The 54,984-nt window shown below is 65.6% G+C and carries 57 protein-coding genes, 1 tRNA gene and 1 pseudogene (1 of these 59 only partly in view); 11 read left to right on the top strand and 48 right to left on the bottom strand.

Features of this window, described 5'->3' with window-relative positions; genetic code table 11:
• Both CV103_RS20970 and ispG read right to left on the bottom strand, forming a co-directional pair.
• Positions 1-596, bottom strand: partial view of a DMT family transporter gene (locus CV103_RS20970; protein ID WP_107396093.1) — the 5' portion only. 301 nt of this gene lie to the left of the window's left edge; 596 of the gene's 897 nt are visible here — the first part of the coding sequence; it begins with the start codon at positions 594-596; its stop codon lies off the left edge, out of view.
• Between the two features lie 139 nt (positions 597-735).
• Entirely contained in the window at positions 736-1,866 is a 1,131-nt protein-coding gene (gene ispG / locus CV103_RS20965) for a flavodoxin-dependent (E)-4-hydroxy-3-methylbut-2-enyl-diphosphate synthase (protein WP_015458392.1), read from the bottom strand.
• 102 nt (positions 1,867-1,968) lie between these two features.
• Here ispG and CV103_RS20960 point away from each other — a divergent pair, with 102 nt between their 5' ends.
• The gene (locus tag CV103_RS20960) at positions 1,969-3,129 is read left to right on the top strand and encodes an acyltransferase family protein (RefSeq protein WP_245896991.1); all 1,161 of its coding nucleotides are present in this window, start codon (positions 1,969-1,971) and stop codon (positions 3,127-3,129) included.
• Positions 3,126-4,064 (top strand): isoaspartyl peptidase/L-asparaginase family protein, encoded by a 939-nt coding sequence (locus CV103_RS20955; protein ID WP_107396092.1) that lies wholly within the window; start codon positions 3,126-3,128, stop codon positions 4,062-4,064. The genes CV103_RS20960 and CV103_RS20955 overlap by 4 nt, the downstream gene beginning before the upstream one ends.
• 31 nt (positions 4,065-4,095) lie before the next feature.
• On the opposite strand, the gene CV103_RS20950 is transcribed toward CV103_RS20955, so the two are convergent.
• The gene (locus CV103_RS20950; RefSeq protein WP_107396091.1) at positions 4,096-5,193 is read right to left on the bottom strand and encodes an aminotransferase class V-fold PLP-dependent enzyme; all 1,098 of its coding nucleotides are present in this window, start codon (positions 5,191-5,193) and stop codon (positions 4,096-4,098) included.
• The gene (locus tag CV103_RS20945; protein WP_245896990.1) at positions 5,190-5,954 is read right to left on the bottom strand and encodes a tryptophan 2,3-dioxygenase family protein; all 765 of its coding nucleotides are present in this window, start codon (positions 5,952-5,954) and stop codon (positions 5,190-5,192) included. Before CV103_RS20945 ends, CV103_RS20950 begins: the two co-directional genes overlap by 4 nt.
• A gap of 140 nt (positions 5,955-6,094) precedes the next feature.
• On the opposite strand from CV103_RS20945, the gene CV103_RS20940 reads away from it, so the two are divergent.
• Positions 6,095-6,562 carry an Lrp/AsnC family transcriptional regulator gene (locus CV103_RS20940; RefSeq protein ID WP_015458397.1) on the top strand — a complete coding sequence of 156 codons (468 nt, stop codon included), beginning with the start codon at positions 6,095-6,097 and terminating at the stop codon, positions 6,560-6,562.
• 27 nt (positions 6,563-6,589) lie between these two features.
• Here CV103_RS20940 and CV103_RS20935 read toward each other — a convergent pair whose 3' ends face one another.
• From CV103_RS20935 to CV103_RS20925, 3 genes are all read right to left on the bottom strand, one after another.
• Complete coding sequence (locus CV103_RS20935; protein WP_107396089.1) at positions 6,590-6,958, bottom strand: hypothetical protein; 369 nt, start codon at positions 6,956-6,958, stop codon at positions 6,590-6,592.
• Positions 6,955-7,377 carry a hypothetical protein gene (locus tag CV103_RS20930; protein ID WP_146163465.1) on the bottom strand — a complete coding sequence of 141 codons (423 nt, stop codon included), beginning with the start codon at positions 7,375-7,377 and terminating at the stop codon, positions 6,955-6,957. The genes CV103_RS20935 and CV103_RS20930 overlap by 4 nt, the downstream gene beginning before the upstream one ends.
• Positions 7,378-7,518: 141 nt before the next feature.
• Complete coding sequence (locus CV103_RS20925; RefSeq protein ID WP_107396087.1) at positions 7,519-8,415, bottom strand: LysR family transcriptional regulator; 897 nt, start codon at positions 8,413-8,415, stop codon at positions 7,519-7,521.
• Positions 8,416-8,614: 199 nt separating this feature from the next.
• Between CV103_RS20925 and clpB the strand changes: the two genes are divergently transcribed.
• Entirely contained in the window at positions 8,615-11,191 is a 2,577-nt protein-coding gene (clpB, locus tag CV103_RS20920; protein ID WP_070934993.1) for an ATP-dependent chaperone ClpB, read from the top strand.
• Between the two features lie 49 nt (positions 11,192-11,240).
• Here the strand turns inward: clpB and CV103_RS20915 are convergent, their stop codons facing one another.
• On the bottom strand, positions 11,241-12,179 hold the full coding sequence (locus CV103_RS20915; RefSeq protein WP_342749184.1) for an aspartyl/asparaginyl beta-hydroxylase domain-containing protein: 939 nt from the start codon (positions 12,177-12,179) through the stop codon (positions 11,241-11,243).
• Positions 12,180-12,275: 96 nt separating this feature from the next.
• Positions 12,276-12,386: pseudogene (locus CV103_RS23180) on the bottom strand (tetratricopeptide repeat protein); the annotation flags it as partial.
• Positions 12,387-12,595: 209 nt separating this feature from the next.
• Between CV103_RS23180 and CV103_RS20910 the strand changes: the two are divergent.
• Positions 12,596-13,699, top strand: coding sequence for a hypothetical protein (locus tag CV103_RS20910; protein WP_107396085.1), 1,104 nt, complete (start codon positions 12,596-12,598; stop codon positions 13,697-13,699).
• Positions 13,700-13,794: 95 nt separating this feature from the next.
• Here CV103_RS20910 and CV103_RS20905 read toward each other — a convergent pair whose 3' ends face one another.
• Complete coding sequence (locus CV103_RS20905; RefSeq protein WP_107396103.1) at positions 13,795-16,710, bottom strand: TonB-dependent receptor domain-containing protein; 2,916 nt, start codon at positions 16,708-16,710, stop codon at positions 13,795-13,797.
• 263 nt (positions 16,711-16,973) lie between these two features.
• Here CV103_RS20905 and CV103_RS20900 point away from each other — a divergent pair, with 263 nt between their 5' ends.
• Positions 16,974-17,522, top strand: coding sequence for a hypothetical protein (locus tag CV103_RS20900; protein WP_107396084.1), 549 nt, complete (start codon positions 16,974-16,976; stop codon positions 17,520-17,522).
• A 151-nt stretch (positions 17,523-17,673) separates the two neighbouring features.
• Here CV103_RS20900 and CV103_RS20895 read toward each other — a convergent pair whose 3' ends face one another.
• Both CV103_RS20895 and CV103_RS20890 read right to left on the bottom strand, forming a co-directional pair.
• Entirely contained in the window at positions 17,674-18,321 is a 648-nt protein-coding gene (locus tag CV103_RS20895) for an LON peptidase substrate-binding domain-containing protein (protein ID WP_107396083.1), read from the bottom strand.
• Positions 18,318-19,214, bottom strand: coding sequence for a tetratricopeptide repeat protein (locus CV103_RS20890; protein WP_107396082.1), 897 nt, complete (start codon positions 19,212-19,214; stop codon positions 18,318-18,320). The genes CV103_RS20895 and CV103_RS20890 overlap by 4 nt, the downstream gene beginning before the upstream one ends.
• A gap of 210 nt (positions 19,215-19,424) precedes the next feature.
• Here CV103_RS20890 and CV103_RS20885 point away from each other — a divergent pair.
• Positions 19,425-19,499: transfer RNA gene (locus tag CV103_RS20885), tRNA-Gly, on the top strand.
• 382 nt (positions 19,500-19,881) lie between these two features.
• Positions 19,882-20,799 carry a LysR family transcriptional regulator gene (locus CV103_RS20880; RefSeq protein WP_307719463.1) on the top strand — a complete coding sequence of 306 codons (918 nt, stop codon included), beginning with the start codon at positions 19,882-19,884 and terminating at the stop codon, positions 20,797-20,799.
• Here the strand turns inward: CV103_RS20880 and CV103_RS20875 are convergent.
• The 35 genes from CV103_RS20875 to CV103_RS22585 all read right to left on the bottom strand — a co-directional run bounded on the left by CV103_RS20875 (position 20,772) and on the right by CV103_RS22585 (position 51,533).
• The gene (locus CV103_RS20875; RefSeq protein WP_107396102.1) at positions 20,772-20,960 is read right to left on the bottom strand and encodes a DUF2274 domain-containing protein; all 189 of its coding nucleotides are present in this window, start codon (positions 20,958-20,960) and stop codon (positions 20,772-20,774) included. The genes CV103_RS20880 and CV103_RS20875 overlap by 28 nt on opposite strands.
• Before the next feature lie 4 nt (positions 20,961-20,964).
• Positions 20,965-21,828: an exonuclease domain-containing protein gene (locus tag CV103_RS20870; protein ID WP_107396101.1), complete on the bottom strand. Its 864-nt coding sequence runs from the start codon at positions 21,826-21,828 to the stop codon at positions 20,965-20,967.
• Between the two features lie 232 nt (positions 21,829-22,060).
• Positions 22,061-22,303, bottom strand: a complete 243-nt coding sequence (locus CV103_RS20860; RefSeq protein ID WP_107396080.1) for a DUF2274 domain-containing protein — start codon at positions 22,301-22,303, stop codon at positions 22,061-22,063.
• Between the two features lie 3 nt (positions 22,304-22,306).
• Positions 22,307-23,446, bottom strand: a complete 1,140-nt coding sequence (locus tag CV103_RS20855) for a TraB/TrbI/VirB10 family type IV secretion system protein (protein ID WP_211314438.1) — start codon at positions 23,444-23,446, stop codon at positions 22,307-22,309.
• 83 nt (positions 23,447-23,529) lie between these two features.
• Positions 23,530-24,579, bottom strand: coding sequence for a P-type conjugative transfer protein TrbG (trbG, locus tag CV103_RS20850; protein ID WP_107396078.1), 1,050 nt, complete (start codon positions 24,577-24,579; stop codon positions 23,530-23,532).
• Positions 24,576-25,259 (bottom strand): conjugal transfer protein TrbF, encoded by a 684-nt coding sequence (gene trbF / locus CV103_RS20845; RefSeq protein WP_107396077.1) that lies wholly within the window; start codon positions 25,257-25,259, stop codon positions 24,576-24,578. Before trbF ends, trbG begins: the two co-directional genes overlap by 4 nt.
• Positions 25,259-26,605 (bottom strand): P-type conjugative transfer protein TrbL, encoded by a 1,347-nt coding sequence (gene trbL / locus CV103_RS20840; protein ID WP_107396076.1) that lies wholly within the window; start codon positions 26,603-26,605, stop codon positions 25,259-25,261. Before trbL ends, trbF begins: the two co-directional genes overlap by 1 nt.
• 5 nt (positions 26,606-26,610) lie before the next feature.
• Positions 26,611-26,910 (bottom strand): putative entry exclusion protein TrbK-alt, encoded by a 300-nt coding sequence (trbK-alt, locus tag CV103_RS20835; RefSeq protein ID WP_107396075.1) that lies wholly within the window; start codon positions 26,908-26,910, stop codon positions 26,611-26,613.
• Positions 26,911-26,932: 22 nt separating this feature from the next.
• Entirely contained in the window at positions 26,933-27,694 is a 762-nt protein-coding gene (gene trbJ / locus CV103_RS20830) for a P-type conjugative transfer protein TrbJ (RefSeq protein ID WP_107396074.1), read from the bottom strand.
• Positions 27,691-30,129 carry a conjugal transfer protein TrbE gene (gene trbE, locus CV103_RS20825; RefSeq protein WP_107396073.1) on the bottom strand — a complete coding sequence of 813 codons (2,439 nt, stop codon included), beginning with the start codon at positions 30,127-30,129 and terminating at the stop codon, positions 27,691-27,693. Before trbE ends, trbJ begins: the two co-directional genes overlap by 4 nt.
• Before the next feature lie 9 nt (positions 30,130-30,138).
• Positions 30,139-30,399 (bottom strand): VirB3 family type IV secretion system protein, encoded by a 261-nt coding sequence (locus CV103_RS20820; protein WP_107396072.1) that lies wholly within the window; start codon positions 30,397-30,399, stop codon positions 30,139-30,141.
• Positions 30,399-30,731 carry a TrbC/VirB2 family type IV secretion system protein gene (locus CV103_RS20815; RefSeq protein ID WP_107396071.1) on the bottom strand — a complete coding sequence of 111 codons (333 nt, stop codon included), beginning with the start codon at positions 30,729-30,731 and terminating at the stop codon, positions 30,399-30,401. Before CV103_RS20815 ends, CV103_RS20820 begins: the two co-directional genes overlap by 1 nt.
• Positions 30,728-31,660, bottom strand: a complete 933-nt coding sequence (gene trbB, locus CV103_RS20810) for a P-type conjugative transfer ATPase TrbB (protein ID WP_342749183.1) — start codon at positions 31,658-31,660, stop codon at positions 30,728-30,730. Before trbB ends, CV103_RS20815 begins: the two co-directional genes overlap by 4 nt.
• A gap of 294 nt (positions 31,661-31,954) precedes the next feature.
• Positions 31,955-32,500, bottom strand: a complete 546-nt coding sequence (locus CV103_RS22265; RefSeq protein WP_129609377.1) for a DUF5710 domain-containing protein — start codon at positions 32,498-32,500, stop codon at positions 31,955-31,957.
• A 175-nt stretch (positions 32,501-32,675) separates the two neighbouring features.
• Positions 32,676-33,110: a CopG family transcriptional regulator gene (locus tag CV103_RS20805; RefSeq protein ID WP_107396069.1), complete on the bottom strand. Its 435-nt coding sequence runs from the start codon at positions 33,108-33,110 to the stop codon at positions 32,676-32,678.
• 8 nt (positions 33,111-33,118) lie between these two features.
• Entirely contained in the window at positions 33,119-35,104 is a 1,986-nt protein-coding gene (locus CV103_RS20800; RefSeq protein WP_107396068.1) for a conjugal transfer protein TraG, read from the bottom strand.
• A gap of 267 nt (positions 35,105-35,371) precedes the next feature.
• On the bottom strand, positions 35,372-37,309 hold the full coding sequence (locus CV103_RS20795; protein WP_107396067.1) for an ATP-dependent nuclease: 1,938 nt from the start codon (positions 37,307-37,309) through the stop codon (positions 35,372-35,374).
• A gap of 24 nt (positions 37,310-37,333) precedes the next feature.
• On the bottom strand, positions 37,334-40,042 hold the full coding sequence (locus CV103_RS20790) for an AAA family ATPase (protein WP_107396066.1): 2,709 nt from the start codon (positions 40,040-40,042) through the stop codon (positions 37,334-37,336).
• Positions 40,039-41,181, bottom strand: a complete 1,143-nt coding sequence (locus tag CV103_RS20785; protein ID WP_207211486.1) for a metallophosphoesterase family protein — start codon at positions 41,179-41,181, stop codon at positions 40,039-40,041. The genes CV103_RS20790 and CV103_RS20785 overlap by 4 nt, the downstream gene beginning before the upstream one ends.
• A gap of 226 nt (positions 41,182-41,407) precedes the next feature.
• A complete protein-coding gene (locus CV103_RS20780; protein ID WP_107396065.1) occupies positions 41,408-43,147 on the bottom strand; it encodes a relaxase/mobilization nuclease domain-containing protein in 1,740 nt (579 codons plus the stop codon).
• Between the two features lie 247 nt (positions 43,148-43,394).
• The gene (locus CV103_RS20775) at positions 43,395-44,156 is read right to left on the bottom strand and encodes a lytic transglycosylase domain-containing protein (RefSeq protein ID WP_107396064.1); all 762 of its coding nucleotides are present in this window, start codon (positions 44,154-44,156) and stop codon (positions 43,395-43,397) included.
• A gap of 4 nt (positions 44,157-44,160) precedes the next feature.
• Positions 44,161-44,508, bottom strand: a complete 348-nt coding sequence (locus tag CV103_RS20770) for a DUF736 domain-containing protein (RefSeq protein ID WP_107396063.1) — start codon at positions 44,506-44,508, stop codon at positions 44,161-44,163.
• A 67-nt stretch (positions 44,509-44,575) separates the two neighbouring features.
• Positions 44,576-45,121, bottom strand: a complete 546-nt coding sequence (locus tag CV103_RS20765) for a S26 family signal peptidase (protein ID WP_107396062.1) — start codon at positions 45,119-45,121, stop codon at positions 44,576-44,578.
• Entirely contained in the window at positions 45,118-45,636 is a 519-nt protein-coding gene (locus CV103_RS20760; protein ID WP_107396061.1) for a DUF2840 domain-containing protein, read from the bottom strand. The genes CV103_RS20765 and CV103_RS20760 overlap by 4 nt, the downstream gene beginning before the upstream one ends.
• Positions 45,637-45,888 (bottom strand): hypothetical protein, encoded by a 252-nt coding sequence (locus CV103_RS20755; protein ID WP_107396060.1) that lies wholly within the window; start codon positions 45,886-45,888, stop codon positions 45,637-45,639.
• Complete coding sequence (gene parA, locus CV103_RS20750) at positions 45,885-46,523, bottom strand: ParA family partition ATPase (RefSeq protein ID WP_107396059.1); 639 nt, start codon at positions 46,521-46,523, stop codon at positions 45,885-45,887. Before parA ends, CV103_RS20755 begins: the two co-directional genes overlap by 4 nt.
• Entirely contained in the window at positions 46,520-47,665 is a 1,146-nt protein-coding gene (locus tag CV103_RS20745; protein ID WP_107396058.1) for a replication initiator protein A, read from the bottom strand. Before CV103_RS20745 ends, parA begins: the two co-directional genes overlap by 4 nt.
• Before the next feature lie 11 nt (positions 47,666-47,676).
• The gene (locus CV103_RS20740; RefSeq protein WP_034465387.1) at positions 47,677-47,958 is read right to left on the bottom strand and encodes a helix-turn-helix transcriptional regulator; all 282 of its coding nucleotides are present in this window, start codon (positions 47,956-47,958) and stop codon (positions 47,677-47,679) included.
• Between the two features lie 133 nt (positions 47,959-48,091).
• Positions 48,092-48,601: a DUF2285 domain-containing protein gene (locus CV103_RS22990; RefSeq protein WP_107396057.1), complete on the bottom strand. Its 510-nt coding sequence runs from the start codon at positions 48,599-48,601 to the stop codon at positions 48,092-48,094.
• A gap of 40 nt (positions 48,602-48,641) precedes the next feature.
• Positions 48,642-48,866, bottom strand: a complete 225-nt coding sequence (locus tag CV103_RS22260) for a transcriptional regulator domain-containing protein (RefSeq protein ID WP_129609372.1) — start codon at positions 48,864-48,866, stop codon at positions 48,642-48,644.
• A gap of 111 nt (positions 48,867-48,977) precedes the next feature.
• Positions 48,978-49,241 carry a DNA -binding domain-containing protein gene (locus CV103_RS20730; protein WP_034468224.1) on the bottom strand — a complete coding sequence of 88 codons (264 nt, stop codon included), beginning with the start codon at positions 49,239-49,241 and terminating at the stop codon, positions 48,978-48,980.
• A 132-nt stretch (positions 49,242-49,373) separates the two neighbouring features.
• The gene (locus tag CV103_RS20725; RefSeq protein WP_107396056.1) at positions 49,374-49,628 is read right to left on the bottom strand and encodes a helix-turn-helix domain-containing protein; all 255 of its coding nucleotides are present in this window, start codon (positions 49,626-49,628) and stop codon (positions 49,374-49,376) included.
• Positions 49,629-49,818: 190 nt separating this feature from the next.
• Positions 49,819-50,145, bottom strand: a complete 327-nt coding sequence (locus CV103_RS20720; RefSeq protein ID WP_107396055.1) for a DUF736 domain-containing protein — start codon at positions 50,143-50,145, stop codon at positions 49,819-49,821.
• Between the two features lie 635 nt (positions 50,146-50,780).
• Entirely contained in the window at positions 50,781-51,272 is a 492-nt protein-coding gene (locus CV103_RS20710) for a hypothetical protein (RefSeq protein WP_425443924.1), read from the bottom strand.
• A gap of 93 nt (positions 51,273-51,365) precedes the next feature.
• Positions 51,366-51,533, bottom strand: coding sequence for a hypothetical protein (locus CV103_RS22585; protein ID WP_165363918.1), 168 nt, complete (start codon positions 51,531-51,533; stop codon positions 51,366-51,368).
• A 312-nt stretch (positions 51,534-51,845) separates the two neighbouring features.
• Here CV103_RS22585 and CV103_RS20705 point away from each other — a divergent pair, with 312 nt between their 5' ends.
• From CV103_RS20705 to CV103_RS22250, 3 genes are all read left to right on the top strand, one after another.
• Complete coding sequence (locus CV103_RS20705; RefSeq protein ID WP_244601601.1) at positions 51,846-52,598, top strand: hypothetical protein; 753 nt, start codon at positions 51,846-51,848, stop codon at positions 52,596-52,598.
• Positions 52,599-52,673: 75 nt separating this feature from the next.
• Positions 52,674-53,423, top strand: coding sequence for a PGN_0703 family putative restriction endonuclease (locus CV103_RS22255; RefSeq protein WP_129609371.1), 750 nt, complete (start codon positions 52,674-52,676; stop codon positions 53,421-53,423).
• A 164-nt stretch (positions 53,424-53,587) separates the two neighbouring features.
• A complete protein-coding gene (locus CV103_RS22250; protein WP_129609370.1) occupies positions 53,588-54,103 on the top strand; it encodes a hypothetical protein in 516 nt (171 codons plus the stop codon).
• Positions 54,104-54,115: 12 nt separating this feature from the next.
• Here CV103_RS22250 and CV103_RS20690 read toward each other — a convergent pair.
• Positions 54,116-54,984: DUF2493 domain-containing protein (locus tag CV103_RS20690; protein WP_107396099.1), on the bottom strand; the 869-nt coding region annotated here is incomplete at its 5' end.

Genomic DNA, 54,984 nt, shown 5'->3' with positions numbered 1-54,984 from the left:
AGCGCCAGGAACAGGCCGACCATGATATTCTGGTAGAAGGCGACCTCGCGCCCGTCCGCCACCAGCGCCTGCCGCCGCATCAGGATGATGTTGTAGGCATAGCAGACGGCGGAAAAGAGGATGGAGATCGCGCCCAGCAGCGCCTCTTCCCCCAGCTCCGCCCGCGCCTGGCCGGCGAGAATGGTGGCGACGCCCGCCAGCGCGATCAGCGAGGCGAGGATGGCGCTGCGGTCGATCCGCTCCTTCAGCAGCCATGCGGCCAGGAACAAGGCAATCAGCGGCGCGATGAAGGTGAGCGCCACCGCCTGCGCCATCGGCACCCGCGCCAGCCCCCAGAAGAAGGTGACCGCCATCACCGTCGCCACCGCGCCCCGCCGCACATGGATGGCCAGCACCGGGGCCGCGGGCCAACCCGGCCGGCGGCGGAAATGGGGTATCGCGGCGATGGCGGCGCCCGCGAAGGAGCGCCACAGCAACGTGTTGTAGGTGCCGATTTCCAGGGTGAGCCCCTTCATCAGCGCATCCATGCAGGAAAATACGGCGATCCCGGCCATCGCCACCGCAAAGGCGATGGCGGGCGGCGTGTGGCGGCTCATGCCGGTCCGGTCACCAAGAATGAACGCCTCCCCTGCTCACCACCCAACGAAAGCCACGCCCCACGCTGGGGCGGATCGACGCCCGCTACACGCCATCCGCATCTGATCCAGGGACTGCCGCTTTCGGAGCCGGCGGATGCTATTCCGCCGCCTCGCTGGCCTCCGCCGCTGCATTGGCGGCCTCGATCTCGGCCGCCTTGGCCTCCACCAGCCGCACGATATGCTCGATCATGTCGGCATCCTCGACATGATGGTCGGTGACGCCGGAAAGGTAGACCATGTGCCGGCCGTTCCCGCCGCCGGTGATGCCGATATCGGTTTCCCGCGCCTCGCCGGGGCCGTTGACCACGCAGCCCAGCACCGAAAGCGACATCGGCGTGGCGATATGCTTCAGCCGTTCCTCCAGCTTCTCCACGGTGCGGATCACGTCGAAGCCCTGCCGCGCGCAGGACGGGCAGGATACGACGCGCACGCCGCGCGTGCGGATGCCCAGCGACTTCAATATCTCGTAGCCGACGCGCACTTCCTCTTCCGGCTCGGCCGAAAGCGAGACGCGGATCGTGTCGCCGATGCCGGCCCAGAGCAGGTTGCCGATGCCGATCGCCGATTTCACCGTGCCGCCGATCAGCCCGCCAGCTTCGGTGATGCCCAGATGCAGCGGGCAATCCACCGCTTCGGCAAGCTGCATATAGGCCGCGACGGCGAGGAACACGTCCGACGCCTTGACCGCCACCTTATATTCGTGGAAATCGTGATCCTGCAGCAGCTTGATATGATCGAGCGCGCTTTCCACCAGCGCTTCCGGGCACGGCTCCCCATATTTTTCGAGGAGGTCCTTCTCCAGGCTGCCGGCGTTCACGCCGATGCGGATCGCGCAGCCATTGGCCTTGGCGGCGCGCACCACCTCGGCTACGCGCTCGGACGATCCGATATTGCCGGGATTGATGCGCAGGCACGCCGCCCCCGCATCCGCCGCCTCCAGCGCGCGCTTATAGTGGAAATGGATGTCGGCGACGATCGGCACGCGGGCCGCGCGCACGATCTGGCGGAAGGCCGTCGTCGATTCGACATCGGGGCAGGATACGCGGATGATGTCCGCGCCGGCTTCCTCGCAGCGGCGGATCTGATCGATCGTCGCCCCGGCATCGCTGGTCGGCGTGTTGGTCATCGTCTGGACCGTGACGGGGGCATCGCCCCCCACCGGCACCTTGCCGACCATGATCTGGCGGGATTTTCGGCGCGCGATATCGCGCCATGGGCGAATGGACATGAACCCGTCTATAGCCTCTGGCGTTGACGACTCAAAGACACGACCGGGAGCAGGATCATAACCTTTGGCAAGATTTCACCGCCGCCCCGGCGGCATTATGGCTTGGACTGGCTTCGCATCGCCGCCTTCGTCCTCCTCATCGTCTACCATATCGGCCTGATGCTGTCCCCCTGGGACTGGCATGTGAACGGCGAGGAGCCGGTGGAATGGATCGTCTATGTGCTGGTGGCGATGAACCCGTGGCGGATGATGCTGCTGTTCATCGTATCCGGCTACGCCACCCGCGCCGTGCTGGCGCGCGCGCCTTCGATCCGCGCCTTCGTGCGATCGCGCAGCGCCCGGCTGCTGCTGCCGCTGATCTTCGGCGTCTGCTTCGTCGTGGTGCCCCAGCCCTGGATCGAGCTGCGGCAGAAGCTGGGCTATGCGCAGGGCCTCGGCCATTTCTGGCTGCATGATTATTTCGGCTTCGGCCCGCGCGACTATCACACGCTCGGCCTGTTCCACCTGTGGTTCGTGGCCTATATCTGGGTCTATTGCCTCGTCGTCGCGATCGCGGCCGCGCTGCTGCCCGAAGGCGCGCAGCGCAAGGCGCAGCGCTGGTTCGAACGCGCGCTTTCGGGCTGGCGGCTGGTGGTGGTGCCGGTCGCCTGGCTGCTGATCGTCCGCTTCCTGCTGATGCCGGGGGCGAGCCCCACCAACCATGTCGCCACCGACCTGCCCGGCCATCTCATCTACCTGCCCGCCTTCCTGTTCGGGTTCGGCCTCGCCCGCGCCGAAGGCATGTGGCCGGATATCCTGCGCCAGTGGCGCCCGGCGCTGGCGATGATGATCGTGGGCTATGCCCTGCTGCTATGGCGGATGGCGGGCAATCCGGGGATGGACTGGCTGAAGCCGATGCATCAGGCGGAGCTTGGCCCGGCATCGCTGATGGGCTGGGGGGCGATCCTGCTGCTGCTGGGCGGGGCCGAACGCTGGTGGAACCGCGACCATCGCTGGCGCGCGACGCTGACGGAGGCGGTGTTTCCCGTCTATCTCGTCCACCAGACGCTGATCGTGACGATCGGCTGGTGGCTGATCCGCCATAATCTGGGCGCGGGCGTGGAATTCCTGATCCTGATCCTCGGCACGGCGGCGGGCTGCTGGGCCTTTTACGAGGCCGGCCGCCGGATCGGCTGGCTGCGGCCGCTGATCGGCCTTTCCCGTCGCCAGGCGCGGCCCGCCGGTGTAGAGCGCCCGGCACCACCCGCCAGGAGCACGACATGACCGCCGCCGCCGATACCCCCCCCTGGACCATCGTCATCCACGGCGGATCGGGATCGATGCGGCGCGGCGTGCTTTCGGATGCGGACGATGCCGGCGGCCGCGCCGGGCTGAAGGCCGCGATCGACGCCGCCACGGCGATCCTTTCCGCCGGCGGCCCCGCGCTCGATGCGGTGGAGGCGGCGATCCGCGTCCTGGAGGACGATCCCCATTTCAACGCCGGCCGCGGATCGGTGTTCACGGCCGAGGGCCGGATCGAATGCGACGCCGCGATCATGGACGGCGCGACGCTGGCGGCCGGCGCGGTGGCCGGCGTGCGCGCCACCCGCAACCCGATCACGCTGGCCCGCGCGGTGATGGAGCGCAGCAGCCATGTGTTCCTGGCCGGTGCCGGGGCGGACGGCTTCGCCCGCGCGCAGGACATCGAATCCGCCCCGCCCGAATGGTTCGAGACGGCCGAGCGCCGCCGCCAGCTGGACGAGATTCTCGCCGATCCCGACGCGCCGTTCGATTCGGCGATGAAATATGGCACCGTCGGCGCGGTCGCGCTCGACACCCGCGGCCATGTCGCCGCCGCCACCTCGACGGGCGGGCTGACCGGCAAGAAATGGGGCCGGGTGGGCGATTCCCCGCTGATCGGCGCCGGCACCTATGCCGACGATCGCGCCTGCGCGGTTTCCTGCACCGGGGCGGGCGAATATTTCATCCGCCTGGGCGTGGCGCACGAGATCACCGCGCGCGTGCGCCTGGCCGGCGAGACGATCGAGGATGCCGCCGACGGCATGATCGCGGAGTTGACCGAGATGGGCGGCAAGGGCGGCGTGATCGTGGTTTCCGCCGACGGATCGGGCGGCTGGGCGTTCAACACGCCGGGCATGTATCGCGCCATGGCGACCCACGACGCACCGCCGGAAATCGCCATCTACGGGGACGAATAAGCCGGATTGCGCTGCCTTTCAGGGCGGCGCTCTACAGCCCCGCCAGCACCTCGCCCACCAGGTCCGCTTCGGCATCGTCATTATAGGCATGGAAGGACAGGCGCAGCACCGCGCCGCGCCGGTCGAACCGGCAGCCGGCGGCCGCCAGCGCCGCCTCCGCCGCACCATCGGCCCTGATGCAGAGCGTGCCGCCGAAGCCCCGCCGATCGGCCGGGAACCAGCGGTCGCCCGCCCGGTTCGCCACCCGCGCGGTGAGCCGGCGGTTGTGGGCGAAGATCTGCGGCACGCCGATGCCGGCGACGGTGGCGATGCCGCCCGCCGCCAGCGCGAAGGGCGCGATCGAAGGCGTGCCGCCCCAGAAGCGGCGGGCATCGGGGGCATAGCGGAAATCGCGTATGTCGAAGGCGAAGGGATCGGCATGGCTGAACCAGCCCACGTCCAACGGCTGCGCCCGCGCGGTGAAGGCGGCATCCGCCCACAGCCAGCCCGCGCCCGGCCCGCCGCACAGCCATTTGAGGCAGGAACCGACCGCCGCGTCGACGCCCCAGCTCGGCATGTCGATCGGCACCACGCCGGCCGATTGCGCGACATCGACGATGGAGGCCGCACCGGCGCCCCGCGCCAGCGCGGCGATTTCCGCCACGGGCGCCACCGCGCCGCTATTGGAATGGACATGCATCGGCACGACCGCCGCCACGCCGGGATGGATCGCCGCCGCCCAGCTGGCCGCGTCGGCGGGATCGCCGGTCAGCAGCTCCAGCCGGTAGCCCAAGGGGGCGAGCGCCGCCATCGCATAGCCGATCGAGGGGAAGCTCTGCTCCGACGCCAGCAATATATCCCGCCCCGGCTCGCGCGGCATGGCGGAAAGCAGGCGGAACAGCGCGCCCGAAACATTGGCCTGCGGGCAATATTCGGCCGGCACGCCGCCCAGCAGCCCCGCCAGCCCCATGCGGAACTCGTCGATTGCGCCCAGCCAGTCGTCCCACGCGCCCGCGCCCTGCGTGGCCCAGGGCTGGAGCACCGCCGTCTCGATCCGCGATCGCGCGGCGTGGGGCAGCGCGCCGGCCGAATGGGCGAGCAGGTAAGGCCCGCCTTCCGGCACGTCGAACAGGGCGCGCCAGGGCGTCATGCGGCGGCACCAGCGGAAAGGCTGTCGCGCACCCGGCCATAATCGCCGCCCCAGGCATCGGTCATCGCCACGCGCACGTCCCAAAGCTCGGGGAAGAAGCGATGCTTCGCCCCCGCCTGCAACAGATCGACGGAACGCCCCTTCAGCGATGCCGATCCCATGCCGATCGAACGGTGGATCAGGAAAAGGTGGTGCCAGCGGAACTTGCCGAACAATTCGTCGAACTCGATCAGCGCCTCGGCCACCGCATAGGCCGCGTCATGGGCATAATCCTGGTCGTAGATCGACCGCACCGTCCGCCCCTCGGGCGTGAGATAATGGCTGACGAAACTGGTCCACAGATGCGGCGGCATTTTCAGAAGCGTGCGGAAACCCGGCGATTCCTGCCCGCTGCCATTGCCGAGCTGCAGGCGAATCTGCTGATATTCCTTGGGCGACATGGTTTCGAGCAGGTCGAGCTGCGCCGTCATCAACCGGAGCAGGCGGTGGCAGCGGCCCATCAGGGTCAGCACCCGATGGGTGTCGCGCGCCAGCAGATAATCGTCGACGTCGAGCAGCGTGTAGGCGATCAGCTTCATCCACAGCTCCTCGACCTGGTGGACGATCTGGAACTGAAGCTCGTCGCGGTTGACGAATTCGTCAAACCCCTTCTGGCAGCCGAGCAGCGAGCCGGTATCGAGATAGAGCTCGTAATCGAGCGCGGGGGGAGCGCTCATCATCGCGTAAAAAGCCTGCCGGTCCATCGCATCCTCTGGGTTCATGTCGAACCGCCAGACTAGCAGCGGGGCCACGGAACATTGTTCGGGAAGGATGGGTCGGGCAGCGGGATTCTCGGCAGTCGTCCTTCCGATTGCCGATATGCAGGCTATTCGTGCTACGATCCGGCACCACCGGAGATCATATGGACCGCATCGACCATCAACTGCTCGCCCTGCTGGAAGCCGATGCCCGGCTTTCCTTCGCCGATCTCGCCGAACGCACCGGCCTTACCAAGACGCCCTGCTGGAAGCGGGTGCAGGCGCTGGAGCAGGCCGGCGCGATCCGGGGCTATCGGGCGGCGATCGATCCGGCGGCGCTCGGCCTCGCCACCAGCGCCTTCGTGCGCGTCATCGTCGCCTTCGACCGGCATGACGCGTTCGAGGCGGCGGTGATCCGCCATCCCATGATCCTCGCCTGCCATGCCACGGTCGGCGAAACGGATTATCTGCTGCACGTGCTGGCCCGCGATCTCGCCGCGCTCGACGATTTCCTGCGCGGTCAGCTCTGGCGGCTGCCGGGGGTGGAGCGCTTCACCACCACCATCGCCACGCGGGAGATCAAGGCCGCCGGATCGATCACGGCCTGCGCCGTTGAGACGCCGACGCTCTAGCCGCCCCGAAAGGGGGAGGACGGCCGGTCAGCCCGGATTTTCGATAAGCGGGCGCAGCACCAGCATGCCGGGCAAGGTGCTGAGCACGCCCATCAGCAGCGATATCAGGATGTCGGTCGTCACCGCATGCACCCAGCCGGCGACAGCCGCGAACAAGGCGGCGATCAGCAGCAGGGCGACGGTGCCCGGCGCCGGCATGAAGCGCGGGCGGGATGCCGCCGCCGGGCGCGCCAGCACGGCCGTGCGGGCCGGCGCCATGGGCGGCAAGGCGGTCGATCGCGCCCAGGCGCTGCGCACGCGGCGGTCGGCGATCGACGGGCGCGTGCGACGGCCGGGCGCGGGATGGGGGATGGCGGTTCCGGTCCGCCGCGAACGGAGGGCGGGCATGGCCATCATGCCGCTTCCATCATGAGGACGATATCCGCCTGCGTCACCGCAAGAGCCGGCCGGCCGGCGAGGCCCGCGATCACCTGGGCGATCTGCGTTTCGGAAAGATCGCCGCCGTTCAGCACCGCCAGCACTTCCGCCACGGCATAGCCCAAAGTGAACAGGAAGGCGGCGCGGCGCAGCCGTTCGAGATCGGCATTGGCGAGCGCGTGGGGAGAGCGCAGGCCCAGCCCCGCCGTCACCAGCCGGGCGAGGCGCGGCATCGCCGCCAGCCGGTGGAGGAGGCGCGCGCCGGGCATCCGCGCATCGCGCACGCCGATGGCGATCGCCCGCAAATGGGTCTGGGAAAGCCGGCCGCGCACGGATGCGCCCTCTGCCGGGCTCGCGACGGCGCGGCCCGCATGGTCCGACAGGGATGTGACGTTCATCGAAAGGCTCCAGGCCGCCGGGCGTTCGCGGCGACCTTCGTCGCGCACCGCCTCGGGGCATTTCACCGGCCCATATAGATCGGCGAAACGATCATTCAAACTGAGGTAATTGTGACACTACCCATCTGCAAACCAGATGGATCAGGCCTGTTCGGCAATCCCCTGCTTCAGCCGCTCGATCAGCCAGCGCGCGGCGATGCCGGGAGGGCGGCTGAACTGCTGGACCAGATAGACGCGCAGCGAGAAATCGGGGATGCCATGGAGGTGCAGCCGCTTCAGCGTGCCTTCGGCCAGCGGCGCGGCCACGAAGTGCGCGGGCATGTGGCTCCAGCCGAAGCCCGCGATCAGGAAGGCCAGCCGCGTGCGCAGGTCGGCCACCCGCCAGATTCTCGGGCTGATCACGCCGCGGGTCCAGCCGCTCTGCCCGCTGCCGCTGGTCAGCACGATCTGGGTGAACTGCTCCAGATCCTCCCGCCCCACCGGCTCGGGCAGCGCCGCCAGCGGATGCCGGGCGGAGACGACCGGCACCATCTCCACATCCATCAGGAAATCGGCGTGCAGATCGGTCGCGCCCGTGGTCTCCAGCGCATAGATCGCCATCTGCACCGCCCCGCTGCGCAGATGGCGTTCCGGCCCGCCGATGCTTTCGGTCAGCACGGTCATCGGGATGGTCGGGAACTGCCGTTCGAACGCGGCAAGGCAGTCCATCGCGATCGCCGGCGGGAACAGGGGATCGATCGCCAGCCCCAGCTCGGGCTCCAGCCCCTCCGCCATCCGCCGCGTCCTGACCCGGAGCGCATCGGCGAGATTGATGATCCGCCGCGCGTCGATCAGGATCGACCGGCCGGCTTCCGTCATCTGCTGGATGCGGGTGGCGCGGTCGAACAGGGCCACGCCCAGCGCGTCCTCCAGCGATCGCACGCTCTGGCTGATCGCCGATTGCGCGCGCATCAGCTTGCGCGATGCGGCCGAGAAGCTGCCGGCATCGGCGATCGCCACGAAGATGCGGAGCTGATCCAGGGTGAGCTGATCGAGCATCGCGCGGCAGGCTATCCCAATTCCGCCGCCGGCGGAATCGGCCTTGTCCCGGCCGCACCCCAAAAAGCGTCGCGGCGGGATCGTTCGGCCCCGCCGCCGGTTGAACCGCGCGGCCCCGCAATGGCATATCCGTTTCGGCGGCGGCACCCCTTGTGTTGCAAAATAGCCACACCATATCGCCCGGCGAAAGGGAGGGACCATGAACCTCGAAAAATTCACCGATCGCGCCAAAGGCTTCCTGCAATCGGCGCAGACCGTGGCGATCCGCCTCAACCACCAGCAGATCACCCCCGAACATATATTGAAGGCCCTGTTGGAGGATGAGCAAGGCATGGCCGCGGGGCTGATCCGCGCCGCCGGCGGCCAGCCCGAAACCGCGATGCGCGAAACCGATGCCGCGCTCGCCCGGATTCCCGCCGTATCGGGCAGCGGCGCCCAGGCCACGCCGGGCCTGACCAACGACGCCGTCCGCGTGCTCGACCAGGCCGAGCAGATCGCGACCAAGGCGGGCGACAGCTTCGTCACCGTCGAGCGCCTGCTGCTCGCCCTCGCCCTTTCCAGCACCGCTGCCGGCAAGGCGCTGGCGGCGGCCGGCGTGCACGCCGACAGCCTGAACCAGGCGATCAACCAGCTCCGCAAGGGCCGCACCGCCGACACCGCCGGCGCCGAGGACCGTTACGACGCGCTCAAGAAGTTCGCGCGCGACCTCACCGAGGCGGCGCGCGACGGCAAGCTCGATCCGGTCATCGGCCGCGATGAGGAGATTCGCCGCACCATCCAGATCCTCGCCCGCCGCACCAAGAACAATCCGGTGCTGATCGGCGAGCCCGGCGTGGGCAAGACCGCCATCGCCGAGGGGCTGGCGCTGCGCATCGCCAATGGCGACGTGCCCGATACGCTGAAGGATCGCACGCTGATGGCGCTCGACATGGGATCGCTGATCGCGGGCGCCAAATATCGCGGCGAGTTCGAGGAGCGCCTCAAGGGCGTGCTCGACGAGGTGAAGCAGGCCGAGGGCGACATCATCCTGTTCATCGACGAGATGCACACGCTGATCGGCGCCGGCAAGTCCGAGGGCGCGATGGATGCCTCCAACCTGCTGAAGCCGGCCCTGGCGCGCGGCGAGCTGCACTGCATCGGCGCCACCACGCTCGACGAATATCGCAAATATGTGGAGAAGGACCCGGCGCTCCAGCGGCGGTTCCAGCCCGTCTTCGTCGGCGAGCCGACGGTGGAGGACACCATCTCCATCCTGCGCGGCCTCAAGGAGAAGTATGAGCTGCACCACGGCGTGCGGATCACCGACGGCGCGCTGGTATCGGCCGCCACCCTCTCCAACCGCTACATCACCGATCGCTTCCTGCCCGACAAGGCGATCGACCTGATGGACGAGGCGGCCAGCCGCCTGCGCATGGAGGTGGAGTCGAAGCCCGAGGAGATCGAGAATCTCGACCGCCGGATCATCCAGCTCAAGATCGAGCGCGAGGCGCTGAAGAAGGAGACCGACCAGGCCTCCAAGGACCGCCTGGGCGCGCTCGAATATGATCTCGCCCAGCTCGAGCAGCAATCCGCGGAGCTGACGACGCGCTGGCAGGCCGAGAAGGAGAAGATCCACGCCGAGGCCAAGATCAAGGAACAGCTCGATGCCGCACGCATCGAGCTGGACCAGGCGCAGCGCAGCGGCAACCTCGCGCGAGCCGGCGAGCTCAGCTACGGCGTGATCCCCCAGCTCGAAAAGCAGCTCGGCGAGGCGCAGGCCGCTTCCGAGAGCGCGATGCTGCGCGAGGAGGTGACGAGCGAGGACATCGCCTCGGTCGTCAGCCGCTGGACGGGCATTCCGGTCGACAAGATGCTGGAGGGCGAGCGCGAGAAGCTGCTCCATATGGAGGAGGAGCTGGGCCGGCGCGTGATCGGGCAGCAGGACGCGGTTTCCGCCGTCGCCCGCGCCGTGCGCCGCAGCCGCGCGGGGCTGCAGGACCCGAACCGGCCGCTCGGCTCCTTCCTGTTCCTCGGCCCGACGGGCGTGGGCAAGACAGAGCTGACCAAGGCGCTGGCCGGTTTCCTGTTCGACGACGATTCGGCGATGGTCCGCATCGACATGAGCGAGTTCATGGAGAAGCATTCGGTCGCCCGCCTGATCGGCGCCCCTCCCGGCTATGTCGGCTATGAGGAAGGCGGCGTGCTGACAGAGGCCGTGCGCCGGCGCCCCTATCAGGTGGTGCTGTTCGACGAGGTGGAGAAGGCGCACAACGACGTGTTCAACGTGCTGCTCCAGGTGCTCGACGACGGGCGGCTGACCGACGGCCAGGGCCGCACGGTCGACTTCTCGAACACGCTCATCATCCTCACCTCCAACCTGGGCAGCCAGTTCCTGTCCAGCCTGCCCGATGGCGCGGACGTGGAATCGGTGGAACCGCAGGTGATGGACGTGGTGCGCGCGCACTTCCGCCCGGAATTCCTGAACCGGCTGGACGAAATCATCCTGTTCCACCGGCTGGGCCAGGAGCATATGGGCCCGATCGTCGACATCCAGGTCGCGCGCGTCCAGAAGCTGCTGAAGGACCGCAAGATCGCGCTCTCGCTCACCGATGCGGCGCGCGCCTGGCTGGGCCGGGTCGGCTACGATCCGGTCTATGGCGCCCGGCCGCTGAAGCGGGCGGTGCAGAAATATCTGCAGGACCCGCTGGCCGACGCGATCCTGAAAGGCGAAATCCGCGACGGATCGCTCGTCACCATCGACGAGGGCGATGGCGCCCTGGTGCTGAAGACGGGCTGAGCGGCATGGGAGGCGGGTTCACACGGACCCGCCTCTTTTCATGTCGCGATCACATCCCGCCCCGTTCGCGGGCCGGATTGCGGCTGCTGGCATCGGCGAGCGCGAAATAGCGGCAGAGCAAATCCCGCTCGGCCGGGCTGATGAATGGATTCCATACGTCGAAGATCAGCACGGCGCGCAGCTGATCGCTGTCGTTCCAGGCCTCATGCTCGATCGTATCGTCGAACGCAAAAGCCTCGCCGACCCGCCAGCTCCGCGTTTCCCCGCCGACCCGGAAACCGCACCCTTCGGGCACGATCAGCGGCAGATGGATGATCGTGCGGGTGTTGGTGACGCCCGTATGCGCCGGAATCCGGGTATGGGGCCGCAGGATGGAGAAGAAGACGGTGGGCCCGCGGCCGGGTATCTCGGCCCGGGGAATGGCCTCCAGCACCTTCACCGTGCGGGGACACAGGGCATGCGCCTCCGCATTGGCGACGCCATATTCCCAAAGGAAATAAGCGCTCCAGTCGAGCGAGTTGTCGAGCGGGGTCCACTTATTCTCCGGCGTGCCCCGGTCCATCGCGACATAGGGCCGCATCGGCTGCGACCGGGCGAGCAGCGCCTCGAATTCGGTTCGGATGGTTTCGGTATTGGCCTCCAGCTCAGCAAGCCAGGGGAAATGATCCCGATCGAAGAATTCGTAGGCCGGCAGGAAGGGATAATGCACGCCGGAGCATTCATTCCGGTAGATCCGGCGGCGGCCGAAGGCGTTGTCGAGGCAGGCATCGAAGCGCCGCAGCGCCGCTGGCGGGACGTCCGCCCGCGCATCGGCCATGCCCTGCTCGACCTCCTCGGCGAAGGCCTGCGTCTGCTCCGCAACGAAAGCGTGCGCATGCGCCAGCACATCGACGAGCGCCGGCGGCACGGGATCGAGGCCGGCACTGAGGCTGAGCACCGCCTGCCACGCCTCGACCGCATGCGCCGTCTCGCCAAGGCGCTCGTGCAATTCCGCGCTTCGCAGCCGACCCATGAAATGGCGCTGATCGATGGCGAATACACGATCCAGGCTCTGGCGTTCGCCCGCAGCATCACCCTGCTCGCGCTGGGCCCGCGCCAGATTCATCCAGAGGGCGGGCTCTGTCGGATCGGCCTCTGCGGCGCGGCGGAAATGGCTTGCCGCATCGGTAAAGTCCCGCGCCGCCAGCGCCGCCATTCCCCTGGCGTTGTTGGCGTGCGGATTATCGGGATCGATCGCCAATATGGCATCGATCAGACGGCGTTCCTCGGCTTGGTTCCCCTGTTGACGCGCACTCGCAACCGCCTGCAGCAGGCGGCCTACTCGTTCATCCTGATGTTTCATCGTCCCCCACGGACACGCCCCTCTGGCAAGGCGGAATTGACCCTGATGTAAGGAGTAATGAGATGGCGGGAGCGGCGCAAGCGGCCTCGCCGGCTTGTGGCGTCGATGCGCAATGTGCGATCAGTCTGCGCGTGACCGACAAGCAGATATCAGCGCTCGATGTGGTTCGCGACGCCGAATGGCTCCCCCACCGCTATGATCCCCAATATGATGCCGTCCATTTCCGGCACACGCCGCGCGACGAGCATGAGCGGGCAACCTTCCTGACCGACGACTATCTGGCACAGGAGGCGCCCAAGCTGGTGCTGCGCCGGGACGAAGCGGCCGGGGCCGCACCGGCGGAGGCCCCGATCCACTATATCTTCCATTCGGCCTTCTGCTGTTCGACCCTGCTGGCCCGGGTGTTCGAGCGGCCCGGTTACGCGATGGGGCTGAAGGAGCCCGTCCTCCTCAACGACCTGGTGGGCTGGCGCCGCCGAGGCGGCGAGCCGAAGCGGATCGCCATGGCGCTCGACCATGGGCTGCGGCTGCTGGGCCGCCCATTTTCGCCGGGCGAAGCAATCGTCATCAAGCCATCCAACATCGTGAACATTTTGGCGACCGCGATGCTGGGCATGCGCCCCAATTCACGGGCATTGCTGCTCCATGCCCCCCTTCGGACCTTCCTCACTTCGGTCGCGAAGAAAGGAATGGACGGAAGGCTTTGGGTGCGGAGGCTATTGCTCGGCCATATTATGGATGGTTTGAGGCCCTTTGGGTTCACGGAGAATGATTATCTCGGCCAGACCGACCTGCAGGTCGCTGCTGTCGGCTGGCTCACCCAACACGCACTTTTCGCAGATCTAATCGGACGATTTGGACCGGAACGAGTGCGGAGCCTTGATAGCGAAACGCTGATGGCAAGCCCAGCCGAAGCGCTACGCGCGCTTTCCGCATTTTACGGGCTCACCCTTGAGGAAGGGACGATCCATGAGATCGTGGGGCAAGGCGCTTTCACCCGGCATTCGAAAACCGGCAGTGATTATAGCATCGAGGCAAGAGTCGCCGAATATCGGGATGCGACGGCGGCCCATGCAGATGAGATCGACAAAGTTGCCCAATGGGCAGAAGCCATCGCCCGGAGCGCGGGCCATTCTTTAAGGCTCGACGCACCTCTATTGGGCTGAACCATCAAAATTTACGCCGGAACATCGAAGCACGATAGGTAAAAAAAGGGGCGGACCTTTCTGATCCGCCCCCAATTTTCCAGCCAATCGACCGCTTAGAAGCGGAAGCGACCGCTGATGGAGTAAGTGCGGCCCAGGGCATCATAAGTTGCCGGATAGGTGTTGCCGCTATTGTAGGTGGTAGAGCCGATGGTGTTACCCACGATCGGCGGCTGCTTGTCGAACAGATTCGAAATGGTGAACGTCAATTCGAAATTATCGTTCAGCTCGACACGGGACGAAAGATCGAAGTAGTCGTAGGAAGGAATGCGGTTGAAATTCACTTCCTTGCCGTCAAGCGGGCCACCGATCAGCGGGCCGCTGTAACGGGTGCCAAGACCCGGTTCAAACTTGACGCCATCGATATGCCGCCACAGCAGCGACACATCAACGTTTTCAAAGCTCAGAGTTGTACGCTGGTTCCAGTAGAACTCGGGCTGAATCGACAGGCAATTAACGCTGTAATAGCCGACGCAATCGCGATTTTCAGAGCTTTCGGTAGCCTGGAACTTCGAGTGCGCCGTCCAATTGCCGTTCAACGACAGGTTCAGCTTGGCAAAACCAAGATCACGACGATAGTTTACCGCCAGATCGATGCCGTCCGTGGCCAGGCGACCCAGGTTGGACAGCGGCGTCGGCAGACCAGCAACGACTGCAGGGCTGCCGCTGAGCTGGCCGGTGCCCGGATTACGGCGGATCGCAGTACAAACCGGATCGGTGGCGCTTGCCGCGGTGAGGTTGTCGAAGCAGGCCCCCAGAACGTCATCAGGCGTCGGAGTGGTGATCGCACCCTTCACCTTGATGTTATAATAATCGATCGACACGCTCAGGCCCGGCACGAACTCCGGCTGGAACAGCACACCAACAGTATAGCTGTTGGACGTTTCCGGCTTCAGGTTCGGGTTGCCGCCGCCGGTTTGATTGGCTTGGCCAGAGTTAGGCGCCTGAATGCTACCGATCGAACTGGCCGGAGCACCCTGCGCGAGGCAGACCGCTGCCAGGTTCGGATTGCTCAAGGGAGCCGTGCCCATGCAGGGCTCGTTGTCGAGGTTCGTCAGGCCGGTCGTGACGGGCGTGAACAGTTCGGCAATGTTAGGCGCACGAACGGCATGCTGATAGTTGCCGCGGATCTTGAGACCAGCGCCCGGCCCCCACGTACCGCCAAATTTGTAAGTGGTGGTGTTGTAGGATGGGTTGCCCGGAGCGAAGACATTGTAGCTGGAATAACGCACGCCCGTTTCGAAGGTCAGTTCCTCGAAGAACGGCTTGCCCTGGACCAGCGGCGCGATGAGTTCGCCGTAGACGTCATAGCCGCCGTCAATGTTCGGAGCCGCACCGCCGGCGCCACCGAGTTCACCCGCGGTCTGCGCGAGCAGATCAGATTCCTGCGAGGCCTTATACTTGCGGTATTCCGCACCCACGGCGAAGCTGATCGCATCGTCCGCCCAAGGCAGCGCCAGACCGAAATCGCCGTTGATGAGCGCCCGAGCCTGGGCCAGCGACGTCTTGTTGTTGGTGGTGCTGTTCGCCGTCAGGAAAGCCGCCTGCTGGGGCGTGATGCTGCCATTTGCGCCAAAGATGTTCAGCGGCACGCAGCCATTGCTGTCATCAAGGCAGGTCGTGGTATTCGTAGCCGCAAGCGCCTGCTTCACGCGCGAAAGAAGCGCATAGTTCTGGATGGTCTGCAGGTTGGTGCTTTCACCGTACGAACCAGAGACATCGAAAGTGATGCTGTTCGTAATGTTGCCGCGAACGCCAGCGCGATAATCAAACATGGTGGTCTGGTAGTCGCTGATACGCGGCCCGAGTTCGGGCATACGACGAAGCGTTTCGATATCGAGCGTGCGGAACGCAGGATCGTTAGGATCCGTCGCCGATACCGCCGCAGTGCAGTCAGCAGCGCTGATGCCAGCTGCGGTGCAGTATTGATTGCGGACGCCGGCCGGAAGATACGGATTGCTGATCGGAACCGACAGAACTTCGTCGAACACGCCCGACGAAGCAATGATCGTCTTGACGGTATTCTTCGAGAACATACCGCGCGTATAAAGCTCAATGCCGTCAGCCACTTCATAGTTGGCCGCGCCGTACATGTTGAAGCGCTCGAACGGCGTCTGGAACACGTTATACGGATTGAAATTATACTTAGCGTAGACCGGCACCAGCGTTCCGGTCGTGGGATCGATCTGCATCAGGGAGTTGCCGAGAACGAACTCGCCGGGGACAGAAACGTCCGAACCGCCCGCTTTACCGTCCGACGAGCCATACTGCGTGTTCGAGAACTTGCGATCGCCCTGATAGACGGGGTCGGATTGCTGGTAGCCGATGCTGAACACGACGTTACCGCGACCGTCGTCGAGGTTAGCGCCTACGGTGATGTCGGCATGGAAATAATTGCCGTCGCCGTCCTCGGTCATGCGAGTACCCGCCGTGGCTTCGATACCGGAGAAATCCTTCCGGGTCACGAAGTTGACCACGCCCGAGATGGCGTCGGCGCCGTAGGTGGTGGAAGCGCCGCCGGTCAGCATGTCCGTGCGCTCGATGAGCGCCAGCGGGATGTTGTTGAGGTCAACCCGGCCAACGGTGTTGGACGGCGCAATGCGGTTGCCATCGAGCAGGACAATGTTCCGGTTCGATCCCAGACCGCGAAGGTCGACATAGGACGCGCCATTGTTGCCGTTGTTGACGGCGGAGCCGATGTTGGCGACGTCGCCCGGCATGTCGCGCAGGATTTCTTCGGCGACGTTCGACTGGCGGAGACGAACCTCCTCCTGCCCCACAAACGCGACCGGCGCCGAGGAGGTAAGATTCGGATTCTTGATGAGGGTGCCGGTCACGACGATCGTGCCGGTATCTTCCGCCGTGCTGGCGGTGTCATCCTGTGCGAAGGCCGGCGCGGCGACGAGCGCGAGGCCGATGACCCCCGTGCTCAGTGCCGAACGGCCCAGGAATTTCTGCGTTTTGGTCACTATCCAGTCCCTTATTCTGGAGTGTGGTCGGGCCGTGGCGCGGCCCAATGTCCCAACCGTCCGGCAGCCAATGCGCGACAGACGCGCAGCCGACCCCCTCCGGCATGGCTCGGGTGATGCCGGATGGGCTTTACGCTTGTAAAGCTGAGGTTCAGGTAAAATGGCGGTTCGCCATTCGCTGTCGCACAAATGCAACAGTGGCCGAGCAGGCCGGGCCATGGCATTCTAGCTGCTGCGCAATTTATCGGCAATTTGGGGAGGTTTCGATGAAATTTTCGGCAAGCGGATGGGTGGCGGCCACCTGTGTCCTGGCCACACCAGCACTCGTGCTTGCCGCGGAGCAGCGTGAAGGGAGGCCCGAAATCTTCACCAAGTTGATCGAGTGCCGATCGATCGCCGACGCCGCCCAACGGCTCGCCTGCTATGACGAACGGGTGGCCGCCCTCGACACCGCCGAGGCCCAGAGCGACGTCGTCGTGGTCGACAAGGGGCAGGTGCGCAAGGCCAAGCGGACGCTGTTCGGCCTGAGCCTGCCGGCGCTGACCATCTTCGAAGGCAACGACAAGGAGAAGGCGCGCGAGGAGGAGATCAAGGAGATCGAATCGACGATCAAGGAGGCGAGCCCGCTGAAGGGAACGCAGGATCGCTGGGTGATCGTGCTCGAGGATGGCGCCCGCTGGGTGCAGACGGAAGCCAAGCGCATCAACCGCGCGCCCAAGCCGGGCATGCCGGTCAAGATCCGTCAGGCGGCGCTGGGCAGCTATTTCGCCAATATCGACGGGCAGACCGCCATCCGCGTGCGCCGCGAAAATTGAAGCGCGCCGTCACGAACTGGACAAGCCGGGCCGGCCGTGGCGGCATTCCATTCCTGGGTCGCATCTATGACGATGCGGCCCATGGGCGTTGCGGCGGGGAATTATAGCCGCCTAGCCGGCCCCGATCGCCCAAATGTGTGCCGCCGACGGCTCACTGGAATGTCGTCCGGCCGTCATCATCCTCGTCGCGCATGCGGAAGAACTGCATGAACTGGATGAGGAGGTCCGCGCGCTCGGCAATGGTGGGGCTTTCGAGCAGGGCCTGCTTTGCCGCCACGTCGAAGGGCGCGATCTGGGCGATGCCGTTGACCAGCGATTCATCGTCCAGCCGCGCCACCGCGTCCCAATCGACCACATAGCCGCGCGCGGTGGCGAAGCGCTTCGATTCCTGTTCCAGCGCGGCGCGGATCATCAGCTCCAGCGGCTCGCTTTCGGCATCGTCGTCGAAATCGTCGAAGCTCGCCTCGATCTGCCGGAACAGCGTGGGGCGATCGAGCTCCGCCGCCACGCGGAAGCGGCTCTGTCCTTCCAGCACGATGTTGAAGCGGCCATCGTCCAGCGCCTCGACATGGGCGATCCGGCCGACGCAGCCGATGTCGTAGAGCGCGGGCGGGTGCCCTTCCCTTTCGGGCTCGCGCGGCTGGATCATGGCGATCCGGCGATCGCGGGCCAGCGCGTCCTTCACCAGCGCGCGATAGCGCGGCTCGAAGATATGGAGCGGCAGCAGCGCGCGCGGGAACAGCAGGGCGCCCGCCAGCGGGAAGATCGACAGGCGAACCGCCGCGCCCGCCACGGTCATGTGAACAGCACGGCCGAAAGGCGGCGGCGCTGGGCGCTCACCCACGGATCCTCGAGCCCCACCGCCTCGAACAGGTTGAGCAGGCGCGCGCGCGCGGCGCCTTCGTTCCACGTGCGGTCGCGGGCGATGCTTTCGAGGAGGGCATCGGCCGCGCCGTCGCGGTCGCCCGCCGCCATCAACCCGCCGGCCAGCTCATAGCGCGCCTCATGATCGTCCGGATCGGCCGCCGCCCGCGCGCGCAGGCCGCCGAGATCGTCGACCGGCATCGCATCGCGGGCGAGCTGGAGTGCGGCCTTGGCGCGCGCGATGCCGGCATCCCTGGCCTTGTCCTCGGGCACCGTCGCCAGCAGCGCCTCCGCCTCCGCGCCCCGGCCGAGCGCGATCAGCGCCCGCGCCTGGCCGGCGATGACGGACACATCTTCCGGCGCCATTTCGGCGACCTGGTTGAAGATGGAGAGCGCGCGTTCGGCATCGCCCGAATCGAGCACCTCCTCGCCCATCGCCACCAGGGGCGCGATATCCTGCGCCAGCAGATCGTCCGCGCCCTGGACCGGCAGCTGCTTCAATATCTGGTCCAGCATGCCCTTGAGCTGGCTTTCGGTGCGGGCGGGCGTGAGATCGGCGACGAGCTGCCCCTGGAACAGCGCATAGACGGTGGGAATGGACTGGACGCGGAACTGCGCGGCTATCAGCTTGTTGGCGTCGACATCGATCTTGACCAGCTTCACGCCGCGGCCGGCATAATCCTGCGCCACCTTGTCCAGGATGGGGCCGAGCGCCTTGCAGGGGCCGCACCATTCCGCCCAGAAATCGAGGATGACAAGCGCGGTCATCGACGGTTCGATCACGTCCCGCTTGAACGTCTCGATCGCCTCGCGATCCGCGCTGCTCATACCCAAGGTCGCCACCGGCCGCTCCTATTTTCAAGTCCAGGCTGCTTATATCCGAAGCCCCTTATGTGGGCGCGGGAGCGCCGCTGCCAAGCCCCGCAGCGCCTTTGCGGCGCCCATGCAATTTTTCTTCACAACGGGGGTTGCCGACCCGAAAACCCTCCGCTATTAGCCGCGCCTCACCCGCCGGGCACGCCCGGCCGAAACGCCAGAGCGGGCGTAGCTCAGGGGTAGAGCACAACCTTGCCAAGGTTGGGGTCGAGGGTTCGAATCCCTTCGCCCGCTCCAATTTTCCAAAGAAAAATCAAGCGCTTGAAGACGGCCCTTCGGGGCCGTTTTTGCTTAGAGCGGCCCCTGTCGGTTGTGATCTAGGTGCAATCTAGGCAGCAGGACGAAAGTCGCCGGATGCCGTAGCGCGCAGACGGCGGTCTGCTGACAAGCGAACCAACCGTCGCCGACATATGCGAATGCTTCTCATTAGCGTTCGGAGACTCATCGGATTATACTCCTGTCAGCGGCTGACGATCCGAGTCGGTTGCGCAGTCCGGGTGCGACACAATTCCGGCGTGTCTAGGGCATACCGTTGAAACGGTCGCGCATCGGCCGAACATCAGTCTCCCGGTGACGCCAGGCTGGGCGGGGCCGGAAGCGCTAGGAGGAGTTCCGATCGCTGGCAGCGGGTATCGAACTGAGACATCTACGCTATGCGGTCGCCGCTGCTCATTTCAGGAGCTTCAGACGCGCGGCTGAGGAACTTGGTGTCAAGCAGTCGACACTGAGCCGCTGCATTCGGCAGATGGAAGACCGTCTGGGCGTCAAAGTGTTCGAGCGAACCAGCGGCGGTGTGCGCCTGACGACCGCCGGCGCCGAAGTGCTGCGGACCTCCCGCCATCTTGTCGAAACCGTCGACCATATGGCGGCGACCGCCAAAGACATGGGCAAGGGCGAATCCGGCCAGCTCACCATCGGGTTTTACACGTCGCTCTCGGCCGGAAATCTTCGTGCCAGCCTGATGGAGTACGCGGCCCGCTTCCCGAAGGTGGACATTCAGACGATCGAGGGAACGCGGAGGAGCCTGTTCGCCGGCCTGGAGCGCGGCACGCTCGACGTCGCCATCGTCACCGGAGAGCCGACCGCACGCAATATGAAGGCCATGCCGCTGTGGAGCGAGCGCGTCATGGTCGCGCTGCCCGAAGGCCACCGGCTGGCGAGCAACAACATCGTCTACTGGACGGATCTCAAGGACGAGACCTTCCTCCTCAGCCAGCGCGATCCGGGACCGGAGATCCAGGACATCCTTTTGGCGAAACTCGCCGCGCCCGGCGAGCGGCCGAAGGTCATCAGCCATGACATCAGCCGCGAGAACATCAAGAGCCTGGTCGGCGCGGGATTCGGCGTCAGCCTGATGTGCGAGGCATGCATTGGCGCCAGCTATGTGGGCGTCGTCTATCGCGAGGCGCGCGACGGTAACGGCCCGAGCCGGATCAGCTACGCCGCCTACTGGCAAGGCGACAACGACAATCCGGCGCTGGCGCATTTCCTCAAGCTGCTCGAAGAACGCTATCCCTTGCTGTCCAATGGCGACTGAGGTTTTCGCCGCGCCTTCGCGAACGCGCGATCGGTCGCCGCGAAGCGTTCCACCATCGGTGCGATCAGCTTGGCCGGCCCACCAACAGGCTGGCCCGTCTCCCGGCCCAGGACCTCGGCATAGACGACGATGTCGCGATGCTCCGCGGCGGGAAGCTCGATGGGCTCAGGCCAGGGCCACGAGCTCGCGGAAGTCCGTTTCTCGGATGATGCGGATGGGGAAGCCCTTGCTGGCCAGCTCCTCCGCCTTGCGATGTTTGGAACTCTTCTCGTGCCCAGCGAGGCGTTGCACGTCGGTGTCGCCCACCACCAACAGCGTCGTCTTCTTCGTGACGCCGGAATCAACCTCGCACCCTACCGATGCAGCTAGATCGGCGGCTTCACGACGCGGAATCGCAAGCGCCCCGGTGAACACGATCACTTCCCCAAACAGCGGACCGTCCGGGTTGCCGTCGCGCCGGATAGCAGCGCCAGCGCTACTGGAGGATGGATCGATGGGCTGCCGAACCCGGGATAGCCAGCCGTCGAGGTCGAGGCCGGTCTTCTGCATCGCAGTCAGAAGGATGTGTCCGGCCGCCTTCGCATCCTCCAGGGCATGGTGGTGCTGGAACTCGTATCCGATCAGCCTGCAAACGTCCGCGAGACCGTAGCCGCTGCTGGCGCACTCCGCCCAGGTGCGACGGGCAACACGGGCTGAGTCGAGCCATGTGCAGGTTGGCTCTGCAACAGCCCATCGGTTTGACGCTTGGTGCGTGGCGACCCGGTCGAAGTGGGTATGGGTGACGGCAACGGCGTCCCGAAGCATGTCGTGAAGTGTCCGCGACGCTTCCGCATAGGTCGGCGCGCCCCTCACCATGTCCACGTCGATGCCATGGATAGAGACATTGATGCCGTCGAAGTAATCTTGCGGATCGACCAGCGAGTACCATTCGCCGACAATCTTGCCACGCTCGAATTTCACGGCTCCGATAGAGCAGATTGACGCCATATCTGCATTGGCGGTTTCCACGTCTATTGCCACGAAGTTCATTGGCACGTCCCCCTCGCTATTCTCCGCCTGTGACTTGAGAAATATACACATGCTGGACCGGCCTCAAGGATAAGACCTTCCTTCTCAGTCGTATCAGCCTGATGTGCGGCGCGGGCGACGGCGACGGCGACGGCGACGGCGACGGCCCGAGCCGGATCAGCTATGCCGCCTACTGGCAAGACGACAACGACAATCCGGCGCTGGCGCATTTCCTTAAGCTGCTCGAAGAACGCTATCCCTTGCTGTCCAATGGCGACTCAGGTTTCCGCCGCGCCTTCGCGAACGCGCGATCGGTCCCCATGAAGCGTTCCACCATTGGGGCGATGAGCTTGGCCGGCTCGCCGACAGGCTGCCCCGTCTCCCGGCCCAGGACCTCGGCATAGGCGACGAGGTCTCGATGCACCGCGGCGGGGAGCTCGATGGTGAGCTTGACCGGTCGGTCGTCGGCGATGGGGCCGAGTTTCAGTTTCGCCATGGATCATCCGCCATAGGGTTCGAGGACAAGGTCGCGCGTAACGACCACGCGGACCGGAAAGCCAGGCCGGATGGTCAGCGTCGGCGCCACATTGAGCTGGCGCCGAACGATCTGCTGGCCGGCATCGTTGATCGTGTCCTGCGCGCCGCCGCGAATGGCGCTGATCAGGCGATCATTGTCGTCGGCGGCAAGTTCCGCGCCGACGCCGAGCAAGGTCGAGAGCGCGGCCGCCTTGGCGATGTCCCACCAATGATAGTCGACGCCGTCCTCGAGGCCGGCATAGCCTTCAGCGTCCGCACCCGGCTGGCGCTCGAGCACGATTGAGCGGCCGTTCGGCATGATGAGGCGGTTCCAGACGAGGAGCACGCGCCTTTGGCCGAAAGCGACGCCGTTGTCGTACTGGCCGATCAGTCGGGTGCCCTGGGGCACGAGTAGCAGCCGGCCGGTTGGGCTGTCATAGACGTTCTCCGTCACCTGCGCGGTGATCTGGCCCGGCAGGTCGGAGCGGATGCCGGTGATCAAGGCCGCCGGGATGACGGCGCCCGCCTGGAGCACATAGGGAGACGCAGGCGCGGCGATGCGGTCGGGCGAGACGGTGCGGCGGTCGACCGCCGCATTGAGGAAGGCGAGCTGCCGCTCCTGCGCCGAGGGTGTCGCCGGCTGCGGCGCCAGGCCCAGACTGGCGAGGTCGGGCAGGACCGGCTGATTGGACGATGCGGGATCGGAACTCGCGGCTGAAGGCGGGCGGGTCTCGGTCGCAGCAAATAGCCGGCTCGTGCGAGCGGCTTCGATCTCCTGGAGCCGCCGCTGTTCTTCGGCGCTGATGCCCGGGCCCGGCGCCGCCGTTCCGGGCACCGGGACGGTCTGGCCGCGGTTCTGTGCGTCGAGGATCGGGCGGCCGAGATCGCCGGGCAGCGGTTGTCCCAGGATCGGACCGGTATAGTCGCGCGGCAGCCCGGCAAGGCCATCCGCCGTCGTGCGGTTCTCGGTCGAGTAGAGCTCCTGCGCTCGGCTGCCGTCGTCGCGGGTCTGGAGCGCGTAGATCAGCGCGCCGCCGATGCCGGCGCAAGCGATGAGACCGATTCCGGCCAGCACCTTCGGCGACAGCCGCGTGACGCGCGGCGGCTCGGCGCGCAGACGCATGGCGGGCGGCGCCGCGGGCTCGCCGGTCAGCGGCCGAGCCTCGTCAGGCTCTGCCCCTTCCTCTTTCTGGGGATCATTGTCACTCACGACGCGGGCCTCCCATCGGTGCGCACGATGCGGACGCGCTTCTGGGAACTACCGGCGCCGAAGCGCAGTTCGGCGGCGGCGAACAGCCGGTCGACGATCATGTAATTGCCGCGCACGCGGTAATTCACCAATTCCGAGCTGTTGCCCTCCGGCCCGACGACGAACAGCGGCGGCATCTCGCCCTGGCCGATCCCGCGCGGGAACTCGATGAAGACCTGCCGGCCGTCGTCATAGGCGCGCAACGGTCGCCACGGCGCCCGGTCGCCTTCGACCGCATAGCGGAAATTGATGTTGGCAAGATCGACCCCGGTCGCGACGGGCTGGGTGGCCTTGGCCTCGGCATTCTGCCGGCGGAGCGCAATGAGCTGGTCCTGCGGATATTGCCAGGAGACCGAGGCCATGTAGGTCCGCTCCGTTGAGCGCAGTTCCATATGGTAGGTGCGCCGGTCGGTGTTGATGACGAGATTGGTGGTGAGGTCGGCGCGTGTCGGCTTCACCAGGATGTGGATCTGTTTCGTCGCGCCCGATCCGCTCTCCGTATCGCCGATGATCCAGCGCACGGTGTCGCCGGCGGCGACGGGACCGGAGCCGACGAGCTGCTCGCCCGGCTGCAAGGCGATGTCGGTGATCTGGCCAACGGCGGTATAGACCTGATAGAGCGCTCCTCCCGTGAAGGGATAGACCTGCATCGCGTTGATGAAGCCGTCGCGTACCGGCTGCACGCGCGCGGCCGCATTCGCTTGGTTGACCCGCGCGGCGGGATCGGCCGGCTCGGGCGTGCGCCGCGCCTCATCCACCGGCTTCATCTGCCCCGGCAACGGCAAGGGCTTCGGCAGTTCCACCACCTGCACCGGCGCGGGCGGATCGGTGCGCAGCGTCGCCGGTGCTGCGTCGTCATAGGAAATTTCGGGCGGCCTGTGCGTCGTCGCGCAACCGGCGAGCGCGGTCGTGCAAAGCAGCAGAAGCGGAGCCACGGATTTGCGCAAGGGCGGAAATGCGATTGTGGGGAAAGCCGTGTTTCCGGCTTTGTGGAAATGCCGCTTCATTGCCCAAGCTCCCGTGACCAGTTGATGGCGTTGACATAGATGCCGAGCGGGTTGGCCCGGAGTTTCTCGGTGTCGCGCGGCGGCTGCACGACGACGGTGAGGATGGCGGTCCAGCGCGAGGTCTCGGCGAGCGAGCCGTCCTGATAACGGCGCTCGGTCCAGGCGACGCGGAAAGACTCGGGCGATGCCCGGATAACGCTGGAGACGTCGACGGCGACCTGCTGCTTGCCGACCCTGGTGAAGGGGTCGTTCGAGCGGGCGTAATCGTTGAGCGCCATCGCGCCCCGGTCGGTGGTGAAGTCGTAGGCGCGGAGCCAGTTCTGCCTCACGATGATTGCGTCGGCGGGAATCGAGCGGACCTGTTCGATGAAGCGGGCTAGGTGCCAGGCGATCTGAGGGTCGGTCGGTCGATAGTCTGCAACCGCCGGGGCCACCGCCTGCGCCTGACCGAGATTGTCGACCTGCACCACCCAGGGGACGATGGTGCCGCGCCCCGATTGCCAGACGAGGGCCGCGGCGAATCCGGCCGAGAGGATCAGGCAGCCGAAGGCCATCAGCCGCCAGTTCCTCGCCTGGATGCGCGCCGAACCGATGCGCTCGTCCCACACCTGCGCGGCCTTCTGGTAGGGCGTTTCCGGCGCGGGCGTCCTGCCGTAATGGGTGGATGGTCGTTTGAACATCAGCGATCACTTTCGGAAAGATTGATGGAAGAGCCCGAGCCATGGCTGTCGCCGGCGCGGACGGCGTGCGCGGCGGCGGAAACGCCGTGACTCATGGTCTGGGAGCGCCTCATCCGCCTGGCCCAATCCGGCGGACCGTCAGCTCGTGCGGGCGGCTCGGCCGCTCCCCCGCCGATCGTGCCCATGGTGGAAGTGCCGCCCGTGAATTCGAGGGCTGACTTGCCGCCCTCGGCGAAGCTCGATTTCACGGCTTGGGAGGCGCGCGTTGCCGCGCGGCGAAGGGGCGATATGGCCGCGCCGCCCGCCGCGTGGGCAACGGCGCCAAGGCCGGAAGCCACACTCGCGGCGCCCGTCTGGCCAGCGGCGCCGAGGCTGTAGGCGGTCGATGCGCCGCCCGCGAGCGCGGCCCCGCCCCGCGCGGCGGCGGCTCCACCGGACAGGGCGGCCGCGCCTCCGCGAAGCGCCATGCTGCCTGCCGCTCCCGCCGCCACCATCGCACCGCCGGCGGCGAGGCCGGCTCCGACTGCGGCGCCCGCGCCGAGTTGCGGGCCGCCGGAGACGAGACCATTGGCGATACCGGGGCCGAAGATGCCGAGGCCGAGCAGCGACAGCGCGGCGAGCACGATCGCCATCGCCTCGTCGATGGTCGGCGTCGCGCCGCTGAAGCCGGCGGTGAATTCGGAGAAGAGCGTCGAGCCGATGCCGATGATGACGGCGAGCACGAGAACCTTGATGCCCGACGAGATGATATTACCGAGCACCCGTTCGGCCATGAAGGCCGACTTGCCGAAGAGCCCGAAGGGAATGAGCACGAAGCCGGCGAGCGTCGTCAGCTTGAACTCGATGAGCGTGACGAAAAGCTGGACGGCGAGGATGAAGAAGGCGAGCAGCACCAGCGCCCAGGCGAGGAACATGCAGGCGATCTGGATGAAGTTCTCGAAGAACGACCAGTAGCCCATCAGGTCGGAGATCGAGTCGAGCAGCGGCCGGCCTGCATCGAGGCCGGTCTGCGCCACCCTGCCGGGACGCAGGAGATCGGCGGTCGAGAAGCCGGTGCCCGAGGCTTTGAGGCCGAGGCCGGCGAAGCTCTCGAAGACGATGCGGGCGAGATTGTTCCAGTTGGAGATGATGTAGGCGAAGACGCCGACGAACAGGGTCTTCTTGACGAGCCGGGCGATGATGTCGTCGTCGGCGCCCCAGCTCCAGAACAGCGCGGCCAGCGTCACGTCGATGACGATCAGCGTGGTCGCGATGAACGCGACCTCGGATCCAAGCAGACCGAACCCGCTGTCGATGTAGCGGGTGAAGACCTCGAGGAAATGGTCGATGACGCCGGTCCCGCCCATGATGCCTATCGCGTCTCTGAAGGTGATGCCGACGGCGGGACGGCGGGCGATGAGCCGGGTGCGAGAAAGCGCTCGCGGTTATCCGCCCAGGCGCGCAGGCAGGCGGGGTCGCGGGTCGCCGCCTCGCCGAGGCGCTGACAGCGCCGCAATTCGTCGCGGAGCGGATCGGCCGAGGATGTCCCGGCCGGTCTCTCAGACCGGGCGGCCGGCTCTTCCTCCTCACGGGTCAGCTCGATCGCCGTCGCGGTGATCGCCACCGCGACGAACACGATGGCGCCGAGGCGGGCCAGCATCTTGCCGTCCATGACACGATCCTCTTGCTGGGCCTCAATTGCCGTTCTGGAACATGCGGGCATTGCCGGGTTGGTAGCCGACGCCCGGCGTCAGGAACCGCCGGCGCTGCTCGCGGCCCTGTTCGGCGGCTGCGGCACGCTCGGCTTCGGAGAGTGCCTGCGCCCGCCCGTTGGCGACGACCACGGCGGTCAGGTCGGCGAGCTGCTGCGCCTGGAGCGCAAGAAGCTGGTTGCCGGCCTGAGTTGCCTGCAGCGCGCCGGCAGCATTCTGGCTCTGGCCGACGAGCGCCGACATCTGCGCGCGGTTGGTGTCGATATTGCCGACGACACCCGCCTGGACGCGCATCGCATCCTGAAGCCCGGCGACGGTATTCTGCCAGCGCTCGCGCGCCTGGGTGACGAGTTGCTGGTCCGAAGCCGTGAGCGAGGCGTTGCCGTAGGTCGATTGGAACGCCTGGTCGATTTGGCTCACGTCGAAGGCGATGTTCTGGGCCTGATTCAGGAGCTGCTGGGTGCGCTGCACCGATTGCTGGAGCTGCTGGAGCGACGAATAAGGCAGGCTGGCAAGGTTGCGCGCCTGATTGATCAGCATCTGCGCTTCGTTCTGAAGCGAGGTGATCTGGTTGTTGATCTGCTGCAGCGCCCGCGCTGCCTGCAGCACGTTCTGCGCATAGTTGGTCGGATCGTAGACGATCCAGGCGGCGGCCGCCGGCTGCACGAAAATGGGAGAGGCGGCGATGGGCAGCGCCAAGATGGTCGCGGCGAGAAACACCGCGCGGGATCGACGGATAATCATGGCTTGATCTCCAGGTTGGTGAGGTCGGGAATGAGGTCGGCGGCCCAGGCGACGCCGCTGTGGCGCAGCCACGCGGCAAGGAAGCCGTCGCGGCCTTCGCTATCGAGGATGCGCGCGATGGCGGCCTGGTCGGTCTTGGATGACGCGGCGCAGAGCGCGAGCGCGACCTCACTCAGGCCCAGCTCGAACAGCCGGTTGCCGCGCCGCGACTGGCAGTAATAGTCGCGCTTCGGCATGGCGCGGGCGAGGATCTCGATCTGCCGGTCGTTGAGCCCGAAGCGGCGATAGATGGCCGCGATCTGCGGCTCGATCGCCCGCTCGTTCGGCAGCAGCAGCCGGGTCTGGCAGCTCTCGATGATCGCTGGCGCGATCGCCGAGCCGTCGATGTCGGAGAGCGATTGCGTGGCAAAGACGACGGAAGCGTTCTTCTTCCTCAGCGTCTTCAGCCACTCGCGGAGCTGACTGGCGAAGCCCTCGTCATCGAGGGCGAGCCAGCCTTCGTCGACGATCAGCAGCGTCGGGCTGCCGTCGAGACGGTCCTCGATGCGGTGGAAGAGATAGGCGAGCACGGCCGGCGCCGCGCCGGTGCCGATCAGTCCTTCGGTCTCGAATGCCTGTACCGAGGCATGCCCAAGATGCTCCGCCTCGGCGTCGAGCAGCCGCCCGTAGGCGCCGCCGACGCAATAGGGCCTGAGCGCCTGCTTCAAATCGTTCGATTGCAGCAGCACGGCGAGCCCCGTGATCGTCCGCTCGCCGACGGGTGCGCTGGCGAGCGAGGTCAGCGCCGACCAGAGATGCTCCTTGACTTGCGGATCGATGGCGATGCCCTCGCGCATCAGGATCGCGACGATCCAGTCGGCCGCCCAGGCGCGCTCCGGCACGTCCTGGATGCGCGCGAGTGGCTGCAGCGAGACGGACGTCTCCGCACCTTCGGTCAACCCGCCGCCGAGGTCGTGCCAGTCACCGCCCATGCCAAGCGCCGCAGCACGGATCGAACCGCCGAAATCGAACGCGAAAACCTGGGCTTGCGCGTAGCGCCGGAACTGGAGCGCCATCAGCGCCAGCAGCACCGACTTGCCGGCGCCGGTCGGGCCGACGACGAGGGTATGGCCGACATCGCCGACGTGAAGGGAAAACCGGAACGGGGTCGAGCCCTCGGTCTTTCCGAAGAGCAAGGGGGGAGCAGCGAAGTGCTCGTCCCGTTCCGGCCCCGCCCATACCGCCGACAGCGGGATCATGTGGGCGAGGTTGAGCGTCGAGACCGGCGGCTGCCGGACATTGGCGTAGACGTGGCCGGGCAGCGAGCCGAGCCAGGCATCGACGGCGTTGATCGTCTCCGGCATCGCCGTGAAGTCGCGGCCCTGAATGACCTTCTCGACGAGCCGCAGTTTTTCGGCAGCGATCCGGGGATCGTCGTCCCAGACGGTGACGGTGGCCGTCACATAGGCTTGCCCCGCGAAATCCTGCCCGAGCTCCTGCAGCGCGAGATCGGCATCGGCGGCCTTGTTCGCCGCATCGGTGTCGACCAGCGCCGAGGCCTCGTTGGTCATCACCTCCTTGAGGATGGCGGCGATCGACTTGCGCTTGGCGAACCACTGCCGCCGGATCTTCGTTAGCAGCCTGGTGGCGTCGGTCTTGTCGAGCAGGACGGCGCGCGTCGACCAGCGATAGGAAAAGGCGAGCCGGTTGAGTTCGTCCAGGATGCCGGGCGTAGTTGCGGTCGGGAAGCCGACGATCGTCAGGACCCGCAGATGCGCGTTGCCGAGGCGCGGTTCGAGGCCGCCGGTGAGCGGCTGATCCGCTAGCAGCGCGTCGAGATACATCGGAATTTCGGGGACGCGGACGCGGTGGCGCCGACATGAGACGCAGCCATGCAGGTAGGTCAGGGTTTCGGCGTCGTCGAGCCAGGCGCACTCGGGCATGAAGCCCTCGATGAGCTGAAGGATGCGGTCGGTGCGATCGACGAAGCCGCGCAGAACCTCGTGAGGGTCGATGCCGGTCTGTTCGCGGCCCTCGTAGAGCCAGGTCTCGGCGCGCGCAGCGTCCTCGGCCGGCGGCAGGTAGACGAGGGTCAGGAAGTAGCTCGACTCGAAATGCGCGCCGTCCTCCTCGAAATTCGCCTTGCGCTCGGCGTCGACCAATGCCGATGCCGGATCGGGAAAGCGGCTCGCCGGGTAAGCGCCAACGGGATGGCGCTCGGCTTCGACGAAAAGCGCCCAGCCTGAGCCAAGGCGGCGAAAGGCGTTGTTGAGCCGCCCTGCGACCGCGACCAGCTCGGCCGGGACGGCGCTGTCGAGATCGGGACCACGAAAGCGCGCCGTGCGCTGGAAGCTGCCGTCCTTGTTGAGGATGACGCCTTCACCCACGAGCGCGGCCCAGGGCAGAAAGTCCGCGAGACGGGCGGCGGTGCGACGATATTCTGCGAGGTTCATCATGGGCCGGCCTCACACGCTCAGATGGCCGGGGATGCGCAGATGCCGGCGCACCACGTCGACGAACATCGGATCGCGTTTGGCCGCCCACACCGCAGCGAAATGGCCGACGGCCCAGAGGCCGATCCCGACCAGCCACAGGCGCAGGCCGAGGCCGAGCGCCGCTGCCAGCGTCCCGTTCAGGATGGCGATCGAGCGCGGGGCGCCGCCGAGCAGGATGGGCTCGGTCAGCGCCCGGTGGACCGGGACGGAGAATCCGGGGATCTCGTCCATCAGACGAGCGCCCCGCCGCCGAAGGAGAAGAAGGAGAGGAAGAACGAGCTGGCCGCAAACGCGATCGACAGGCCGAACACGATCTGAATCAGCCTGCGGAAGCCGCCCGAGGTATCGCCGAAGGCCAGCGTCAGGCCGGTGACGATGATGATGATGACGGCGATGATCTTGGCGACCGGCCCCTCGATCGACTGAAGGATCGACTGGAGCGGCGCCTCCCATGGCATCGACGAACCGGAGGCATGGGCGGCCGGCGCCAGCATCATGCTGAGGAAGGCGACGGAGACCGCCGTCGCGACGGGACGGCGGATACGCGAAAGGCAGTGGATCATGCGGGATCTCCTGTGGCTTGGACTGCGGGGGTGACGCGGTAATCGCCGTACGCATCGAGCCCATCGACGCGGGCGAGTTCGGCGAGGCGGCGGGATGAGCCGCGGCCAGCGAGGACGGCCACGAGATCGATAGTCTCGGCAATCAGCGCTCTGGGCACGGTGACGACGGCTTCCTGGATGAGCTGCTCGAGCCGGCGCAGTGCGCCGATGGCGCTGCCGGCATGAATGGTGCCAATCCCGCCCGGATGGCCGGTACCCCAGGCTTTGAGGAGATCCAGCGCCTCGCTCCCTCGCACCTCGCCGATCGGGATGCGGTCGGGGCGCAGGCGCAGCGACGAGCGCACGAGATCGGAAAGCGAAGCGACGCCATCCTTGGTGCGCAGCGCCACGAGGTTCGGCGCGGCGCATTGCAGTTCGCGTGTGTCCTCGATCAGCACCACGCGGTCGGACGTCTTCGACACCTCCGCCAGCAATGCGTTCGTGAGCGTCGTCTTGCCGGTCGAGGTGCCGCCGGCGACCAGGATGTTCCGGCGTTCGGCAACGGCCCGGCGCAAGATCGCGGCCTGATCGGCGACCATGATTCCGCCGGCGACATAGTCGTCGAGCGTGAACACGGCGACGGCGGGCTTGCGGATGGCGAAGGCGGGCGCGGCGACCACGGGAGGGAGCAGCCCCTCGAACCGTTCCCCCGTCTCGGGCAGTTCGGCCGAAACGCGCGGAGCGCCTGGATGGACCTCGGCGCCGACATGATGGGCGACGAGCCGGACGATCCGCTCGCCATCGGCCGGCGACAGCCGCTCCCCTGTATCAGAGAGACCCTCGGAAAGCCGGTCGATCCAGAGCCGCCCGTCGGGGTTGAGCATCACCTCGACGATCGACGGGTCTTCCAGGAAGCCTGTTATGGCGGAACCGAGCGCGGTGCGGAGCATGCGCGCACCCCGCGATATCGCCTCGGATCTTGCCTGAGAAACCGCCACGTTGTCCCCGTTCTTTTGCGGGGCCGCAGACGCGCGGCCCTGGATCGGGGATGATTAGAAGAGGCAGAAGTTGGGCCACGGCAACAAGGCCGTGGGCGTAGTAGTGATGTGGCGAAGAAAGACAGGGAAACGGCGAGAGCACCTATCGCGCGAGATCAGCACCTGACGTCTTTCGCGATGGAAGGATGGACGCGCGCGCGACCGAATCCGGCAATGTTAGTTCCGAAAGCCCCGCTTGCCGTCTGTTCAGATGTTGCCGGGAAGAAAACCCAAGGCACGTGCTTGGGAGAGTGCCGGTTCGTTGCTTGCCGGAAGCCACCAAAGCTTCTCCGCCGGTGACCAGCGCGCCCCGAGTTGCTTGGCCTCCTCCTTGCGCGAGAAGGGCACCGAAAGAAACACTCGTTCCTCCTCGCTTTGGGCCTTTCCCGATGCTCTATGGCGTTTTCTATCCAGGGCTTGGAGACCCGCGTCGATGGCGGGGTCGTCGAGCGACCGCAAGTCGCCTTGCCCGGCCCACGGCGGCGCAAGAATTCTTCGCCAGGTTTTGTATGTGCCTGGCACCGGTACTTGCGCCAGACCCTCTTTCAACTCACCGACCAAGCTATAGACGTCCATCAAAACGGAAGGGTTGCCGAAGTATGGGCCGGGCTTCGTCATGGGACCAATACCGACAATGCGCGCACAGGTCGCGCCCCATGTCGTCCGGCGTATCCAGAAGCCGGGGCCTCCATTGGCGACACACATCTCGTAGACGTTTTGATCGGTGCTGTTTCGCCAGTCGTCGCTGCCCATCTCGTCAAGTCTTCATCATGCTTTCGATGCAGAGTCGTTCCCCATTCTATCGGAAAATCCAGATACATCGACACTTGGGAATCAAAGAGACGACTATCGGCCTGAGACATGGAAACGTCAGCGCATCTCGTGGGGCGGCCCGACTGGATGACCAGCGCGATGATCGCCATCCCGACTATTCCGTTTCTTGTGTGCCGCCAACGTCCTCCGAAATCTCCTGCCGGAGCTTCGGCCCCTTGGCTAAACGCCGGCCGAGGGCGGTCACAAAGGCGTCATAGCGCTCGCCGGCCTTGGCACGGGCGGCCGCCTGTGCCGGCTCCGGCAGTGGCGGGTTGGTCGTCAGCCAGAAGCGGACAAAGACCGCGAGCGTCTCGACGGCGATGCCGAGGTCGCGTTCCATCCGGGTCATCCGGCGGTCGAGCTGGTCGAGGCGTCTGGTGGTCGCGGCTTCCTGCCGCTCGGCGGCGTCGGGCGACAGGAAGGAGGCGATCGCGGCCTCGGCGATCAACGAACGGGAATGGTCGCGCCGCGCGGCATAGTCGGCGAGGTTCTTCATGACGTCGGGATCGAGATAGACCGACAGACGCTGCTTCTTCGGAGGCTTCTTCATGGGCGGTCTCACATCTCGATGCCGTCGCCGGGATCGAGCGAGGCCTGGCGGGCGACCTGACGCATGCGCTGGTTGATCCGGCTGACGCGCGCGGCATCGTCCTCCATGTCATCATCCGGATCGGGCGCGAATTCGTTGTCGATCGGCTCTTTCTTCTCAATCGTCTTCGCCTTGCTTAATTCGGGCTGATGTCGGCGTTCCGATCCGGTCGGATCGTCATCGTCCCGGGTGTCGCGCGGCGGCGCCTCCTCGATTTCGGGACGCGGCGGCAGTGGCAGCCTGCTCCATTCGTCGACCTTGGCCGCCTTGGGCCTCTCCAGCGCCGGTGGCGGCAGGATGCGTTCCTGGAATCGGGCATCCTCATAGTAGCGGGCCTTCTTCGCCCGAATCGGTGGCGTGCCCGCGACCATGACGATCTCGTCGGCAGGCGGGAGCTGCATCACCTCGCCGGGCGTCAGCAGTGGCCGTGCGGTCTCCGAGCGCGAAACCATGAGGTGGCCGAGCCAAGGCGATAAACGGTGTCCGGCATAGTTCTTCATCGCCCGCATTTCCGTCGCCGTGCCAAGAGCATCGGACACGCGCTTTGCCGTGCGCTCGTCATTGGTGGCGAAACCGACACGGACATGGCAGTTGTCGAGGATCGAGTTGTTCGGGCCGTAGGCCTTCTCGATCTGATTCAGTGACTGCGCGATCAGGAAGCTCTTAAGGCCGTAGCCTGCCATGAAGGCGAGTGCGCTTTCGAAGAAGTCGAGGCGGCCAAGGGCGGGGAACTCGTCAAGCATCAGCAGCAATCGATGCCGTCCGGCCTTGGCCTGCAGGTCCTCCGTCAGCCGCCGGCCGATCTGGTTGAGGATCAGTCGGATCAGCGGTTTGGTGCGGTTGATGTCGGAAGGCGGCACGACGAGATAAAGCGTGGTCGGCTGCGCGCCGCCGACGATTTCGGTGATACGCCAATCGCAGTGGCGCGTGACCTCGGCGACGACAGGATCGCGGTAGAGGCCGAGGAATGACATGGCGGTGGACAGCACGCCCGAGCGCTCGTTGTCGGATTTATTGAGGAGTTCGCGCGCGGCGCTGGCGATCACCGGATGCGGACCGGCGTCGCCAAGGTGTGGGGTTTTCATCATGGCTGCTAGTGTCGACTCGATCGGCCGCTTCGGGTCCGAGAGGAACGCGGCAACGCCCGCCAGCGTCTTGTCGGGCTCGGCGTAAAGCACGTGCAGGATCGCACCGACGAGAAGCGCGTGGCTGGTCTTTTCCCAATGGTTCCGCTTCTCCAGCGAGCCTTCAGGATCGACCAGAATGTCGGCGATGTTCTGGACGTCGCGCACCTCCCATTCGCCGCGACGGACCTCGAGCAACGGATTGTAGGCAGCCGACTTCGCATTGGTCGGGTCGAACAGCAGCACCCGACCGTGTCGCGATCGGAAGCCGGCGGTGAGCTGCCAGTTCTCGCCCTTGATGTCGTGGACGATTGCCGAGCCCGGCCAGGTCAGCAGTGACGGCACGACGAGGCCGACACCCTTGCCGGAACGGGTTGGCGCGAAGCAAAGCACATGCTCCGGACCGTCGTGACGCAGATAGGCGCGATCAAGCTTGCCGAGCACGACGCCGTCGGGTCCGAGGAGACCGGCGGCCTTCACCTCTTCCGGTCGCGCCCATCGGGCCGAACCGTAGGTTTCGACATTCTTCGCCTCGCGGGCGCGCCAGACCGACATGCCGATCGCCACTGCGATCGAGATGAAGCCGCCGGACGCGGCGATGAACGCGCCCTCGACGAAAATCTCCGGCGCATAGGCGTCGTAGAAGTACCACCACCAGAAGAAGGCAGGCGGGTAGTATACAGGCCACCCGGCGAGTTCGAACCACGGCCGACCGAGCTGCGGCTGGAAGCCGAGCTGCCAGGCCGTCCACTGCGTCGCGGCCCAGGTCGTGGAGAGCACGATGAGAAAGACGACGAGAATCTGACCCCAGAGGATTTTGGTCGCGGACACCCTTCTTTCTCCTTCCGGAGAATAGGTCGGGCGCGGGACAGGATGGTTTCAAGACGATAGCAACGATGATTGGGTCGTAGCGTGCCGGGGCGAAGAAATACAGGAAATGGCGTAGAACGATGCTATTGTCGATTGCATCTTCGCAGTCAGTCCTGCGACAAGCCATGACCCAATGCGAACCTCGTCGGGTCGCATCCGCTTCATGACCGGCCTTCAATGCGGCCGCTACCCACGGGGTCCCTCTAACTGAGTTCAGCGCCCATTCACTTACACATTTGGAAGAAAGTCAGCGGCGTCGAGAATGTGGGTACATAGCTGCTCAAGGCTTGCTGAGCGCTGTCCTGCCTCCCAAGCGAACGCGAGACTTGCCCCGATATGGAGGGAATTCTTCCGCAGGCCCCCAGCATGGCCGTAGCGCTTGTCGGCTTCGGCACGGTACGTGGCCCAATCGGCCGCGCCGATTTCGGATTCGACGACTGTCCCGATATCGGAGTGCCACATTGTGAACCCCTTACCCAGCACGGTCGCAGGCGGCATCGGGTCCGCGCCGGGATTGCCGGCAAGCGTAAGAAGCGCCCTGTTGTCCTTCTCATGCTTAGCCTTGCTGCCGTTCTTATCAGGCTTGTCGGCATCCGAATCGAAAACAAGGTAAGTCGGAATCCGCATGTGCCTGGCGATGACGAGTGGCTGTAGCAGCTCGCTCTTCCCATTGGCTGGCACGATGTGGCAGCCGAGGCGTCGATAATCATCCGACCGGTCGAGAAGATTGAGGTAGGCCAGTATGTAGGCCACATCCTCCAGCCCTTCTACCAGTACAAGACGGCGGGTGAAGAACATTTCGTTCAGGCCCGGTTGCAGGGCCTGGTGTATCTTGGCAAGAGCGCCGGCGGGCTTGGTCGGCTGCTCACCCGTGGCGCCGGCGACCGCTGCAGCGATCTCCGCAAACGTCATGTGCGAAACGGTGGAACACGGGTCGCCCTGTTCTTTCCTTACCATCCGTACGTCCTCGAATCCTTCGCCCGACACAAATAGTGGATTATGGGTGCACACGATGACCTGAGAGTTGCCGCGGCTAAGCTTGTGAAGAACGGAAGCCAGATGACGCGCCTGCGGCGGATGCTGGTAAAGCTCGGGTTCTTCGCATGCGAGGATGAGCGTAGGGGCGCCTTCGGCGTCCGTGCCGGCGAGTTCCTGTAACAGCGCAAGTAGATACGAGCGCTGAAGGCCGTGACCGAAGCGCGCCAGCTCGCCTTCAAAATCGCCTTCGCCGGCGAGAATGTGCGCCCACGGCTCTTCGACGCGAACGGATTTATCCGGGTCCTGCTTCCATTGCAGGCGCAGACGCGCGTCCGGATGCGCCCATTCGGAAAGCCGCGTCTGAAGAGCTGTAGAGATATCATCCAAGGCGTTCTGGTTTTCGTCGAGAAGCGCCTGGTATTGCTGCTGCATATCGGAGCGAAGGGTCTTCACCCTCTCATCGAAATTCGTCTTTGAGCGGACGGTGCGAGCGAGAAGCTTGCCAAGCGCCGAGTTCCGCGCCTCGACCTGCTCGGAGGTCGCGTCCTTCACGGCCGGCACATAGACCCACTGGATGTGTTTCGCGAGGCGGTTCGCGCCCTTGGAGAAGCCATAAAACTGATCCTCGCTCTGAATCAGCTCGCATTCGCCGGGCCGTGCCGCTTCATAATCGCGCAGGGCCTGGACCATGGCGTCTTTCGTACCGGGCGCCGGCAGGTCGGCATAGGTCTGGCGCAGCTTGGAATAGATGTCTTTCAGCTCCGCCACCTTCTTGCCCGCGTCGGCAGCCTCGAAGAAGGGCGCGAAGGCGCGCATGGCAAGCCGCTGCCCGTATTGCTTCACCTGCGCCTTACCTGTGGCGGCATCGAACGTGGCGACAGCCGAGACGATAAGCTGATCCTGCCGCACGTAATCGGCAAAATCCTCCTTTGCTCCGTCGCTGAGATCGCAGAAGGTGAGCGTGATCTTGATCGGCTCACCTGTCTTCTTGCAGTGGAAATCCTCCTGGTCCAGTTGACTCAAGTCCGTCGGCAGGTTCTCTGACTCGCGGAAGAATACATTGAGGGCGGTGAGCACGGTGGATTTGCCAGCCCCGTTCGGACCGACCAGACAGCCGTAATCGTTGAAAGGAATGGTGGCGTCCGCGAAGGACCGGAAATTCTCGATTCTGACAGACGCTATCCTCATTGATCATTGCCCCCCTTTGCATCATCACGCCGACAACAGCTCTTCGCTGTTGCCGGGCGTCAGCGACAGCGCCCGTCCCCCAAGCTCTTCGAAAAGCTGCTCGCGGCAGGTGAGGATGAGTACCTGTACGTTGCGCGCCGCCATATTGAGAATGTCGAACATGCGTTGCATGCGGCGGTCGTCGGAAAACACAAGTGCGTCGTCGAGAATGACCGTCGCTGGATGGCCTTGTTCGACAAGCATTTCGGCAAATGCCAGCCGGATCAGCACCGCGATCTGTTCCTGCGTCCCCATGCTGAGGTGACTAAAGGCCTCCTCGTAGCCGGCCTCGCGCACAACGCCGGCAATCCGGAGATCCTCGTCGATCCGGATGTCGGCACCGGGAAATAGAAGCTGCAAATAGGGACGGACGCGCCGCAGAACAGGCGACAAGTACCGCTCCTTGGCCTCCTGCTCCGCGCTTCGGAGGGTCGTCAACAAAAGTCCGAGAACCCTGACTTCGCGGTCAAGGCGCTGGCGCTCTTCCTCGCACAGCGCTAGTTCGCGGCCTTTTTGGGCGATTGCCTCATCAAGCCCGGTCGCTTCGGCCGCCTCGACACGCGATCGCAAGCCCGCGATTTTCTCCTTGAGGGTGGCACGCTTGTCGCGGCGGTCCTGTAACGCTTTTTCAAGGCGCCCAATTCTGGCTTCTAACTGTGGCAGCGTTTCATCGGTCCGCTGCCCTTCGAGGGCCGCAATGGCGCGCTCCTGTTCGGAAAAGACGTTGCGGGCAGCCTCAATCGCGGCTGCAAGCTGATCATCGGCACATGCGGCCTCGGAGTCCGTGAGCTGACGACGGAGTTTTTCGACGCGCTTTTCGGCTTCCTTATGCCGGGCGTTCACGGTCGCAAGTTCACTCTGAAGCCGTGTCAGGGCTTCTTCCGGGCCAGTAAGGACGGCACGCGCCGTTTGCAGTGAATTGCGCGCTTCTGCTGCCTGCTCCCTGGCCGTCCGTAAAGCTGCCTCCGCTTCGGAGCGCGCCGGCAACCGCTCAAGGTGAAGCTCGGTCTTCTCACGCTCCAGGATCGTGCGCGTTCCCTCGATATAGTCAGAAAGAGACTGGGCGCCCGCATCATGGTCTTCCGTTGCAGGGGCGTGCAGCGCCGCTTCCTGGCGGGCAAGCTCTGCCTCCTGCAAGAGGCTCTGGCGCGTGGCGTATTGGTCTTCGGCGTCGGTGGCGGCGGCGATGCCAACCGCCGCGAGGGCGTCTTTAAGTTTTGCCGTTGCGTCACGTTGTTGGCGGAGTAATTGATCCCGGTCCTTGATCGCGGGCTCTACCGTGATCCGGCCGCGATCGGGAATGAAAATGGTGGTGGGCTCGACCGCCTGAACGGATGACTGCCCAGCCTTGAGAGGCTGCCCGTCAATCTCGATGTCGGCTCGTCGTTCCGGTGCGATGTCGAACGAGACGAGCGTGGCCGCGGCGCTTAGCCGGCTGGCGACGGCTTGCAGATCCTTATCGGCCTTGCGGATTGCCGCAAGTAATTTGTCTGTCACCAGAATGGCGGCGGCTTTCTGCTGGGCCTGCCGCTGGCGGTCCTCGGCCGCCTGCGCCTTTGCGCAGCGGCCCTCAAGTTCGCGAATACGGGCTTCCCGATCGACGATGGCGGTTATGCGCTGCGCGCGTGAAACGGCATCGTCGGCCTTCGCAACCGCTGCTTCAGATTCCCGCACTTGCGCGCGCAGTGCATCAAGCTGCGACCGGGCTTCCTTCTCCTGGCTGCGCGTTTCGGAGAGCTGCTGCCCGGACTCTTTAAGTGCAGCCTCTTCGGACTTGATATCATCCTTGAGACGTTGCCGGTCTTCGGCCGCTTTCTCGGCTTGGGCGAGATTTCGCTTTTTCAGCTCGAGCTCGGCGGACGCCGCGCTTATGCGCGCCTCCAGCTCGGCAAGTCGGCTATGACGCTGCCGGGCTTCACCAAGCTCCTTCTGGTCTGCCTGGTCGCGGTCAACGGCAATCAGCCGCGCGAGGCTCTCTTCGGCCGTTTCGAGGTCCTCAAGTGTCTGCGCCAGTTCCTGGCGCCGCCCTTGGAGATCGCCAAGCTCGTTCTCCAGAGCATCGATGCGGTCGAGCAGGTCCTTATAGCTGCCCCGCGGCTTGCCGCCGCTGGTCACCAAAACGCCGAGCTGAGCTTCCACGGCTTGCGGCAAGGCCCTGCCGCGCCGGCCGCCCAGGACCGTGCCAACTTCCGCTTCGAGGGCGCTGTGGAGGCTGGACCGGGCGGTACTCGGAATGTCCAGCGCGCCGAAAGACTGCCCCTGCTGCACCCAAAGGACATTCCACATGCCAAGCGTTTCCGCTTTGGCGCCGGTCTTGCCAGGTTCATCGAAGCCCAGCAAGGTGCGCAGCGTGTCCTCTGCGGCATCGCCTTCCAGCGTCCGTCCGTCCGGGCAGGACAGGCGCGCGTAAGGCTTTTTGATGAAGCGCTTCGTGATCCGGTACAGCCCGTCATCAAGCTCGAAAGCAAGTTCAACCACGGGCGCGGCCTGATTGCGGTCGTTCTGCAAGGCAGTGATGGGCTGCGCTCTAGAGCTGTATTTCTCGAAGAGCGCCGCGCGGAGCGCATCGAGCAAGGTTGACTTGCCCATCTCGTTCGGGCCGACGACTACATTGAGGCCGTCGCCGAGGCCATCGAGCCGAACGGGGCTGGTGAACTTCTTGAACTGATTGACGGCTACGGATCGCAGCTTCATTTCTGCGCCGCCTGAAGTTTCATGTGCTCGATGTAGAGCCGCTGAAGCGCCTCGGCCGCGATGGCGCGCTCGATCTCGCCGCCCCCTTCTGATTGCCGCTTCAACTCTTCTGCCGCTGCCCGCACAAATCCGCCGCGGTCGATCTGATCGAGGTCCTCCGGAGTAGGACGCGGAAAGAGGCGACGATCATCGACACGCAGAAAGCACAGCGCAGCCGAAACGCCTTCGACTATCCGTTCCTCGAAATAACGGCGGTCTTGCAGAGACAATGCACCTTCGATCGCAAGATGAACGAGCACGCTATTGAGGTCTTTGGCGACACCGCGCAGCTTGCCGTCCAGGAAGTCGATATCTCCGCGGGTGTTGATCTGCTGGGACAGGCTAATCCAAGTGTAATGGCCCGTGGTCACCGGCGTGACCGTGGGGGGAGCACCCAGCCCCTCGATTTCGACAAGCAACGCCTGTCCGCCGTCGATCACGTCGAAGGCGTCGGGCTCGGGCGTGCCGCTGTACCAGCACCGGTAATTGATCTTCTTCTGGCCGTGCCAGTCGCCGAGCGCGAGATAGGAAAGCCCCGCCTTGTCTGGGCGATCCGGCGCAATGTAGTTGGGCACGTCCCGGTCATCGGAGCCGAACCCGGTAATGGTGCCGTGGGCGAGTCCGACCCGAATCAGCCCATCCGGAACGGTAGCGTCGTCCATATAGGTGGTGGGATCGCCGATGGCGCGCCGATGCTGCAACGGCGCCGGTAAGAGGACGGCACGGTCGTCTTCCAAAATTGCGGGCTCGGGCGCGGCGTGAACGTGAACGTTGTCGGGCAGGCCCCTGCGAAGGATTTGATCCCAGAGACCATTCGGACGATGCGGGTCGTGGTTTCCCGGCAGAAGATGCCAGCGAAGATCAGGAAAAGCGCGCATGCGCTCGATCGGCTGGTTGATCGAGCGCGGTGAGAGTGCCTCCATGTCATAGACATCGCCGGCGACCAGCACATGTCGCGCGCCGTGAGCGGTCGCCAGTTCGCCGAGGCGGGTAATCGCCCGCAGGCGGGCATCCTGGAGAAGCCCCATATTGGCGTTGTCTAGGAACCGGAAAACCTTTCCGATTTGCCAGTCCGAGGTGTGGATTAGCTTAATGCTCACTCCCGGCCCCTTTTTGCCGCTGATGCAATGAATGTAGCGGAACTGCTTCAGGAGCGCATCCCAATGCCGAGGAAACCTCTACACAGCAGGCCGTGACACTAGCTGGTGCTCCGAAATCACCCGAGAATACAGACTCGTCGAAATGTCTGCTGGTGGGATTTTCTCAAGCGTCCACTTATGGCACAACCTACTCGTTCCGATGGTTAATCCATCGAAGACGCCGTGCCTATAGGCCGAGCCCACGCTTGCGGCCAAAGCCCCAGTCGATACCGCCGTCGCCGCGCGCGACGCCGGAGACGTGGCGGCCGAGCTGCTTTTCCAGCGATGGTGACCAAGGGACCAGCTGGAACCCGAGGCCGTCGTCGATCATGGCGAAGCGGCCGGAGGCAAGCGCGAAGCGCTGCCGGTAGGTGCCGGCGACATACTCGCCGGTCCCGGATTGGCTGAACGGCCGGCCGGTCTCGACGGCGAGCTTCTCGCTAAGCGCCTCCACCTCACGACGGCGCAGCGTATCGATCAGGTTGCGCGCGAAGATCACGCTGCGGCCCTGCCGCTCCGCGAGACCCTGTTCGATGAGATGCTCCGCCCGGGCGTTCATCGCCTCGCGCACCTCGGCGCCAAACCCGCCGCCGCCCAGCGCGACCGGCTCGCGGGCGATGGCCTGACGGTCGAGCCAGGTGGCGCCGGTCGCCGTCACCTGTTGTTCGATGGAGAGGTCCGAGCGCACAGCGAGCGCCACCCGCCGCCGCCCTCGGGCGTCGTCGAACTTCCGCAACTCGACGATTGAGCCCGGCGCGCTGTCGCCGGCGGCGTCAAGGTCGGGCAGCTTGATGTGGTGGGTCCGTCCATCGACGCCATCGACCACGGCAAAGGCGGTGCCCTTCAATTCGTCGTCGAGGCCGCGGTCGACCAGCCGGCCGATGACCGGATCGTCGAGGCTCTCGCCGGCCAGCACATAGGCCGCCGCGCCGCGCTCGATGCCCCGCTCCATCAGGCTGCGATGAATGCGCTTGATGATGTCGCCACGCTCGCCGAGTTCGCGCAGCGTCGCCTCCGCGTTCTCGGACAGGACCCATTGGCCCGGGCCGATCTGGTCGGCAAGCCCTAGGGATTCGAGCTTGCGCAGGCGGCCAACCTTCAGCGCGTGGAATTCGTCGGGTTGCCGGCCGGGGTGCGGCGCCAGGTCGATGACGCCGGTGCGATAGCCATCGCGGGCGAGCTGTCGGTCGAGCTGTGTCCAGCGCTCGGTATCGATCTGGCGTTCGAGCGTCCGGCGGATTTCGTGATCGGTGCGCGGTCCCAACTCCTGCGTGATCAGATCCTGGGCGCGGGCGCGCATCCCTTCCTTGATGTAGTCGCGGGAGATGACGAGGTCCTGGCCGTCATCAGCGCGGCCCCGCACGATGACATGTACATGAGGGTGCTCGGTGTTCCAGTGATCGACGCCGACCCAGTCGAGCTTCGTGCCGAGATCCTTCTCCATCTGGCCCATCAGTTCACGGGTGAAGGTCTTGAGATCGGACATCTCCACCGCGTCCTCGGGCGAGACGATGAAGCGGAAGTGATGGCGATCGTCCTGGCAGCGCTCGGCGAAGGCCTTGGGATCGGCGTCGTCGGTCTCGGGACCGAACAGCCGGGCCTTCTCCCCGTCCCGGGTGACGCCCTCGCGCCGGAGGTAGCCGAGATGCGCCGCGAGCGGCGCGGACCGTGCCGTGTGGCGCACGACGCGGGTCTTGATGACCGCGCCGCGCGAGCGGCCGGTCAGCAGACGATTTGCCTGCACGCTGGCGCGCACGCCGCGCCCGAAGCGCGAGCGGTTGCCGGATGTGATCCTGCCCGAGCGCGAGACGCGGCCGCCGGCCTTCTGGGCGGCGGCGAGCGCCTGGGCGATGAAGGGCCTCGCCCGCTGGGAGCCGGAGGAGCGGATGCGACCAGGGCGGATGCGGAAATCGTCCTCGCCGCTCATGGCCGGAGCACCGCACATCGCATCAACGCACGGAAATTCCTGTGAAAACGCCGAATACGCGAGGCCCGCCGATGAGGCGCACCTCGCGTATTCTCTGCCCAAGCCTTTGAAAATCCACGACCGGACCAAGCCGCACCTCGCGGCCTTTTATCCCGCCATCGTCCGGTCGTGTTGCCTGCCTCCCACCGCCGCACCCTCCATGATGCGCCGCGCCACGCCAGACCGCGATTGCGGGAGAACACCGTCATCACGGTTCTCCCGCGCTTGACCGGGCGACGAACAGTCCGCTCGACTGCGGGGCGATGGTCGAAGCATCGCGTACGCCAAGCGCATCGGAAGCGTCACCGGAACGATCGTCGGACTGCACAGGACCGGCAGCCGGCGTGGCATCCGCGCGGGCGACGAAGAGCGGCGCGCTGGTCCATGACAACGGCTCTGCGGTGGCAACGATGACGGGGCCGGCGATGTCCCCGCCGCCGACAAGAGGCGCGAGCGCGGCGACATAGGCGCGGGTTTCGGCTGGCAAGGAGCGCGCTCCTGCCAGATATTCCTCGTAGCGGCCGGGGCCGGCATTGTAGGCGGCGAGAAAGCCCGGCGAGCCGTAGCGGTCGTGCATTTCGCGCAAGTAAGCCGCGCCCGCCAGGATGTTGTCGCGCGGATCGTAAGGATCGCTGCCGAGCCGATGGCGGACGCGCAAGTCCGCCCAGGTATCGGGCATGATCTGCATCAGGCCCATGGCGCCGGCGGACGAGATCGCGCGCACGTCGCCCGCACTCTCCGCGCGCATCACCGCCCAAATCCATGCGGCCGGAACGCCGAAGCGCTGCGAGGCTTCGGCGACATGAGCGGCGTAGGGATCGGCCGGCGTCGGCCGTTCCAGCGGCGCGATCTGCGCCAGCGCGGCGGTCGGCGGCGCGACGGCGAATGCGAGGCCGGAAAGGAGAAGGAGGGTGATGCGGCGGGCGGCGTGAAGCCGCCCGGCGACATCGTGACTGCGGAAGATCGGCATGGCCTCACTCCCGCTCGCCGCGTCTGGGCGGCCGGTTCCAGTGCAGCGACCAGGCCGACTTGTCGTCGCCGGACTGGAACAGGTTGGCGCGGATCGGCTGCAGGAAGGCGGGATCGTCGATGAGCAGCGAGACATAGTCGCCCGCCTTCTCGCCGGTGCGTTTCCAGGCGGCGCCAACTTCCGGACCGACCTCCGGCCCGTCGACATCGCCGAGATGGATGCGATAGTCGGGCGTGTTCTCGGCATCGGAATGCTCGGCGGGAACGAGCACCAATTCGACATCGAGCGTGAGCGTATGGATGCGCCCGGAATAGCCGGATTTGGTGCGAGTGAATCGACCGATCTGCGACATTGTGGTTTCCTTTCGTCGGGGGTGGGTGAACAGGTTCGGCGCGAACGGCACGCCGATCAGGGGTCAGTCATCGGGTTGGCGCGCGCCACTCGTAGCGGCCGGAGCCGTCTTCATCGGTCCACAGCGGGACCGCGCGGCCGATGATCGAACTCATGGGAAGCGGGCCGAAATAGCGGCCGTCGAGGCTGTCCTGGATCTCCCAGTTCATGAGGAACACCTCGCCGTCGGCGATGCGGTGGCAGCCCTGCCAGACGGGCAGGTCGCGGCCACGCCGGTCGCGCTCCAGCGCGTTGCCCATTGCGATTCGGTCGACGGTGATGGCGAGCCCCGAGCGGCAGACCCGTTGTCCCGGCAGACCGGCGATACGCTTCATCAGCGGCACACCGGGAGGCAGGTAACCGCGCTCGGCGAGGAAGCGCGCCAGCGGCTCGGGCGCATCGACGGCGACGAGGTCCGTCACCTCGAGCCGGTCATCCGGTTCGATCGAATAGAGCCCGATCGGTGCGCTCGCCGAGGCGTTCCAGATCAGCTTCTTCGGCGTTTCGATGAGCGCCGAAGCGGCGACGCCCATGGTCATAAGACAGGTGAGCATCACATAGCCGAAGCGGCTCATGGCGCGGTCCTCCGGCGCAGGAGGAAGGCCCGATGGTGCTGGGCGGTGTAGGCGCGCGGCTCATGACCGGCGGCCAGGCGGTTGTGGACGTGCCGCCAGTGGTCCGGCGAAACATCGGCCGGATCGATGCCGAGCGCCTCGATGGCATCGATGATCCGGAGCACGTGCTCGACCCTGGGCCATCCCTCGATCTTCAGGAGGATGTCGCCGCCGGGCCGTACGAAAGGCAGCGTCTGATAGGGCTCGCCGCGGCCGATGGCGCGCACGATGTCGATGCGCGAGATGATCGTGCCGTAGTCGTTGGACGCCCAGCGGATGAAGGCAAAGAGGCTGTTCGGCGCGAAGCCGACGACACGGCGCCGACGGTCGAGGATCTGCTCATGGACTTCCCGGCCGAAGCGGATCCAGTGTTCGATCCGCTTCTCATGCCAGGTCAGCTCGACGAGCGTCGTGAATGGTGCGGGGTGGGCCGGCGAGTGGCCGCCGCGCATGCGGGGGTCCGCGATGCCGGTCATTTACGTGTCTCCTTGGTCTGGCGGGAATTCGCGAACGAGCAGGTCGCGGAGCATGTCGGCGACGGTCTGCCCGCGCCGGAACGCCGCGATCTTGATCCGGCCGCGCAGCTCTGGCGTGACGTCGATCGTCAGCCGGGCGGTGAAGCCGGCGGCATCCGCGTCGCGCGGGGGCGATGCATCCGACGCCTTGATCCAGCGTTCGGGATCGGCGGGGCGCGACGCAAAACCGCGTTTCGGAGCGCGCCCGCTCATGACGCGAGCCTCCCCACCTCGGCCCCGATGGCCGCGATCTCGCGTGTAGCCGGACTGTCCTCGTCGATCTCGAAGACGAGCCGCCCGGATTGCGCGGTATCGGCGAAAGCGACGCGCTGACCGATCCGCGCCGCCAGCACCGGCGGATCATGATCTGCGAGCGTCTCGGCCGTCTCGCGGGCGATGACGGTGCGCGCGCCGCAGCGGTTCAGAACGAAGCGGGCGGCAAGCTGCGGGCGATAGATGCGCGCTTCCTGGAGGAGCGAGAGCATCTCGGCCGAAGCCCAGCCATCGAAGGGCGACGGCTGCACGGGGATCAGCACCAGGTCGGCGGCGAGCAGCGCCGAGCGCATCAGCGAGGCGACACGCGGCGGTCCGTCGATGACGATGTGATCGGCATCGCGCGCCAGCTCTGGCGCCTCGCGGTGCAGGGTGTCACGGGCGAGGCCGACGACACCGAACAGGCGTGGAAGGCCTTCGCGCGCCCGCTGCTGCGACCAGTCCAGCGCCGAGCCCTGCGGATCGGCGTCGATCAGGGTGACGGGCCTTCCCTGCCGCGCCCATTGTCCCGCGAGATGCAGCGCCAACGTCGTCTTACCGACGCCGCCTTTCTGGTTGAGGAACGCGACGATCATCGTGCCCCTCCCGGCTTGCGCCCGAGGGAGAGTCGCGATGGGCGAGCGGTTTCGCTGCCGGATGGCCGCGCCCTGGATGTCTTTCGGAGGAGTCCGTCGATGGCGGCAGCGACGGTGTTTTCCACATCGCTCCGCGCAACATAAGAGTTAGATTCTCTGTTAGATTCTAAGTTAAGGCTCGGAATCGTCGTTCCCGGCCAGAGACTTAAGTGCGATCTCTGCGTGCGAAGTCCCGATGGTCCTGCGTGCGAAATCCCGATACCGCTTGCGTGCGAAGTCCCGACCGCGTCCACAGCGCCATCCACAGGTCTTGTGGATGATTTCGCCGGCAGGATGCGCAATAGCTCGCGTCGGCCTTCGCGCTCGATGTGCAGCCGATAGCCGGGCAGCGGCTGGCGCGGGACGATGCGCCGGAGCTGGAGCGCGAAGTCGGAGACGCGCATGAGGCTGCCGGACTTTTCGTGGAGATGGGCGAACTCGAAAATCCAGCCCCGCGGCTGACGGCCGGCGTGCTTGCGCGCGACGCGGTAGAGCCAGCGTTCGATGCCACCCGTCAGCCGGAAATAGGCCGGGTCGATGGTGAGAACCAAGGAGCGGTCGGTGACGCCGCGATAGAACCAGTCGGGCAGTACGAACTCCATGCCCTCGACGCGGCCGTCGCGCGTGACGCATTCCTCCCATTCGTTGATCCAGGAGAACTGGTGCCGCCGCCAATGCTCGCCCTGGCGGATGGTGGTGCGGATGACGGTCGATTGCAGGCGGGTGAGCGCGCCCTTCAGCAGCTTGTAATCACGCTGGCCGGTTTCCCGGCCGATCGACATCAGGAGCTGATAAGGCGTGAAGCGCAGGAAGCGCGAGGTCTTGAACCCCAGATTCTCGGCCTCGACGATCTGCGAGGCGGCCCAGATGAGGATGTCAGCGTCCCAGATCGTCGCCATGCCGTGCTCGGGCACGGCGAAGACCTCGACGCGGACTCCGCCGGCCTCATAGAGGATCGGCGCGATGCGCTTGGCCTTGGCGAGTGAGAAGAACGGCCGTTCCATGAGATCGCGCTGATCGCGCGGACTGGCGTCGCCGGTTGCAACGATGAAGGGATCGAGCCTGGCCCGCTCGGTCGAGGTGATGAGGCGACGCCGCTTCATGATCGGACGTCTCAGCGATGGGAGCGGCCGGCGGGGGCCGCCGGCATCGGGTCGTGGCGCTTGGCGGGCAGCACAGACCCACGCGGATCTGAGGTCGAGGTGACGGCACCCCGGTCGGCCCAGGCCTGAAGGTCCTCGATCGCATAGACGACGCGGCCGCCGAGCTTGCGATAGGCCGGGCCGGTGCCATAGGTGCGATGCTTTTCCAGCGTCCGGCCCGAGAGGCCAAGGAAACGCGCGGCTTCTGGGGTTCTGAGAAAGCGCGGCGGCAAGCCGGCGAGATTGGGCGACATGATCGGGCCTCCGTGGGTTTGTTGAGGCCGCTGGTAGTGAGCGGCGGACGCAGGTCACGGTGGCGAAGGAGAGCCGCGAGGGGGGAGTGCGAAGAAGGGCGCGCCAAATTCGCACCCCCCTTCCGACATCGGGTCAGGATCGGCGGCGATGACGAAGGAGCGCGCGATAGCCCCCGGCGATCATGGCGAAGGCATCCTTGACAAGGTCCATGGTCGCGTCGCGCAGCGCCGAGGACTTCCAGGGATCGGATGCAACGCGGGACACACCGTAAATGACGCCAGCGATCTCGCGATAGCTCGCGCCGTTCATGCGTCCGTCGACCGCTTGCAGCATGTGGCGGATGCGCCGGCGTTGCTGCTTGGTCAGCCGGGTGTCCGCGGGCACGGCGCGACCGAGCATGGACTTGAGCAGACGCTGGACGGCTTCGAGCCGGTCGAGGCCGTCAAGGTCGAGCGGGATCAGCGCGGCGAGCGGTTCGCCGGCTGCGACGCCGGCCAGCCGCAGGAGATGGAGAAGCTGCCCGTCTCCGGGGTCGTGCAGGAAATGAACGCCCTGCTCGTCGGCGCGGGCGGCGGTCTCCCGGATGGCGGAAAAGAGATTGCCGTCGGCAGGAAGGATGGACGGCGCGGCGGCCAGCAGCACGGTGCCGGTGTCATCTTCCGGGCACCAGAAGACCGGCGCTTCAGTGGCGTTGAGCGACGGACGGGCAACGAAATTGCAGCCCCCAGCGTTTCCGCACCCGGTTCGTCAATTCCCGGAGATCGCACGCCGAATGCCTGGTCTCGGCATAATCACGCTGATAGTCGCCGTTGCGCCGCAGCCATTCCCAGCCAAGATCGGGCGATGCGAGGTCGTCGAGATAGTCGTAGGTCGATGTCGACCGCCACCGGGATATGTCAGGGGTCATGGGCGTCCTCTGCGCGTTGGCTACCGGGAGGAGCACCATCCCCGGTTGCAGAGGCCGCCGGAAGTCCCGAAGGTGGCAACGCGCGATGCGGCCGAGGCATCGCAATTCTGGCTAGTGGGCACGGCCCTCGCGGACGAGCAGGCGATAGCCATGCTCGGTCATCCAGCGGGCGCGGGCGAGATGGGTGTCGTGGACATGGCGCGCGCGGTCCGGCTCGCGGTCTGGATCGAGGCCGAACAGGATCGTGACGGCCTCGCGCCAGTCGGCGCCATCGGTCGCCGCGTCGAGCAGCCGCATATAGAGCTTCATGTGCTCACGGTCATAGGTCGTGAGCGCCGCGCTTTGCGGCGGTTCATCGAGGAAATGTACTTGCATCACGTCAGCCCCCAGCGCCTTACCATATCCGCCCCCGCCCCATTTGTTAACCGGGCGTTCGACGGGCACAGGGAAGGCCATTGGTGCATCGCGCGATGCACCGGAGGCATCGCCGAGGCACCATACGGGATGTCAGGGTGATCTGCGGCTGTCGATTTTCGCACGAACGAACATCACTCCTTCCCCCTGATCGGAGTTGAGGAAGACGATGCCGTTGGCCTCGAGCGCCCGGCGCACCTGATCGTGCGTCGTCTCATACACCTTGAGTCCGCTCTCGGACTCGAGGCGCTTCAACGCGGTCAGGGATACCAGGGCCTTTTCAGCGAGCGTCTCCTGCGTCCAACCAAGCAACGCGCGTGCGGCCCGCGTCTGTCGGGCGGTGATCATGCATGATCACCTCCCACCGGCACGAACGCGCACGCCAGAACTACGACTATATTAGTCGTTCTATGGGCGGGCGGCCAGACACAAAACGCTGTACCAGCGTCCTTCGGAGTTATCGGCGTCGTGACTGATTCGGTCGCCCCGCAATGAAAGAGGCCCCGCCCGGATCGTCCGGGCGGGGCGTCGCGGCGCCTCAGTCGCCGTTGCGGCGGCTGGGGCGGGACCAGATGAGGCTGTAGCCTTCGCCGTCCTCGTCGTCGAAGAGGTTGGCGAAGATCGGGGCGGTGAAGCTCGGATCGTCGAGCTTGAGGCCCAGATAGTCGCGGCCCTCGTTGGAGCGCTTGGACCAGGCGGCGCCGATCTCGGCGCGGCCGACGAAGACGCGGTGGCTGGGGGCGTTCTCGCCGGTGGCCCGGGTCTCGGGGACGATGCGCACGCCCTTGGCCTGGACGCTGAGGGTGACGATTTCGCCGGCGAATTCGTTGTTGCCGGTCTTCTTGAAGGTGCCGATGGTCGCCATGTCAGTTCTCCTTGATCACTGCTTCGAACCCGCACCATTGCGGCCTCGATGGCGATCGACGGGCCGGAGGCGATCGACGCCGCACCCCCCGGGGTCCCCATTGCGCTTGCGCAATGGGGTGGGCTCGTCAGGGCCGCAGCGCCAGCGGAGGATGGCAGCCAGGCGACTTTGTTGTTTCGCGAGGAATGACGGCGAAGCCGGCAGGGGAAGAAAGTCGATCGGCGCCATTGCGGCATAGGCGATCGAGGCGCAGCCGGCCTTCGGCCAGATCAGCCCATTGAAGAGGCCGTGTTGGAGCGGTCGACCTGACAGAAAGATCAAGGGAGAACGTGGTGGCCCCGCGAAGCCGCCGGAATCCTGGCAACGAGTCCCTGCCGGCGATGTCGTCCCACCTGTCCTGGCGATGATCGCGATGGGCTTCCCGCAGGCATCGGCTCGTGAGACGCCATCCGCGCCTGCGTCATCGAGTGGCTGTGCCGGGGCTGACTACCGGTTCAGCGCCGCTTCAACGGGCCTCACGCTATGTCTGGCCTCACATCGCAATCTCTGCTTGACGGTCGGCTTCGTCCAACTTCGGCGTCGAGGATGGCAGGCGTGCCGGCCTGCTGGCCATGCCTCCAACGGCCGTGTCGGTATCAGCCCCGCACCATCCCCCGTCCGGCCGGTTCGGGCGCGGCCATCGCTGCTATCCGCAGGAATGCCGCAATGCCGACCGCGATCGCGCCGACGACCGAAAAGGCGATCTGCCAGCCCTCGGACGGCATAGTGTGCTTCACGATGCCATGGGTCGCGTGATAGCCCGCGATCGCCGCCGGGGCTACGAAGGCAAGTGCAATGCCGACGCGCAGCCAGAGCGGGCGCGCGAAGGCAAGCAGCAGTTGGCCGACGCCGAAAATCAGCCCGGCCGCGACCAGGCCGATCGCGATGCCGCCCGGCCAGCCCGCGCCGGTGTCATAAGCCCACATGCCGGCGGTGACGCCAGCAAAGGCCGGGAGCGCGTAGATAGCAAGCGTGAACAGCAGCCAGCAGAGAACGCCGATAGCCGCGACGCTGAAGATGATGCCAAGGAAGATCATGGTGGTGGCCTCCGTTAGAAAAGGTCTGACGGTCGCGCCTTCCACCACCACCACGGCACGGCATGAAGCATAGCCGAAGATGAGCGGCCACGGGAGCGGAAATCGGCTAGGAAGTTCCGCTCGCCGGACCGGGCGCTCCCTTCGTCAGGGTTGGAAGGGATCGATTTCATGGATGATGGCGGCGGTGTCGCCGTCGTATTCGTTGGCGGGAACGACCGACAGGCTGCCGTCGCCGGCCCGGAAGACGACGATGGCGACCATGAGGGTGGTGGCGAGGCTGAAGGCGAAGGCATGAGCGTCGTTGAGGGACATCGTTCCGGCTCCTGTCTTGGAGGCGGGGGACCATCCCCCGCGCGACAGGCGCCCGATGTGTCCGGCCGAGGGCCGCAATCACCGCGGAGGCGAAGCCTCAAGGCCGCACGCTCGCGTAGCGGACCCTTCACGGGTTGATGGCGTCAGGCCATCGGCTGGACCAAGGATCAGCGCAGAGGAAGCGGGGGTGGTGCTTCGCTTTCCGGAGATGGTAGAGAAACGATCTCTTCAAACAGCTCTACCGCTCAGGACTCACGCTCAAAACTGTGGTCAGCCTTCTTGCGGCGGGGGCAGATGACAGGGGGGCGGCAAGTGGCGGAAGGCTTCTTCATTCCAGACGGTAACGAGGCGTTGAGGGACGATATCCCGGCGGTCGTCGAGCTGATCGAGCGCACAGCGCGGTGGGTCAATCCGGAAACCTTCCGGCGCTTGCCGGTGTGGGCGCCGCACACGGCGCGGGGTCGACCGCTTTATGACGCGCAGTGGAGTCGTCGCTATACCAACACCCGAAAGGCTACCGGGGTTACAGCCGACAAATTCGAGGGCAACGTGGCGGCTCTGAACGCGCTGGTCGCTGCCCTGGATGTGGCATCGCCCAAGCCGAAGAATTGGACCGTCTGCCACATCTGGGGCTACGACGATCCGTCCTTTGCGCAACAGAGCAGTGTGGTTCAGGACCCCCGTTATTTCTCCTGCGTCGCCAACATGGTGTGGCTGCCGACACCGCTCAAAGGCTTCACCGACACGCTTCCCGAGATCAAGGCCATGCTGCGAGTCTGCGCATTCCATCTCTATGGATGGGCCTGCGAGCATCCGTCGGTCGCGGAACAGGCCACCAAGGTCAGGTCGGGTTGGATTCCCAACGGCTATCCCAAGAGTTGGCCGAGCCCGGATAATCCCGGTGCATTGCCGCCCGGTGTCGCACCATTCAGCTTGCGCATCGAGCGGGAAATCGCCAAGCGCAAACAGAAGATTAAGACCGACCTCGCGAACGCGGCTTTCCTTCATTATCCCAAGGACGACGTGGTCGGCGTCCTGAAATACTGGAACATCGATCTGGGTTAGGCGGCGCTCACGCGAAACTACAATTGTGAAGTGCGAGAGACTTCGGCACGGTCCTAGACTTGGGGGGAACGACGAGTGAGTGACCCGAAATTTCTACGCGGCATTCCCGCTGGCCACGTGCTTAACCGCCTTGCAAAGGCCGGCGGCAAGGAAATTGAGTCTGGCAAACTTTCAAGCCCGGAGAGTTCCGCAGCACTCGCGGTCAATTGCTTCGGCTGGTTCATCGAGCGGCCGGAACTTCTTCCACCTCTGAGCGGCCTTGAGGCCGCTGGCGTCCCTGAATTGGTAGACGTGGAGTTTTGCGCGCGGTTTCCCTGGTCAGGCGGTCGGCATCCTTGGCTCGACGCTGTGGTGCAGACGCCGACGACGCTGATCGGGGTTGAAAGCAAGCGCTTTGAGCCCTTCCGGGACGTGAAGTCTGTCAACCTTTCGGACGCTTATGACCGGCCCGTTTGGGGCCGGGACATGAAGGGTTATGAAAGGATGCGAGACCGCCTGCGTTCAGGGGAGGAGCGGTTCACTCACCTTGATGCCGCGCAACTGGTCAAACACGCATTTGGCCTGGTGACCGAAGGCCGCCGCCGAAATCGGGCACCGGTACTTTTCTACCTCTTCGCTGAACCCGCAGCGAGGAACGGCCATCCCATCGCGCAGGATGACCTCATGCGGCATCGGAACGAAATTGCCCGTTTTGCCGGAGCGACCGCGGGCGATGAAGTGACATTTCACTTCGCGAGCTACCGGGAGTGGCTCGGAACCTGGCGTGGGCTCGATAACAACATTGCGGCACATGGACAGGCAATCATTGAAATGTTTGCGCCGTGAGTGGCGCAGTCGGGACTGAGGATGTCACGACCGCCGCCGAAATGGCGCGGTCCCACGGCGTTGATCCCAAGCGGTTCCGGGCTGCGCTTCGCCGAGCCAGTCTGCGGTGGCACTCCCATAGTGAGCGCTGGGAAGTCCGCATTGGCAGCCCCGAACACAGGGATATGGAGCGCATTCTAGCCACCTTTGCGCTGGCTGCGAATGTCGCCCCGGCGGTCGAACAGGTGCGGAGCAGACCTCCATCGGCTGCCAGGTCTTCGAGCGACGAAGCATGGATCATCGACCTGTGCGATGCTGTTCTGGGAAAGAAGGCGATACGCCAGCACCGTTTTCCATTTCTATTAGGGGATGCCGGGCCTTCGGGACGAAGGGTGTTGCTTCCAGTCGACGCCTTCTATCCGGAGCTTGGGCTGGCGATCGAATATCACGAGCGACAGCACAGCGGACGCGTGCGCTTCTTCGATGATCGTCCAACCGTTTCGGGCGTTTCGCGCGGTGAACAGAGACGTCGTTATGACGACTATCGGCGAACCTTGCTCCCTCTGCATGGCTGCGCGCTGGTGGTGTTCGACTACTCGGAATTCGAGCACACCAGTGCTGGGCGCCTTCTTCGCACAGAACGAGATCGAGAAATCATCACCGCGCGGCTGCGCGATCATGTGACCATCGCCACGGTATGAGGGCGGCGGCGCTCACGCGCCGCCGAACCTCCAGACCGGGATACCGAGCTTCTTCGCCTTGTCGGCGAGATTGTCCTGGATGCCGGTGCCGGGGAAGACCATCACGCCGATCGGCAGCACTTCGAGCATCTGATCGTTGCGCTTGAAAGGCGCGGCGCGACCGTGTTTCGTCCAGTCGGGCGCGAAACCGATCTGCGGCACGCCGCGGTGGTCGGCCCAGCGGGAGGCGATCTTCTCGGCACCCTTCGGCGATTTGCCGTGCATCAGAACCATGTCGGGATGCTTGGCGTGGACCTGGTCGAGCTTCGCCCAGATCAGCCGGTGATCGTTGAATTCGAGCCCGCCCGTGACTGCGATCTTCGGACCGGGTGGCAGGAGAACTTCTTGCTCGGCGCGCTTTCTGGCGGCGAGGAAGTCGCGGCTGTCGATCATCGCCGAGGTGAGATTGCGGTGGTTGACCTTCGAGCCGTTGCGCGGGAGCCAGGGTTTGCCGGCGTGACGCTCGTAGTGCTCGCCGGCCTGGTCTCGCATCAGCTCGAACGCATCCTGCCGCTCGACCAGCGTCCTGCCTTCCGCGATGAGGCGCTCGAGTTCGACCGATTTGACCTCGGTGCCATCCTGCTCCCGCTGGGACCGGCGCTGCGCCTGCTCATTGTCGTCGAGGTCGCGGGCAATCCGCTCGGCGGCGCGGTGGAAGACGTTGACGGTAGACCAGAGGAGATCGTCCAGGTCGGGCTCGAGGCGGGTGTCGCCCAAGGTGACGATCAGGGCGTCAAAGATGTCGGCGATGGCGCCGGCGACGATTGTAGCGCGACGATTACGGAGTCCGGTCGGCGTCAATTTTGATGGCCGATAGGTGGCCGCGCCGGTTGGTGAATTCT

This window comes from Edaphosphingomonas fennica, assembly GCF_003034225.1.
In the GTDB taxonomy this organism is placed as follows: Bacteria; Pseudomonadota; Alphaproteobacteria; order Sphingomonadales; family Sphingomonadaceae; genus Sphingomonas_E; species Sphingomonas_E fennica.
This window is presented reverse-complemented; position numbering and strand designations above follow the sequence as displayed.

What these genes read in the sequence shown, in the direction of transcription:
- ispG (WP_015458392.1), bottom strand. Translation starts at nt 1,866, where the DNA reads ATGTCCATTCGCCCATGGCGCGATATCGCGCGCCGAAAATCCCGCCAG.
- CV103_RS20955 (WP_107396092.1), top strand. Translation starts at nt 3,126, where the DNA reads ATGACCGCCGCCGCCGATACCCCCCCCTGGACCATCGTCATCCACGGC.
- CV103_RS20950 (WP_107396091.1), bottom strand. Translation starts at nt 5,193, where the DNA reads ATGACGCCCTGGCGCGCCCTGTTCGACGTGCCGGAAGGCGGGCCTTAC.
- CV103_RS20945 (WP_245896990.1), bottom strand. Translation starts at nt 5,954, where the DNA reads ATGAACCCAGAGGATGCGATGGACCGGCAGGCTTTTTACGCGATGATG.
- CV103_RS20940 (WP_015458397.1), top strand. Translation starts at nt 6,095, where the DNA reads ATGGACCGCATCGACCATCAACTGCTCGCCCTGCTGGAAGCCGATGCC.
- CV103_RS20935 (WP_107396089.1), bottom strand. Translation starts at nt 6,958, where the DNA reads ATGATGGCCATGCCCGCCCTCCGTTCGCGGCGGACCGGAACCGCCATC.
- CV103_RS20930 (WP_146163465.1), bottom strand. Translation starts at nt 7,377, where the DNA reads ATGAACGTCACATCCCTGTCGGACCATGCGGGCCGCGCCGTCGCGAGC.
- CV103_RS20925 (WP_107396087.1), bottom strand. Translation starts at nt 8,415, where the DNA reads ATGCTCGATCAGCTCACCCTGGATCAGCTCCGCATCTTCGTGGCGATC.
- clpB (WP_070934993.1), top strand. Translation starts at nt 8,615, where the DNA reads ATGAACCTCGAAAAATTCACCGATCGCGCCAAAGGCTTCCTGCAATCG.
- CV103_RS20910 (WP_107396085.1), top strand. Translation starts at nt 12,596, where the DNA reads ATGGCGGGAGCGGCGCAAGCGGCCTCGCCGGCTTGTGGCGTCGATGCG.
- CV103_RS20900 (WP_107396084.1), top strand. Translation starts at nt 16,974, where the DNA reads ATGAAATTTTCGGCAAGCGGATGGGTGGCGGCCACCTGTGTCCTGGCC.
- CV103_RS20895 (WP_107396083.1), bottom strand. Translation starts at nt 18,321, where the DNA reads ATGACCGTGGCGGGCGCGGCGGTTCGCCTGTCGATCTTCCCGCTGGCG.
- CV103_RS20890 (WP_107396082.1), bottom strand. Translation starts at nt 19,214, where the DNA reads ATGAGCAGCGCGGATCGCGAGGCGATCGAGACGTTCAAGCGGGACGTG.
- CV103_RS20870 (WP_107396101.1), bottom strand. Translation starts at nt 21,828, where the DNA reads ATGAACTTCGTGGCAATAGACGTGGAAACCGCCAATGCAGATATGGCG.
- CV103_RS20860 (WP_107396080.1), bottom strand. Translation starts at nt 22,303, where the DNA reads ATGGCGAAACTGAAACTCGGCCCCATCGCCGACGACCGACCGGTCAAG.
- CV103_RS20855 (WP_211314438.1), bottom strand. Translation starts at nt 23,446, where the DNA reads ATGCGTCTGCGCGCCGAGCCGCCGCGCGTCACGCGGCTGTCGCCGAAG.
- trbG (WP_107396078.1), bottom strand. Translation starts at nt 24,579, where the DNA reads ATGAAGCGGCATTTCCACAAAGCCGGAAACACGGCTTTCCCCACAATC.
- trbF (WP_107396077.1), bottom strand. Translation starts at nt 25,259, where the DNA reads ATGTTCAAACGACCATCCACCCATTACGGCAGGACGCCCGCGCCGGAA.
- trbL (WP_107396076.1), bottom strand. Translation starts at nt 26,605, where the DNA reads ATGGGCGGGACCGGCGTCATCGACCATTTCCTCGAGGTCTTCACCCGC.
- trbK-alt (WP_107396075.1), bottom strand. Translation starts at nt 26,910, where the DNA reads ATGGACGGCAAGATGCTGGCCCGCCTCGGCGCCATCGTGTTCGTCGCG.
- trbJ (WP_107396074.1), bottom strand. Translation starts at nt 27,694, where the DNA reads ATGATTATCCGTCGATCCCGCGCGGTGTTTCTCGCCGCGACCATCTTG.
- trbE (WP_107396073.1), bottom strand. Translation starts at nt 30,129, where the DNA reads ATGATGAACCTCGCAGAATATCGTCGCACCGCCGCCCGTCTCGCGGAC.
- CV103_RS20820 (WP_107396072.1), bottom strand. Translation starts at nt 30,399, where the DNA reads ATGGACGAGATCCCCGGATTCTCCGTCCCGGTCCACCGGGCGCTGACC.
- CV103_RS20815 (WP_107396071.1), bottom strand. Translation starts at nt 30,731, where the DNA reads ATGATCCACTGCCTTTCGCGTATCCGCCGTCCCGTCGCGACGGCGGTC.
- trbB (WP_342749183.1), bottom strand. Translation starts at nt 31,660, where the DNA reads ATGCTCCGCACCGCGCTCGGTTCCGCCATAACAGGCTTCCTGGAAGAC.
- CV103_RS22265 (WP_129609377.1), bottom strand. Translation starts at nt 32,500, where the DNA reads ATGGGCAGCGACGACTGGCGAAACAGCACCGATCAAAACGTCTACGAG.
- CV103_RS20805 (WP_107396069.1), bottom strand. Translation starts at nt 33,110, where the DNA reads ATGAAGAAGCCTCCGAAGAAGCAGCGTCTGTCGGTCTATCTCGATCCC.
- CV103_RS20795 (WP_107396067.1), bottom strand. Translation starts at nt 37,309, where the DNA reads ATGAGGATAGCGTCTGTCAGAATCGAGAATTTCCGGTCCTTCGCGGAC.
- CV103_RS20790 (WP_107396066.1), bottom strand. Translation starts at nt 40,042, where the DNA reads ATGAAGCTGCGATCCGTAGCCGTCAATCAGTTCAAGAAGTTCACCAGC.
- CV103_RS20780 (WP_107396065.1), bottom strand. Translation starts at nt 43,147, where the DNA reads ATGAGCGGCGAGGACGATTTCCGCATCCGCCCTGGTCGCATCCGCTCC.
- CV103_RS20775 (WP_107396064.1), bottom strand. Translation starts at nt 44,156, where the DNA reads ATGCCGATCTTCCGCAGTCACGATGTCGCCGGGCGGCTTCACGCCGCC.
- CV103_RS20770 (WP_107396063.1), bottom strand. Translation starts at nt 44,508, where the DNA reads ATGTCGCAGATCGGTCGATTCACTCGCACCAAATCCGGCTATTCCGGG.
- CV103_RS20765 (WP_107396062.1), bottom strand. Translation starts at nt 45,121, where the DNA reads ATGAGCCGCTTCGGCTATGTGATGCTCACCTGTCTTATGACCATGGGC.
- CV103_RS20760 (WP_107396061.1), bottom strand. Translation starts at nt 45,636, where the DNA reads ATGACCGGCATCGCGGACCCCCGCATGCGCGGCGGCCACTCGCCGGCC.
- CV103_RS20755 (WP_107396060.1), bottom strand. Translation starts at nt 45,888, where the DNA reads ATGAGCGGGCGCGCTCCGAAACGCGGTTTTGCGTCGCGCCCCGCCGAT.
- parA (WP_107396059.1), bottom strand. Translation starts at nt 46,523, where the DNA reads ATGATCGTCGCGTTCCTCAACCAGAAAGGCGGCGTCGGTAAGACGACG.
- CV103_RS20745 (WP_107396058.1), bottom strand. Translation starts at nt 47,665, where the DNA reads ATGAAGCGGCGTCGCCTCATCACCTCGACCGAGCGGGCCAGGCTCGAT.
- CV103_RS20740 (WP_034465387.1), bottom strand. Translation starts at nt 47,958, where the DNA reads ATGTCGCCCAATCTCGCCGGCTTGCCGCCGCGCTTTCTCAGAACCCCA.
- CV103_RS22260 (WP_129609372.1), bottom strand. Translation starts at nt 48,866, where the DNA reads ATGACCCCTGACATATCCCGGTGGCGGTCGACATCGACCTACGACTAT.
- CV103_RS20730 (WP_034468224.1), bottom strand. Translation starts at nt 49,241, where the DNA reads ATGCAAGTACATTTCCTCGATGAACCGCCGCAAAGCGCGGCGCTCACG.
- CV103_RS20725 (WP_107396056.1), bottom strand. Translation starts at nt 49,628, where the DNA reads ATGATCACCGCCCGACAGACGCGGGCCGCACGCGCGTTGCTTGGTTGG.
- CV103_RS20720 (WP_107396055.1), bottom strand. Translation starts at nt 50,145, where the DNA reads ATGGCGACCATCGGCACCTTCAAGAAGACCGGCAACAACGAATTCGCC.
- CV103_RS22585 (WP_165363918.1), bottom strand. Translation starts at nt 51,533, where the DNA reads ATGTCCCTCAACGACGCTCATGCCTTCGCCTTCAGCCTCGCCACCACC.
- CV103_RS22250 (WP_129609370.1), top strand. Translation starts at nt 53,588, where the DNA reads ATGGAGCGCATTCTAGCCACCTTTGCGCTGGCTGCGAATGTCGCCCCG.